Here is a 56,386-nt window from a genome sequence, read left to right as displayed (position 1 = left end):
CTGGCCCAGGCCGACCTGGGACTGGCCATGGGGACGGGCAGCGACGCGGCGATCGAGGCCGGCGACCTGACCCTCGTACGGGGCGACCTGCGGGTCGCGGCGGACGCGATCCGGCTCTCGCGCCGGACCCTGGCCACCATCAAGGGCAACCTGTTCTGGGCGTTCGGCTACAACCTGGCGGCCCTGCCGCTGGCGGCCGCGGGCCTGCTCAACCCGATGATCGCGGGGGCCGCGATGGCCTTCTCCTCGGTCTTCGTGGTCACCAACAGCCTGCGGTTGCGCACCTTCCGCTAGTGGATCTTCTCCCCATCTCACACACACTTCCTTCACGCGAGACGCAGATCACAGTGATTGGAACGTAACCATCTGCCACCGTCGCGGGTCTAATGGGGCGATGCCAAGAACGTCTGGGGGACGTTCGCGGGGGTCTTGGGGGACGCCCGGGCATCGCCGGCCGGGACACGCGCCCGCGGGAGGCTTTGAGCGGCCCTCCCGACCCTTGGCGGGTCCCGGCAGACACCGATCGCCCCGGCTCGGGTCCCGTGGGGGGAATCCGTTCCGGGGAAAGGAAAGCGCCCCGACCGTCGACCCGTGGGGGGATCGGCGGCGGGGCGCTTTTCGTGCAACTGCCACTGCGTACAGCTGTTGCTGCCGTGCGGAGCGGGCCTCGGGTCAGCGGGCCTCGACCGGGACGAAGTCGCGCAGGACCTCGCCGGTGTAGATCTGGCGCGGGCGGCCGATGCGGGAGCCGGGCTCCTTGATCATCTCGTGCCACTGGGCGATCCAGCCGGGGAGCCGGCCGAGCGCGAAGAGCACGGTGAACATCTCGGTCGGGAAGCCCATGGCCCGGTAGATCAGGCCGGTGTAGAAGTCGACGTTCGGGTAGAGCTTGCGCTCCACGAAGTAGTCGTCGGCCAGCGCGTGCTCTTCGAGCTTGAGCGCGATGTCCAGCAGCTCGTCGCTCTTGCCGAGCGCCGAGAGGACGTCGTGCGCCGCCGCCTTGATGATCTTCGCCCGGGGGTCGAAGTTCTTGTAGACGCGGTGCCCGAAGCCCATGAGCTTCACGCCGTCTTCCTTGTTCTTCACCTTGCGGATGAAGGTGTCGACGTCGCCGCCGTCGGCCTTGATGCCTTCCAGCATCTCGAGGACCGACTGGTTGGCGCCACCGTGCAGCGGACCCCACAGGGCCGAGATGCCGGCGGAGATCGAGGCGAACATGTTCGCCTGCGAGGAGCCCACCAGGCGCACGGTGGAGGTCGAGCAGTTCTGCTCGTGGTCCGCGTGCAGGATCAGCAGCTTGTCGAGCGCCGAGACCACGACCGGGTCCAGGTCGTACTCCTGGGCCGGCACGGAGAAGGTCATGCGCAGGAAGTTCTCGACGTAGCCGAGGTCGTTGCGCGGGTAGACCACCGGGTGGCCGACCGACTTCTTGTACGCGTACGCGGCGATCGTCGGCAGCTTGGCCAGCAGCCGGATCGTCGAGAGGTTGCGCTGCGTCTCGTCGAACGGGTTGTGGCTGTCCTGGTAGAACGTGGACAGCGCGCTGACCACGGAGGACAGCATCGCCATCGGGTGCGCGTCCCGCGGGAAGCCGTCGTAGAACCGCTTCACGTCCTCGTGCAGCAGCGTGTGCTGGGTGACGTCGTTGCGGAACGACGCGAGCTGGTCGACGGTCGGCAGTTCCCCGTTGATCAGCAGGTACGCGACCTCGATGAAGGTCGAACGCTCGGCCAGCTGCTCGATCGGGTAGCCGCGGTAGCGCAGGATCCCCTGCTCACCGTCGAGGTAGGTAATCGCGGACTTGTACGCGGCGGTGTTGCCGTACCCGCTGTCCAAGGTGACGAGCCCGGTCTGGGCCCGCAGCTTCGCGATGTCGAATCCCTGGTCACCGACGGTGCTTTCGACCACCGGGTAGGTGTATTCACCGTCCGCGTACCGGAGTACTACAGAGTTGTCGCTCACGTCATCCCTCACCGACGTAGTGCCTCTTCTTCGAGGTGCCCTGACTGCCTCTACCTTCCCCCATTTGGCACAGGAGAGTGCACTCGGGGTCGGCCTTTGGTCTTTTTGACGGCACTGAGTGCCTTCAACCTGCTCATCCTGCCCCTCCGCACCGGTGGCGGGAACCCCAAATGATCGATCATCTAGGTGATGTTTCCCACCGGTATCCGTCCGGACAGCCTGGGCGCGACCGCCGTGAACCTCCTGCCTGCGGAAACCGTACGCACAGCCTGGCCGAGGGCTTTGCGGGACCCGACCAGGACGACCAGTTTCTTCGCCCTGGTCACCGCCGTGTAGAGGAGATTTCGCTGGAGCATCATCCAGGCCCCCGTGGTGACCGGGATCACCACGGCCGGATACTCGCTCCCCTGGGAGCGGTGGATGGTGACGGCGTACGCGTGGGCCAGCTCGTCGAGCTCCGAGAACTCGTAGGCGACCTCCTCGTCCTCCTCCGTGCGCACCGTCAGGCGCTGTTCGTCCAGGTCGAGGCCGGTGACCACGCCCACGGTGCCGTTGAAGACGCCATTGGCGCCCTTCTCGTAGTTGTTCCGGATCTGGGTGACCTTGTCGCCCACCCGGAAGACACGGCCGCCGAAGCGCTTCTCGGGCAGGTCGGGCCGGGCGGGGGTGACCGCCTGCTGGAGCAGCCCGTTGAGATTTCCGGCGCCGGCCGGTCCGCGGTGCATGGGGGCGAGGACCTGGATGTCCCGGCGCGGGTCGAGCCCGAATCTGGCCGGAATTCGCCGGGCGACGACATCCACGGTGAGCCGCCCGGCCTCCTCGGTGTCCTCCTCCGGGAAGAGGAAGAAGTCGGGGAGCCCCTGGGTGATGGGCGGCAGGCCGGTGTTGATCCGGTGCGCGTTGGTGACCACGCCCGACTGCTGGGCCTGGCGGAAGATCCGGGTCAGCCGGACGGCCGGGACCGGGCCGCCCTCGGCGAGCAGGTCGCGCAGCACCTCGCCGGCGCCGACCGAGGGAAGTTGGTCCACGTCCCCGACCAGCAGCAGATGGGCTCCGGGGGCCACGGCCTTGACCAGCTTGTTGGCCAGCAGGAGATCCAGCATCGAGGCCTCGTCGACCACGACCAGGTCGGCGTCCAGCGGCCGCTCCCGGTCGTACGCCGCGTCCCCGCCCGGCTTGAGTTCCAGGAGGCGGTGCACGGTGGAGGCCTCGGCGCCGGTGAGCTCCGAGAGCCGCTTGGCCGCCCGGCCGGTGGGGGCGGCGAGCACCACCTTGGCCTTCTTCGCCCGGGCCAGCTCCACGATCGAGCGGACGGTGAAGGACTTCCCGCAGCCCGGCCCGCCGGTGAGGACCGCGACCCGGCGGGTGAGCGCCAGCTTGACCGCGTCCCGCTGCTCGGGGGCCAGTTCGGCTCCGGTGCGCCCGGCCAGCCAGCCCAGGGCCTTGTCCCAGTCCACCTCCCGGAACCCCGGCATCCGGTCCTCTTCGGCCTGCAGGAGCCGGCGTACCTGCCCCACCAGCGACAGCTCGGCGCGGTGGAAGGGCACCAGGTACACGGCGGTGAGGGGGTCCGGTCCGCCCTGCGGGTCGGGCACGGACTCCCGTACGACGCCTTCGGGGTCGGCGGCGAGCTCGGCCAGGCAGTCGATGACCAGCCCGGTGTCCACCTGGAGCAGCTTGACCCCGTCGGCGATGAGCCGTTCCTCGGGCAGGAAGCAGTGGCCCTGGTCGGTGGACTGGGACAGGGCGTACTGGAGCCCGGCCTTGACCCGCTCGGGGCTGTCGTGCGGGATGCCGACGGCCTGCGCGATCCGGTCGGCGGTGAGGAAGCCGATGCCCCACACGTCTGCGGCGAGCCGGTAGGGCTGGTTCTTGACCACCGAGATGGAGGCGTCGGCGTACTTCTTGTAGATGCGCACCGCGATGGAGGTGGAGACGCCGACTCCCTGGAGGAAGACCATGACCTCCTTGATGGCCTTCTGCTCCTCCCAGGCGGCGCCGATCAGCTTGGTCCGCTTGGGGCCGAGGCCCGGCACCTCGATCAGCCGCTTCGGCTCGCCCTCGATCACATCGAGCGTGCCGGTGCCGAAGTGCTCCACGATCCGGTCGGCGATCTTCGGGCCGATGCCCTTGATCAGCCCGGAGCCGAGGTAGCGCCGGATGCCCTGGATGGTCGCGGGGAGCACGGTGCGGTAGTTCTCCACGGTGAACTGCTTGCCGTACTGCGGGTGGGAGCCCCAACGGCCCTCCATGCGCAGCGACTCGCCGGGCTGCGCCCCGAGCAGGGAGCCGACGACCGTGAGCAGGTCGCCGCTGCCGCGGCCGGTGTCGACGCGGGCGACCGTGTATCCGCTCTCCTCGTTGGCATAGGTGATGCGCTCGAGCACCCCCTCGACCACTGCCGGCTGCACCGCCCCGTTGGTTGCCATGACCAGAAGCTACCGCCTGGCGCCGACAGCCCGGATGGCCTGTGGAAATCGGGGGCGGAAAACCGGAAGGGGGTCCGGCCTCGCGGCCGGACCCCCTCACGGTTACCCCTCCCGTGTCGGACTTCCCGATCCCCCCAGATCCCTCCCCGGAAGTGCCGACGCAACCTACGACCCACAACCCCCGCCGGGGGTTGCACACCGATCTACAGCTTTACTTTTTCATGACCCAAGGGTGATCCGAGCGCGACCCGAGGTGCCGGTGAATCAGCACACAAGTAGCGTTTCGGGCATGAGCGAATCTTCATTCCAGGACGACGTTCTCCACGAGCTCGGCGACGACAAGCTGACCGAGATCGCCGGGCTGCTCGGCAGCGACGTCGGCACCGCCCGCGAGACCGTCACCGAGACCGTCGGCGCGATGACCGGCGGCCTCCAGGAGAAGGCGGACGCGGATGACGACGACGGCGTGGAGGTGCGCCAGGCCTTCGCCGAGGTGGCCGAGCCGCCGCTGCAGGGCGTGGCCACGCTCGGGGGCGGCCTCGGCGGCATGCTCGGCGGCGGGATGATGGCCGGCGTCCTCGCCAAGGTCGCCAAGCCCGTCGCCAACGCCGTGTCGAAGAAGACGGGCGTCCCCGCGGCCACCGTCAGCCGGGTCATCGAGCTGCTGATCCCGGTGATGCTGGCCGTCTTCGCCAAGCGCGCCGCCGGCAAGGGCGCCGGGGCGGGCGCGGCCACGGCGGGAGGCGCACCCGCCCCCGCCGCACCCGCCGAGGGCGGCGGCGGTCTCGGCGACCTGCTGGGCCAGATCCTGGGCGGCGGCAAGAAGTAGTCACCCGGACGGGTCACCCGGACGGCGCAACGGCCGCCGCGCTATCCTCGGGCGCCATGGACAACCCCGGTGCACAGGTGCGGCTGCGGGACCCGGCGCCCGGCGAACTGGGCTGGATCGTGCAGCGGCACGGCGCGCTCTACGCCGCCGAGTACGGCTGGAACAGCGAGTTCGAGGGCTCGGTCGCCCGGATCGTCGCGGACTTCGCCGAGGACCACGACCCGTACCTGGAGCGCGTCTGGATCGCCGAGCTGGACGGCCGCCCGGTCGGCTCCGTGATGTGCGTGCGCGAGGAGGGTTCCCCCGGCACCGCGCGGTTGCGGCTGCTGCTGGTGGAGCCGGCGGGCCGCGGCCACGGCATCGGCGCCCTGCTGGTCGACACCGTGGCCGCCTTCGCCCGTTCGGTCGGCTACCGCGAGCTGGTGCTGTGGACCAACGACGTGCTGCGCGAGGCCCGTTCCCTCTACGAGCGCGCCGGCTTCACCCTGGTCGCCGAGCGCCCGCACCGCTCGTACGGCGTCGCCCTCACGGGGCAGGACTGGAGGCTGCCGCTACAGGAGGACTCCCCGCGCTGACGCCCGAACCGACCCCCGTACGGTTCGAAGCGCGCGCGGGGGCCAGCGAGGTGAGCGCCACCCCGCCGACGAGCAGGACGGCCGCCAGCCAGCGCAGCCCCGAGATCCCCTCGTCGAGCACCAGCGCGGCCGAGGACATCCCGAAGACCGGGACCAGCAGCGAGAAGGGCGCCACGGAGGAGGCCGGGTAGCGGCGCAGCAGGTACCCCCAGGCGCCGAAGCCGAACACGGTGGACACCCAGGCCACGTACCCGATCACCGCGACCCCGGACCAGTCGAGGGCGCGCAGCGCGGCGAGGTCCCGCTCGGGCCCCTCCACCAGCAGCGAGAGCCCGAACAGCGGGAGCACCGGGACGGTGCACACCCAGACCATGAAGTTCAGGGCGTCGGGCGGCGCGGCCCTGCGCGTCAGCACGTTGGAGACGCCCCAGCAGGCGGCGGCCGCCACGACCAGGGTGAAGCCCAGCACCGGCCCGGAGGTCCCCCCGTCGGCGGCGGCGACGGCGATACCGGCGAGCGCGACGCCCATGCCGGCCACCCGGACCCGGCCCGGCCGCTCGCGCAGGACGACGGCGGCCAGGACGGCGGTGAAGACGGCCTGGATCTGGAGCACGAGGGAGGACAGCCCGGCGGGCATCCCCTCGGCCATGCCGGTGAAGAGCAGTCCGAACTTGGCGATGCCGAGGGCGACTCCGACGCCGGCGATCCACTTCCAGGCGACCTTGGGCGGTCCGACGAAGAACACGGCGGGCAGGGCGGCGACGAGGAAGCGCAGCGCGGACAGGAGCAGGGGCGGGAAGTGGTCGAGGCCGATCTCGATGACGACGAAGTTGACGCCCCAGACGGCGGCGACGAGCACGGCGAGTGCGGTGTGTACGGGACGCATGCTCCGAGCATCGGCGCCAGGACCATGTAGCACCAGCGCGGATCCCTTCCGGGTTGGATGAAGCAGCGCTTACGAGTGGGGCGCGCTGCCGCCTAGGATGGCCGCATGCTCGACCTCTCCCGGCTGCGCGCCCTGCACGCCGTCTCCGTCCACGGCTCGGTCGCGGGCGCGGCGGCCGCCCTCGGCTACACCCCCTCCGCCGTCTCGCAGCAGATCGCCAAGCTGGAGCGGGAGACCCGCACCACGCTGCTGGAGCGGCGCGGGCGCGGTGTCGCGCTCACCGAGGAGGCCCGCCATCTCTCCGACACGGCCCAGGAGTTGCTGGCCATCGTGGAGCGCGCCGAGACCACCCTGGAGGAGCGCCGCGGGCAGCCGAGCGGGCTGCTGACGGTGGCCGCCTTCGCCTCGGCGGCGCGCGGGCTGCTGCCGGGGGTGCTGGCCGACCTGGCGCGCCGTCATCCCGCGCTGGACGTACGCCTGACGGAGGTGGACCCGCACCTCTCGGTGGACCTGGTGGCCCGGGGCGTCACCGACCTCGCGGTCGCGCACGACTGGGACATCGCCCCGCTGCCCGCCCCCGAGGGCGTGGAGCAGGCGGTGATCGGCGACGACCGCTGCGACCTCGTGGTACCCGAGAGCCACGCCTTCACCTCCCGGGCGGTGATCCGGCGGGCGGATCTGGGCGGGCAGCGCTGGGTGTGCCAGCCGCCGGGCCGGGTCTGCCACGACTGGCTGATGCGGACCCTGCGCACGGCCGGGTTCGAGCCCGACATCGCGCACGTCGCCGAGGAGAACCACACCATCGTCGCGCTGGTCGCGGCCGGGCTCGGGGTGGCGGTCGTGCCGCGGCTGGGCACCGGGGCGCTGCCGCCGGGCGCGGTGGCCGTACCGCTGGAGCCGGGGCCCGTACGCAGGCTGTACGCCCTGTGGCGGACGGGGGCGGCCCGCCGGCCCGCGATCACCGAGGCCGTACGCACCTTGCAGGAGCACTGGGGCTACACGGCACCCCTTCCGGGGGACCTCCCGAGTGTCCGCGGCCGCGGCGGGGCGGCCCGGCAGTAGGGTCCGGCGCGTGCCGTACCCAGCCTCCCGCCGGACCCTGCTCGCCGTGGCCGCAGTGGCCGCCGCCACGGCCGCCGGGGCCGCCTCCGCCGCCGTGGGGCGCGACCCGGCGCCCGAAGACCCGCGGCCCGCCGACCCGCGCCCCGGCGACCGCCCGCCCCGCCGGGACCGGCCGGCCGGGCACCGGCCCGACGAGGCCGAGCTGCGCGGCCTGGTGGCCCGGATGAGCCTGGCCGAGCAGGTCGGGCAGCTCTTCGTGTCCCGGGTGTACGGGCATTCGGCGACCGATCCCGACCCGGCGGACGCCGAGCGGAACACGGCGCTGTTCGGGGTGCGCACCGCCGCCGAGCTGGTCTCCCGCCACCACCTCGGCGGGATCGTCTACTTCGCCTGGGCCCACAACACCCGTACCCCGTCACAGATCGCGCAGCTGTCGGGCGGCCTCCAGCGGGCGGCCGCGGACTCCGGCGCTGGAGTGCCGCTGCTGATCTCCACCGACCAGGAGCACGGCATCGTCGCCCGCATCGGCAAGCCCGCGACCCTGCTCCCGGGCGCGATGGCGCTCGGCGCGCAGTACGGGGGGATCGGCTCCGCCGCCGAGGCCCGCCGGGCCGCGCGGATCGCGGGCGTCGAACTGGCCGCGATGGGCGTCCGGCAGGACTACGCGCCGGTGGCCGACGTCAACGTCAACCCGGCCAATCCGGTGATCGGCGTACGGTCCTTCGGCGCCGACCCGGGCGCCGTGGCGGCCCTGGTCGCCGCCCAGGTGCGCGGCTACCAGGGGGCGGGGGTGGCCGCGACGGCCAAGCACTTCCCGGGCCACGGGGACACCGAGACCGACAGCCACGTCGGGCTGCCGGTGATGCGGCACACCCGCGCGCAGTGGGAGGAGCTGGACGAGCCGCCGTTCAGGGCGGCGGTGGAGGCGGGCGTGGACGCCGTGATGACGGCGCACATCGTCTTCCCCGCGCTCGATCCGTCACGGGATCCGGCAACCCTCTCGCGGCCCATCGTCACCGGGATCCTGCGCGAACGCCTCGGCTTTCGGGGGGTGGTGGTCACCGACGCCCTCGACATGGCCGGGGTCCGCCAGAAGTACGGGGACGACCGGGTCCCGGTGCTGGCCCTGAAGGCCGGCTGCGACCAGCTGCTGAACCCGCCGGACCTGGGGCTGGCCGTGCGCAGCGTGCTGGCGGCGGTGGAGTCGGGCGAGCTGTCGCGGGCGCGGATCGAGGAGTCGGTGCTGCGCATCCTGGAACTCAAGGCCCGCCGGGGCCTGTTCGGCCGCCCGTATACGGCGGAGGGGTCGGCCGCGGAGGTGGCCGCGGTCGTCGGGATCCCGCAGCACCTGGCCGCCGCCGACGAGATCGCGGCCGGGACGACGACCCTGCTGGCCAACCCGGTGAAGCTGCTGCCGCTGGACGCGGCGGCCCGGCCCCTGCTGCTGGTGACGGGCACCGACCCGGCCTCCCCCACGGGTACGACCGGACCCCCTACGGAGGTACTGGCCCGGGAGCTGTCCGCGCTGGGCTGCCGGGCGACGGCCGTGGCGCCGGAGCGTGCGGTGGCGGCGGCCGCGGGTCACGCGGCCGCGCTGGTGTGCACGTACAACGTCCCCGAGGGGGACAGTCCGCAGCGTGCGCTGGTCGCGGGGCTGCTGGCCACCGGGGTCCCGGTGGTGCTGGTGGCGATCCGCAATCCGTACGACGCGGCCCGGCTGCCCGCGTGCGCGGCCGAGCTGGCGACGTACTCCTGGACGGACGTGGAGCTGCGGGCGGCGGCCCGGGTGCTCACCGGGGCCGTACGGCCCTCGGGCCGCCTCCCGGTCCCGGTGCCGGGCCGCTACCCGCTGGGCCACGGGCTGACGTACTAGCCCGCGGCCCGGCGGCAACCGGCGCCGCCGCGACTGCGGCGACTACGGCGACTACGGCGACTACGGCCGCAGCATCGGCTCGCGGCGCAGGTCGACCTGGTCGAGCTGCGGGTCCGGCTTCGCCAGCGGCGCCGCCGCGGGTGCGGCGCCGTCCGCGGAGAGCCCGGTGGCCGGGGCCACCCCGGCCCACTGCAGGATCTTCGCGGTGGCCAGGGCCTTCTCGTCGTCCAGCAGCTTGGCGACGCTGGCACCGTGGTTGGCGCCCGGCGCGATCATCACGTAGCTGTCGTGCACCCCGTAGCCGAGGTGGAACGGCTCGGCGCCCCACGGGTCGTTCTGCCCGTAGACGAAGAGCATCTGGTGGGCGTTGCCCCGCACCCAGGTGTCCACGTCCGCCATGGCGGCCGGCTGGAAGGTCATGGGGATGTCGCGGGGGACGAAGTTGCGCGGCGGCTGGTAGCCGTAGCGGCTCAGGCCCTTGAGGTGGGGCTGCTTGATGTCGGGCGAACCGAGCTGCGTGCCCGCCTGGTAGTAGTACGGCGTGTACGTCTCCAGGCCCTGGTCGGCGTAGGCGGAGAAGCCGGAGATCGTGTCGACGGTGTCCCAGATCTCCTGGTCGCTCGCGGTGGCGGCTGCCGGGATGGCGGCGCAGTCGGCGAGCAGGCTGTACTGCCAGAAGGCCCACACGTAGTCGAGCACGACGGCCTCGTAGGCCTTGTCGAGGGTGCCGACGGTGTTGAAGGTCCAGCCGTTCTCGGCAGCGGTGGCCGCGTACTTGGCCTCCAGCGGCTCACGGCGTACGAGCGCCTCGCGCTGCACGGCGTTGAGCTTGTCGCGGCACTCCTTGGTGCCGACCTTGCCGAAGAACCGGTCGTAGGCCGAGTCCTCCTTGTTGACCACGTCGTTCGGCGCGACGTAGGCGACGACGCCGTCCATGTCGCGCGGGTAGAAGCGCTCGAAGTAGGTGGCCGTCATGCCGCCCTTGCTGCCGCCCGTGGCCAGCCAGTTCTTGTTGTAGATCTTCTTGAGGGCGGTGAAGATGCGGTGCTGGTCGCTGGCGGCCTGCCAGATGTCCAGGTTCGCCCAGTTGGCCGGGTCGGGCCGGGACGGCGTGAAGAATCGATACTCCAGGGACACCTGGTTGCCGTCGACTATGGTCGTCGGCTCGCTGCGGCGCGGGCTGGTGTTGACGTTGTAGCCGGAGGTGAAGAAGACCGTCGGCCGGGAGACGTCCTTGTGCAGCAGGGTCAGACGCTGCTTGAAGGTGCCCTTCCACGGCGCCCGGTGGTCGACCGGCTGCTCGTAGTTCAGTACGAAGAAGCGGTAGCCGGGGTACGGCTTCTCCTCGATCAGGCTCATCCCCGGAATGGCGAGGATCTGGTCCTTGATGTCCGTGGCGGCGGCCGGCCCTGCGGCGGTGGCCGCTTGAGCCGTGAAGCTTGCCGCACCCATGGTGCCGATCAGCACCACGAGTGACAGCAGCCATCCGAGCGTCTTGCGCATGCACACTCCCCTTGAGTTCACTTCGGTCGCCGTGAACCTAGTCGGGTCAACACGCCGCTGAACAGACCTTGTTGGGCCGCAGCGTCAGCAAAGAATCCAGCCGGAATCAACCGATCCGCCCGCCACGCCGCCCTTTACATACACACAGCGGTTGATCACGGGCACGGCGACAGGACCGGCATGCCGGACGAACTGCCCCGCATCGCGTACGGGGGCGCCGCCGCGTGGCTGAATGCTCACCGCCATCGCGCGGCGCCCGCCGGGGCCGTGGGCCACGGTCACCGCGCAGGCCCGGGTGCGGGTCTTGTACACGCGCACCTCGCCCGTGGCGAAGGGCAGCGCCTTGACGAGCCGGCCCGCGCAGCCCCCGGTCGCGGGCGGGGCCGCCTGCGCGGGCGGCGCCGCGAACAGCCCGGCAGCGCTCAGCCACAGCGCCCCCGCGAACACCCCGAGGCCGGCGACCCGCCGACCCCGCCTCCCCCGCCTCAGCAGCACCCCGCCCCCCGTTCGGTCGCGCACACGGCGTACGTACGCACGTACGACGCCGGAGCCTGCCGGAAGGTTGTGGTGCGCAAGGACTCGACTCCGGTGACCTCGTACGGGTGGATCCGCAACCCCCCGCGCCCATACGGAAGTTCAGAGGGGGCCGGGAGATTACGCTGAGTAACCAGTTACCCACGAAAGGGCACTTCCATGACGAACGACCTGCTCGACCGCAAGCTGGACCGCGCCTTCCGGCACCTGGACGTCAATTCCGACCAGGTCATCGACGCGAGCGACATCATCGCGCTGGGATCCCGGCTGCTCGACGCACTCGACGAGCCGGCCGACTCGCCCAAGGCCGAGCGCGTGATGGCCGGGCTCGCGGACTTCTGGCAGGACCTGTTCACCGAGCTCGACATGGACCGGGACGGCAAGGTCACGCCCGAGGAGTACAAGCTGGGCATGACGCGGCTGTACCAGGGCGGCGGCGCGGCCTACGACCGGTCGCTGCGGCCGATGATGCAGGCGATCCTCACGGTCGTCGACACCAATGGCGACGGGCACATCAGCCCCGAGGAGTTCCACAAGGCCCAGCTGGCCTTCGGCACGAAGCTGGAGCCCGCCGACACGGACGCGCTCTTCGCGAGGATCGACCTGAACCACGACGGATACCTGTCCGTGGACGAACTCCTCGTCGCCGTCCGCGAGTACTACACGGGCAACGACGAGGACGCCCCGGGCAACCTGCTCTTCGGCGAACTCTGAGGCCCCGGCCGGGCTCAGGCCGCGGCGCGCTCGTCCTCACCGGCGAAGGTGCGCCACAGCTCGGCGTACCGGCCGCCGCGCGCCAGGAGTTCGGCGTGCGTACCGTCCTCCACGACCCGGCCCCGGTCCATCACCACGACTCGGTCGGCGCGCGCGGCGGTGGTCAGCCGGTGCGCCACCACCAGGGTGGTGCGCTTGCCCGCGAGCCGCTGCGTGGCATGGTTGACCTGCGCCTCGGTGGCCAGGTCGAGCGCGGCCGTGGCCTCGTCCAGCAGCAGCACGTCCGGGTCGACGAGCTCGGCGCGGGCCAGCGCGATCAGCTGACGCTGGCCCGCCGACAGGTTGCGGCCGCGCTCGGCGACGGTGTGCAGGTAGCCGCCGTCGAGGGTGGCGATCATGTCGTGCGCCCCGACCGCGTGCGCGGCCGTCTCCACCTCGGCGTCGCTCGCCTCGGGCCGCCCGTAGGCGATGGCGTCGCGGACGGTCCCGGGGAAGAGGTACGGCTCCTGCGGGACGACCCCCAGCCGGTGCCGGTACGCCGTCAGGTCGAGGTCGCGCAGGTCGGCGCCGTCGGCGGTGACCCGCCCGGAGGTCGGATCGTAGAACCGGGCCACCATCTTGACCAGCGTGGACTTGCCGGCGCCGGTCTCGCCGACGAAGGCGACGGTCTGCCCGGCGGGTATCCGCAGGCTGATCCCGGCGAGCGCCTCGCCCTTCTCGCCCCGCTCCTCGGCGGTGCCGTAGGCGAAGCGGACGTCCTCGAAGGCGATCTCCCCGCTCAGGGCGGGCACTTCGCGGGGCTCGGCGGCGAGCGGCGTGGTGGTGGGCTCGCGCAGCAGCCCCTGGATACGGCCCAGCGAGACGGTGGCCTGCTGGTAGCCGTCGAAGACCTGGGACAGCTGCTGGACGGGGGCGAAGAACAGGTCGATGTAGAGCAGGTACGCCACCAGCGCGCCGGTGGTCAGCGTGCCGGAGTCCACCCGGCCCGCGCCGACGATCAGCACGGCCGCCGCGGCCCCGGAGGACAGCAGCTGCACGAAGGGGAAGTAGACCGATATCAGCCACTGCCCGCGGACCCGGGCCTCGCGGTACGAGTCGCTGCGCTCCGCGAAGCGGCGGGCGCCGGAGCCCTCCCGGCGGAACGCCTGGACGATGCGCAGCCCGGACACGGACTCCTGGAGGTCGGCGTTGACCAGGCTGACCCGGTCGCGGGCGAGCTCGTAGGCGGCGACCGACTTGCGGCGGAAGACGAAGGTGCCGAGCACCAGGACGGGGAGGGTCGCGAAGACGATCAGCGCGAGCTCGACGTCGAGGACGAGCAGGGCGATCAGGATGCCGAAGAAGGTGAAGACGGAGACGACGGCGGTGACGAGCCCGGTCTGCAGGAAGCTGGACAGGGCGTCCACGTCGGTGGTCATCCGGGTCATGATCTTGCCGGTCAGCTCGCGCTCGTAGAAGTCGAGGCCGAGCCGCTGGAGCTGGGCGAAGATCTTGACGCGCAGGGCGTACAGCACGCGCTCGCCGGTACGCCCGGTCATCCGGGTCTCGGCGAACTGCGCGGCCCACTGAGCGACGACGACCACCAGGGCGAGCCCGGCGGCCACCCAGACGGCGCCGAGGGCTGCCTGTGTGACGCCCTTGTCGATGCCGTGCCGGATCAGGACCGGCAGCAGCAGCCCGGAACCCGCGTCGACGGCGACGAGCCCGAGGCTGATGGCGAGCGGCGCCCAGAAACCGCCCAGCAGGCGGCGCAGGCCGTAGCTCTCCTCCGGGGCGGCGGCGCGCGCCTCGTCCACCTCGGGGGTGTCGTCGGCGGGCGGCAGCGCGGCCACCTGCGCGAGCAGCTCGGGGGTGGCGGGCATCCCGGCGACGGCGCCGGCCATGGAGTGCCCGGCGCCGGGCGCGCCGCTGCCCGCGGCGGGGGCGGCGGCCGTCTTGTCCTGCCCCTCGCTGCGCTTGTTGTCCTCGCTGCGCTTGTCCTCGCTGCGCCGCCAGAGCTCGGGGGTGACCCCGTCGCTGACCCGGCGCTTGGCGCTCACCGGCTCGGAGTCGATCTCGGCCTCGAGCTCGATGTCGCGTTCGAGGTCCCGGTCGAGATCGCGCTCGAACTCGGCCATCGCGGGCGCGTCGGGGGTGCGCGGGGAGGCCGCCCCGAGGGCGTCGGGGTCGGTCAGGAGCCTGCGGTACAGGGCGGAGCGGCGCTCCAGCTCCTCGTGCGTACCGATGTCGGCGAGCCGCCCGTGTTCGAGTACGGCGATCCGGTCGGCGAGACCGAGGGTCGAGCGGCGGTGGGCGATGAGCAGGGTGGTGCGGCCGGCCATGACGGACCGCAGCGCCTCGTGGATCTCGTGCTCCACGCGGGCGTCGACCGCCGAGGTGGCGTCGTCGAGGAGGAGCAGGCGGGGGTCGGTGAGGATGGCGCGGGCGAGCGCGATGCGCTGGCGCTGGCCGCCGGAGAGGGTGAGCCCCTGCTCCCCGACCTTGGTGTCGTACCCGGCGGGCAGGGCCGCGATGAACCCGTCGGCCTGGGCGGCGCGGGCGGCGGCCTCGACCTGCTCGTCGGTGGCGTCCGGGTGCCCGTAGGCGATGTTGGAGCGGATGGTGTCCGAGAACAGGAACGAGTCCTCGGGCACCAGGCCTATGGCGCCGCGCAGGGACTCGTACGTCAGCTCGCGCACGTCGTGGCCGCCGACCCGGACGGTGCCGCGGTCGGCGTCGTAGAAGCGCGGCAGGAGCAGCGAGACGGTGGACTTGCCGCTGCCGGAGGCGCCGACGACGGCGATGGTCTCGCCTTCGGCGATGGAGAGCGAGAAGCCGTCGAGGACGGGCCGCTCGGGGTCGTAGCCGAAGACGACGTCGTCGAACTCGACGGTGGCGGGGGCGTCGGCGGGCAGCTCGCGGTCGCCCTCCTCGATCACGGGCTTGGTGTCGATGAGCTCGAAGACGCGCTCCACGCCGGCGCGGGCCTGCTGTCCGACCGTGAGGACCATCGCGAGCATGCGGACGGGTCCGACGAGCTGGGCGAGGTAGGTGGAGAAGGCGACGAAGGTACCGAGGGTGACCTGGCCCTTGGTGGCCATCCAGCCGCCGAGGGCCAGCATGGCGACCTGTCCGAGCGCGGGCACGGCCTGAAGGGCGGGGGTGTAGCGCGAGTTGAGCCGGATGCTCCGCATCCGCCCGGCGAACAGCCGGCGGCCGACGGCGCGCAGCTTGCCGGTCTCCTGCTCCTCCTGGCCGAAGCCCTTGACCACGCGTACGCCGGTCACGGCCCCGTCGACGACGGTGGCGACGGCGGCGGCCTGGGCCTGGGCGTACCAGGTGGCGGGGAAGAGCTTCTTGCGGCTGCGCTTGGCGATGAACCAGAGGGCGGGGGCCATGAGCAGCGCGACGAGGGTCAGCAGCGGCGAGAGCCACAGCATGATCCCGAGGGATATCCCGAAGAGCAGGAAGTTCCCGATGGTCATGGGCAGCATGAAGAGCAGGCCCTGGATGAGCTGGAGGTCGCTGGTGGCCCGCCCCACCACCTGCCCGGTGGACAGCTCGTCCTGGCGGCGCCCGTCGAGGCGGGCGATGGTGTCGTACATGTCGGTGCGCAGGTCGTGCTGCACGTCGAGGGCGAGGCGTCCGCCGTAGTACCTGCGTATGTAGGTCAGCACGTACACGAGCAGGGCCGCGGCTATGAGCATCCCGGCCCAGGGCGCCATGTCCTTGGTCTTGTCCCCGACGACGTCGTCGATGATCACCCTGGTGACCAGCGGCACGACCGCCATGACGGCCATGCCCGCCAGGGAGGACCCGAGCGCGAGCAGTACGTTGAGCCTGTAGCGCCAGGTGTAGGCGGCCAGCCGCCTGCCCCAGCCCGGTTTGCTTGCCTCGGCTGCCGTCTCTGCCGCCACCACGTGGTGCCTCCCCGTTGGTCGTGTCCTACCGCCACCCCCAACGCCCCGACCGGCGGATTTCATCCCGCCGCAACAATCGAACGGCCTTGCCCGACCCCGCGCACGCCCGCCTGACCCGTCCGGGCGACGGCGCGCAGGGCCGTCCGGCAGCGGCGCGCTGGCGCCGTCATGCGACAAGCGGTCCTCACCCACGCGAGGGATTCCTTGCCGTTCCGGCCGGCCATACACTGAAGCATCTATACGTTCCGATATATGGACGAGCCATTCGACATCGCGATCGAGCCGGAGGTCCGGCTTTGGCTGATGAACCTCTCCGACGCGGACTACTTGGTCGCCGAGCATGCGGTCGGATTGCTGCTGGACAGCCCGACCACTCTTGGCGAGCCGTACTCCCGGCACTTGGGCGACGGGGTACGAGAGCTTCGGTTCGGCCTCGGCCACGACCGCGCTGCCGTACGCATCTCCTACTGGCTCGCCCCCGGTCGACGGGTGGTGCTGTTGACCGTCTTCCGGAAGACAAGACAGCGCGAGGATCGCGAAGTGGCCCGGGCCTGGATCGCCAAGCAACACTGCGAGGCCGAGCACGGGCCGGCAACCGATATCTACTTTCGTGACACGAAGGACGGAATCTCGTAATGGTCAGCCACGCACGCTGGAAGCTCACCCGGGACAAGGCAATCGCCGAGGGCTTCTCCGAGAGCCCGGAGACGGCCAGGCGCCGCGAGGAGATCCGGTTGGCGTTCGAACTCGGACAAGCCGTCTACGACCGGCGGACCGAGCTCGGGATCTCGCAGATCGAGCTCGCGCGGCGGGCCGGGATGACTCAGCCGCAGGTGTCCAAGCTGGAGCTCGGCGGGACCGTGCCGACCGTGCCGCTGTTGGCACGGCTGGCACGGGCCATGGACTCCGAGCTGAACCTCAAGCTGGTCGGGGAGACCTCGCAGGTCGTGTTCAGCGCCGCCTGAGCCGGTCAGAGGTGGGTCGGGGCGAACATCTTGAGGGTGGTGGGGAGGACCAGGACCGAGGGGCCCGGCTCTGACAGGGCCTTCTTCAGGTCCGCGCGGAGGGACTGCGGGGTCGTGGTGGACGCCGGGACGCCGAAGGATTGCGCCAGGGCCACGAAGTCGGGGCGGGTGAGTTCCGTGCCCGTGGCGCGGCCGAAGGCGTCGGTCATGTACTCGCGCAGGATGCCGTAGCCGCCGTCGTCCACGATCAGCCAGGTGACGTCCAGGTCGTGCTGCTTCGCCGTGGCCAGCTCCGCGATCGAGTACATCGCGCCGCCGTCGCCCGAGACGGCGAGGACGGGGGTGTCCGGCTCCGCGAGCGCGGCGCCGAGCGCCGCCGGGAAGGCATAGCCGAGGCCGCCCGCGCCCTGGGCCGAGTGCATGGTGTTGGGGTGCTTCGCGTCGAACGCCGACCAGGCCCAGTAGGACAGGATCGTCATGTCCCAGAAGGACGGGGAGCGTGGGGGCAGAGCCGCGCGGATCGAGGCCAGGAGGTCCTGTTCCAGGGTGACGTCCTGGGTGGACAGGCGGGTCTCGACGGCCGACAGGAGCAGGCGTACGCGCTCGGGCGCGGCCGGGTCCTCGCGCTCGGCCACCGTCTCGAGCAGGGCCTGGAGGGCGAGGCGGGCGTCCGCGTGGATGCCCAGGCCCGCGTGGTTGGACTCCAGCTTGCCGAGGTCCGCGTCGATCTGGATGACCCGGCCCTCGGGGAAGAACGTGTGGTAGTTCGAGGAGAGTTCCCCGAGCCCCGAGCCGACCACCAGCAGGACGTCCGCGTCCTCCAGGAAGTCCGTCATGTGGCGGTCCTCCAGCCAGGACTGGAGCGAGAGCGGGTGCGTCCAGGGGAAGGCGCCCTTGCCGCCGAAGGTGGTGACGACGGGCGCGTTCAGCCGCTCCGCCAGCTGCTTCAGCTTGCCCGCCGCGTCGGCGCGGATCACTCCGCCGCCCGCGATGATCACCGGCCGGGAGGCCCGTGACAGCCAGTGGGCCGCCACCGCCGTCAGCTCGGGCCGCGGCGCGAGCTCGTGCGGGGTCGCGTCCACGCCCGTGACCTGCGGGATGACCGTCTCCGCGCGCAGGACGTCCTCTGGGATCTCCACCCAGACGGGCCCGTGCGGGGTCGTGAGGGCCGATTCCCAGGCCTCGGCGATCGCCGAAGGGATCTGGGACGGCGTACGGGCCACGTGGACGGACTTCACCACGTCCCGGAAGGACGCCGACTGGTCCCGCAGCTCGTGCAGGTGCCCGCGCCGGCCTCCGCCCAGGCCCGGGGAGGGGACCTGCGAGCAGATCGCCAGTACCGGGGCGGAGGCGGCGGCCGCCTCCGCGAGGGCCGGCAGGGACATGAGCGCCCCGGGGCCCGTGGAGAGGAGCAGCGGGACCGCCTCGCCCGTCATCCGGCCGTACGCGTCGGCCGCGAAGCCCGCGTTGTTCTCCGTACGCAGGGTGATCAGGCGCAGGTCCGAACGGCCGACCGCGTCGAAGATGCCGAGCGCGTGCTGCCCGGGCAGTCCGAAAACGGTGGTGGCGCCGAGCGAACGCAGCGTCTCCACGACCAGGTCCCCGCCCGTCCGCCCCGGCGGCGGCGCGAGCGCGGCCGCCGTCTGGGCTTCGGTGGGACGGAGTACCAGGTCGTGGTCGTGCGTCACGTGCTCAGTTGCCCTTCGCCTGCGCCTTCGCCGCCGCGATCTGGCGGCTCATGATCGTGGTGAGCTCGTACGCGGTGTGCGAGGCCGCGACCGAGGTGATCTCGGCGTGATCGTACGCCGGGGCGACCTCGACGACATCGGCCGAGACGAGGTTGCAGGAGGAGAGCCCCCGGATGATCTCCAGCAGCTCGCGGGAGGTCATGCCGCCCGCCTCGGGGGTGCCGGTGCCGGGCGCGTGCGCCGGGTCCAGCACGTCGATGTCGATGGAGATGTACAGCGGGCGGTCGCCGATGCGCTGGCGCAGCTGGTCCGCGACCTCGTCGGCGCCGCGGCGGTAGACGTCCGCCGAGGTGACGATGCCGAAGCCCATCTTGGCGTCGTCGTCCAGGTCCTGCTTGCCGTAGAGCGGGCCGCGCGTGCCGACGTGCGACAGCGCCTCGGTGTCGAGGATGCCCTCCTCGACGGCGCGCCGGAACGGGGTGCCGTGCGTGTACTCGGCGCCGAAGTACGTGTCCCACGTGTCCAGGTGCGCGTCGAAGTGCAGCAGCGCGACCGGCCCGTGCTTCTTCGCCACCGAGCGCAGGAGGGGGAGGGCGATGGTGTGGTCGCCGCCGAGGGTCATCAGGCGGGAGCCGGAGGAGAGCAGCTCGTCGGCCGCGGCCTCGACCTGGTCGACGGCCTCGTTGATGTTGAAGGGGTTCACGGCGATGTCACCGGCGTCGGCGACCTGCGCGAGCGCGAAGGGGGAGGCGTCCTGCGCCGGGTTGTACGGGCGCAGCAGGCGCGAGGCCTCGCGGATGGCGTTGCCGCCGAAGCGGGCGCCCGGGCGGTAGGAGACGCCGGAGTCGAAGGGCACGCCGACGACGGCGACGTCGGCGGAGCCGACCTCGTCGAGGCGCGGCAGCCGGGCGAAGGTCGCCGGGCCCGCGTAGCGCGGGATGCGGGAGGAGTCGACGGGGCCGCGCGGCTGCGTGCTCATGAGGGGTGCCCTTCTGGAGGTCCTGCGGGGGTCGTACTGGGGGCCTGCTGGTGCGGTGCTTCGAGCGTAAGCCGACACCCCGGGGGCGCGAAGTGTACGTTTCATCCACCAGACACCCCTGCACATGTACGGAGTATCCATGGAGGCCCCGCCCACCCCACCGGTCCCCCTGGCCGCGCTGCTCGCCGACCGCGAGCTGGGGCTGCGCCACCTCGCGGGGCCCGCCGAGGCCGATGTCCACGGGGTGCACGCGTCCGAGATGGCCGACCCCTCGCCGTACCTGCTGGGCGGGGAACTGCTGCTCACGGCCGGCGCGGAGCCGGGCGTCGACCCCGAGGGCTACGTGGCCGGGCTCGTCGCGGCGGGCGCGGCCGCGCTCGGCTTCGGCGTGGCGCCCGTGCACGAGGAGGTGCCGGCCGCGCTGGCGGCCGCCTGCGCGCGGTACGGGCTGCCGTTGCTGGAGGTCCCGCCGCGCACCCCGTTCACGGCGGTGGCCCGGGGCGTCTGGCGGCTGATGGCGCAGGCCCGTACGCGGGAGCTGCGCCGGGTCACCGAGGCCCAGCAGTCGCTCGCCGCGGCGGCCGCCCGGCCCGAGCCGGTCGCGGCCGTACTCTCCCGCCTCGCGGCGAGCCTGGGCGGCTGGACGGCTCTCCTCGCCCCGGGCCGGGGCGGGGCGGCGGAGCCCGCTGCCGGACCCGGCCGGGCGGCGGACGGCGGGGCCGGGCGGGCGGCCCCCGGATCGGCCCCCGCGCCGCACCCGGTCAGGGCGGCGGCCGGCGCAGCTCCCGGCGAGGCGGCGCTCACCGCCGTGGGCACGCTGGCCGAGCGGGTGGCTTCTGGGGCGGCGGCGACCGCCACCGACACCCTGGGCGGGACGCACCTCGCCGCGTACGCCGTGGGCGGCGGTCAGGTGCTGGCCCTGGCCACTCCGGCGCGGGCCCCGGGCGACCACACCATCGCCTCCGTCGCCGCCGTGCTGCTGAGCCTGCTCACCGCGCCCCGCCCCGCCGGGGACGAGGCCGCCGCGCTGACCCGGCTGCTCCTCGGCGGGGATCCCGCGAGCGCCCTCGCGCCGGGGCCCTGGTACGCCGTCCACGCCCGCGGCGCCGGCGACCCGCGGGCCCTGGCGGCCGCGCTGGGCACCGTACTGCTGGACCCGCACGGTGACGGCGTACGCCTGCTCACCGACCGGGAGCCCGCCCCGCAGCCCGGGTGGCGCCTCGGCGTGAGCGCCCCGGCCGCCCCCGCGGACCTGCCCACCGCCGGGACCCAGGCCGGGCGGGCCCTGGAGCGCGCCGAGGCGGCCCGGACCCCGCTGGCCCGGCACTCCCCCGGCGGCCTCGCCACCCTCCTCGACCCGGCCGAGGCCCGCGCCCACGCCGAAGCCCTGCTCGCCCCGCTGAACCGCCCCCACCGGGACACCCTGCGCGCCTGGCTGGCCCACCACGGCAGCTGGGACCGCACCGCCGTGGCGCTGGGTGTCCACCGCAACACCGTCCGCCAGCGCGTCTCCCGCTGCGCGGCGCTCCTCGCCACGGACCTCGACGACCCGGACACCCGCATGGAACTGTGGTTCGCCCTCCGCGCTCTGGACAGCGGGGACAACTCGCCGGTAACTTAGTCTGAGCAAGCGCTTAGCCATAGGCGGCGGACCGCCGCGACCGAAGGGAGCCGGCCCGTGCGCCGCACAGTTTTCAACGAGGACCACGAAGCGTTCCGCGAGACCATCCGCGCCTTCATCGAGGCCGAGGTCGTCCCCGTCTACGACGAGTGGTTCGCGGCCGGCCAGGCGCCGCGCGACTTCTACTACAAGCTCGGCGAGCTGGGCGTCTTCGGCATCAACGTCCCCGAGGAGTTCGGCGGCGCCGGTCTGGACACCCACAAGTTCGAGGCCGTCCTCTACGAGGAGACCTCGCGCGCGGGCGTGAACTTCGGCGGCTCCGGCGTGCACGTGCTGCTCGCCCTGCCCTACATCAAGATGCTCGCCGGCGACGAGCAGAAGAAGCGTTACCTCCCGAAGTTCGTCTCCGGTGAGGAGATGTGGGCCCTCGCGATGACCGAGCCGGGCACCGGCTCCGACGTCGCCGGCATGAAGACCACCGCCAAGCTCTCCGAGGACGGCACCCACTACGTCCTCAACGGCTCCAAGACCTTCATCACCGGTGGCGTCCACGCCGACCGCGTGATCGTCTGCGCCCGCACCTCCGCCCCGCGCGAGGACGACCGCCGCTTCGGCATCTCCCTCTTCGCCGTGGACACCAAGTCCGAGGGCTACTCCATCGGCCGCAAGCTGGACAAGCTCGGCCTGCGCACCTCCGACACCGCCGAGCTGGCGTTCGTCGACGTGAAGGTCCCGGTCGAGGACCTGCTCGGCGAGGAGAACAAGGGCTTCTACTACCTCGGCGCCAACCTGCCCTCCGAGCGCTGGGGCATCGCCTTCGGCGCGTACGCCCAGGCCAAGGCCGCCATCCGGTTCGCCCAGCAGTACGTGACGGAGCGCACCGTCTTCGGCAAGCCCGTCGCGCACTTCCAGAACACCAAGTTCGAGCTGGCCGCCTGCCAGGCCGAGGTGGACGCCGCCGAGGCGGTCGCCGACCGCGCCCTGGAGGCCCTGGACGCCGGTGAGCTGACCGCCGCCGAGGCCGCCTCCGCGAAGCTGTTCTGCACCGAGGTCGCCCACCGCGTCATCGACAAGTGCCTCCAGCTGCACGGCGGTTACGGCTACATGAACGAGTACCCGATCGCCCGCCTGTACGCCGACAACCGCGTCAACCGCATCTACGGCGGCACCAGCGAGGTCATGAAGTCCATCATCGCGAAGTCCATGGGCCTGTAAGGGACTTGGGGCGCTTAGCCTTCCCCTCATGAACGAGGCACTGACGACGCTCCTCGATCTGCTCGACCTGGAGCAGATCGAGGAGAACATCTTCCGCGGTACCAGCCGCTCGGCGCTGGTACCGCGCGTCTTCGGCGGGCAGGTCGCCGCCCAGGCGCTGGTCGCCGCCGGGCGGACCGTGCCCGAGGACCGGACCGCGCACTCGCTGCACTCGTACTTCCTGCGCGCCGGGGATCCCGGCGCGCCCATCGTGTACTCCGTCGACCGGATCCGCGACGGCCGCTCCTTCACCACCCGCCGGGTCGTCGCCGTCCAGCACGGCCAGCCGATCTTCCACCTCTCGGCGTCCTTCCAGACGTACGAGGAGGGCCTCGACCACCAGGCCGCCATGCCGGACGCGCCCGATCCCGAGACCCTGCAGACGGCGGCCGAGTCGCTGCCCGCGTACCGGGAGATCTTCCGCGACCCGGGCACGGTGGAGCGACTGATCGAGGCGCGGGGTGCGGTGGACCTGCGGTACGCGACGACCCCGCCCTGGGGCAGCGTCGGAGCGCCGGTGGAACCGCGGTCGCAGGTGTGGTTCCGGACGGCCGGCAAGCTGGAGAGCGACGACGCGCTCCTGCACACCTGCCTGGCCACGTACGTCTCCGACATGACGCTGCTCGACTCGGTGCTGCTCGCCCACGGGCGCGGCGGCTGGGCCGTCGGCGACGTCGTGGGCGCCTCGCTGGACCACGCCATGTGGTTCCACCGGCCCTTCCGCGCCGACGAGTGGCTGCTGTACGACCAGGAGTCGCCCTCGGCGGCCGCCGGACGCGGGCTCGGCCAGGCGCGGATCTGGACGCAGGACGGCCGGCTGGCCGTGACCGTCATCCAGGAGGGTGTCGTACGCGTGCCGCGCTGAGATCCGGACATACCGTCACCGCATGCCCGAAGAATCCGAGAGCGTCGGCACGGTACTCGTCGCCGGGGCCACCAACCTGGGGATCGCCGCGGCCAAGACGGTCGGCGGGATCGTCAGCGGCTCGAGCGCGATGCTGTCCGAGGCCGCGCATTCGGTGGCCGACACGGTGACCGAGGTCATGCTGCTGGCGTCGCTCAGGCGCAGCGCGAAACCCGCGGACGAGGCGCATCCGCTGGGATACGGGCCCGAGCGGTACATCTGGGCGCTGCTGGCGTCGATCGCGACCTTCTTCGGCGGTGCGGTGTTCGCCGTGTACGACGGGATCCACACGCTGGTGCACGGCGAGGATCCGGGCGACCCGACGTTCTCGTACGTGGTCCTCGGCATCTCCTTCGTGCTGGAGGGCTACTCGCTGCTGGTCGCGTGGCGGCAGGTCAAGGGCGAGGCGGCGCGGATGGCGGCGCCGGTCGGTCTGTACGTGAAACACACCCCGGACACGGCGGTGAAGGCGGTGCTGCTGGAGAACGCGGCCGCGCTGATCGGGCTCGTGCTGGCGGCGGGCGGGCTGCTGGGGGCGCAGCTGACGGGGTCGGGGGCGTACGACGGGGTGGCGTCGCTGCTGATCGGGCTGCTGCTGGTGTGGGTGGCGTGGGAGCTGGGGCGCTCTAACGCGCAGTACCTGATCGGGCGGCCGCTGCCGGAGGCGACGCGGGCGCAGGTCCGGGAGGAGCTGCTGTCGGTGCCGCACATCGAGGGGGTGCTGGAGCTGACGACGCTGGTGCAGGGGCCGGCGGAGGTTCTTGTCGCGGCGAAGATCGACTTTCACGACCTGGCGTCCGCTCGGCAGGTGGAGGGGGCGTGCGAGGACGCCGAGGCGCAGTTGCGGGAACGCTTTCCGGCGATCCGCCGCGTGTACCTGGACCCGACGCCGACGCCGGGCCCGGGCGGCGAAACGGTCTAGTCCCACCAGAACGCCCAGTGGTCGTTGCCGGTCAGGGCCTCTTCGGCGTACGCGCGGATGCTGCCGGAACCCTGCCAGACGTTGTCCGGGCAGAAGGCGAAGTGCTCGGCCGCCACGGGCAGCGCCTCGGCGAGGGTGCGGGGCGGGGCCGCCACCGACAGGTGGAGCTCGTCGAAGCCGAGGGCCAGCACCCGGGCCCCGAACCGGTCCTCCCAGGACCGCAGTACGGCGGCGATGCGGGCGGTGTCGGTCTCGTGGTTGGCCGGTCCGCCCCAGCCGATCACCGCGAGTACGTCGGCCCCGCGCCCCGCGGGGACCAGCGCGAGCCGCGGGCTCGGCAGGCAGCCGTCCCGCACCAGGTCGGGGGCGAGTGTGCCGGCCGCCGCCTGCGGGTCCAGCTCCGCGGTGGGCGCCGCCGCCGGGCCCGGCCAGTCCCGGCCGAACGGGGCGATGAGCTCGGCACCCTCCGCGCCCTCCTCCGGGTCGGGCACCGCCCCGCTCCAGAACTCCCGCAGGACCTGCTCCGGGTCATGGTCGCCGGGGTCGGACATCCGCTCCGGGTACAGCTCCCGCAGGCGCCACCACTCCTCCAGTCCGCGCCGGTCCTGGAGCAGCACCGGGTGCAGGCCGAGGGCGGCCAGGGCCGGGCCCCGGCAGCCGGCCAGGGCCTCGCCGCCCACCGCGGCGTCGGACACCCACAGCAGCGGGGCGGCCCGGCGCAGGCGCCTGCCGGGCCGGGTCACCAGGCGGCCCGGGGGCAGGTCCAGGCCCGCCGACCGGCCTGCGGGGTCCGCGCCCAGCACGGACAGGGGGCTGCGCACCGCTCTCATGGCCTCACGCCATCCACCCGCGGACCGTACGAGGGGGCGCGTCAGGCGTCCAGGAGTCCGGCGGCGGACAAGAGGTAGGCCACCAGGGGGTCGTAGAAGCGGGGGTCGCGGACGTGGTCGTCCAGGGGGACCGCCACCTGGAGGGTGCCCTCCGCCTCGCCGAGGAACAGCGCGGGGTCGTTGCTGTCGGCGTAGCCCACCGCGTCCAGGCCCCGCTGGGCCGCGCAGCCGGCCCAGCCGTGGTCGGCCACGACCAGGTCCGGCTGCGGGCGGCCCTCCGCCGCGAGCCCGTCCAGGATCGCCGCCATCGGCGCGGGCGAGTGCGTGTGCCACAGCGTCGCGCCGCGCTCCAGCACGGCCACGTCCGCGAACTGCCACACCGAGCCCTCGTCCGCCATCAGCCCGGCGGGGATCACCACGATCTCGCAGCCCGCCGCCCGCAGGGCCGCCGCCGTCGCCCGGTGGACGTCGAGCAGGCCGCCCGGGTGCCCGGTGGCCAGCAGCACGCTCTGCCGGTCCAGCGCGGCCTTCCGCAGCCGCGCCGCCAGCCGGTCCAGCCCGGCCAGGGTCAGTTCGGGGTCGATGGTGTCCTGGCCGTGGCGGTACGCCGGGTCGTCCACGACCCCGCACCGCTCCGCCATCACCGCGAGCACGTCCTGCTCGTCCGTCCAGCGGTCGCCGAGTTCCAGCCCGAGCCAGTAGTGCCGGTCGCCGTTGGCGAGCTTGCGGTAGTGGGAGAGGTTGTTCTCGCGCGGGGTCGCGACCTGCCCCGCGATCCGGGTCCGGACCAGGTGGTCAATGAGTTCGGCGCGGCTCGGCGGCTCTATCGGCTTCGGCATGCGGCCCATTCTGCCGCCGCGCGGCCGGAGCCGTCTGTTCCATTCCGACCACCGGACACCCGGCCTCACGCCGCGCTCACCCCGACAGCGCCCCGAACGCCCCGTGCGCGAGCCGCCGCAGCAGCGACTCCGTCGCCTCCCGCCCCAGCGCCGCCAGGTGCGGGGTGGAGTTCAGCAGTCCGAAGACGGCGTGCACGCCGACCCGTACTTCCGCCTCGCCGACCAGCGGATGCAGTTCCCGTACGACGTCCACCCACAGCTCCACGTACTGGCGCTGCAGCTGCCGTACGAGCTTGCGGTCGGCGTCCCGCAGCCGGTCCAGCTCCCGGTCGTGCAGGATGATCAGCGCCCGGTCGTCGAGGGCGAAGTCGATGTGTCCGTCGATCAGCGAGGACAGCACCCCCGGCGGGTCGCCCGCCGCCTCCGCCACCCGGTGGCGTCCCCCGGTCAGCAGCCGCTCGCTGATGCCCACCAGCAGCTCGGCGAGCATGGCGTCCTTGCCCGCGAAGTGCCGGTACAGGCCGGGGCCGCTGATGCCCACCGCGGCCCCTATCTCGTCCACTCCGACGCCGTGGAAGCCGCGCTCGGCGAAGAGACGAGCGGCCTCGTTGAGGATCTGCTCGCGACGGGTGGGGGCGGCCGCTCTGGTGCTCATGGGAATCCATTCTAGACAGGGCCGTTAGCGCTCGTTAACCTGAGCGATACATGCGTTAACGCTCATTAACAGCGTGCACCGAGCAAGGGAGCTCGACCGATGCAGCAGGCACCAGTGCTGACGAGTGCCGCCGACCCGGCGTCCGAGGCCTGGCGGGCCAACGAGGCCGCCCACCGCGAGCTCGCCGAGGGGCTGCGCGCCCGGCTGGACGCGGCCCGCCTCGGCGGCGGGGAAAAGGCCCGCGCCCGCCACACCGCCCGCGGGAAGCTGCTCCCCCGCGACCGCGTGGACACCCTCCTCGACCCCGGGTCGCCCTTCCTGGAGCTGGCTCCGCTGGCCGCCGAGGACATGTACGGGGGCGCGGCCCCGGCCGCCGGGGTCATCGCGGGCATCGGGCGGGTCAGCGGCCGCGAGTGCGTGATCGTCGCGAACGACGCCACCGTCAAGGGCGGCACGTACTACCCGATGACCGTCAAGAAGCACCTGCGCGCCCAGGAGGTGGCCCTGGAGAACCGTCTCCCCTGCCTCTACCTGGTCGACTCGGGCGGTGCCTTCCTCCCCATGCAGGACGAGGTCTTCCCCGACCGGGAGCACTTCGGCCGCATCTTCTACAACCAGGCCCGCATGTCCGGGGCCGGGATCCCGCAGATCGCCGCCGTCCTCGGCTCCTGCACGGCGGGCGGCGCGTACGTCCCGGCCATGAGTGACGAGGCCGTCATCGTCCGCGGCCAGGGCACGATCTTCCTCGGCGGCCCGCCGCTGGTGAAGGCGGCCACCGGCGAGGTCGTCACCGCGGAGGAGCTCGGCGGCGGCGAGGTCCACTCCCGGGTCTCCGGCGTGACCGACCACCTCGCCGAGGACGACGCGCACGCGCTACGGATCGTACGGAACATCGTGGCGACCCTGCCCGAGCGCGGGGCCCTGCCCTGGTCGGTCGAGGCGCCCGAGGAGCCGAAGGTGGACCCGTACGGGCTCTACGGCGCGGTCCCGGTCGACTCCCGCACCCCGTACGACGCCCGCGAGATCATCGCCCGGATCGTGGACGGCTCGCGCTTCCAGGAGTTCAAGGCGGAGTTCGGGCAGACGCTGGTCACCGGCTTCGCGCGGATCCACGGGCACCCGGTCGGGATCATCGCCAACAACGGCATCCTGTTCTCCGAATCGGCCCAGAAGGGCGCGCACTTCATCGAGCTGTGCGACCAGCGCGGGATCCCGCTCCTCTTCCTCCAGAACATCTCGGGCTTCATGGTCGGCCGGGACTACGAGGCCGGCGGCATCGCCAAGCACGGCGCCAAGATGGTGACGGCGGTGGCCTGCACCCGGGTTCCGAAGCTGACGGTGGTGGTCGGCGGCTCCTACGGCGCGGGCAACTACTCGATGTGCGGGCGGGCGTACTCGCCGCGGTTCATGTGGATGTGGCCCAACGCCAAGATCTCGGTGATGGGCGGCGAGCAGGCCGCCTCCGTACTGGCCACGGTCAAGCGGGACCAGATCGAGGGCGCCGGCCAGGAGTGGCCGGCCGGGGACGAGGAGGCCTTCAAGGCCCCGGTCCGGGAGCAGTACGAGGCGCAGGGCAACGCGTACTACGCCACCGCGCGGCTGTGGGACGACGGGGTCATCGACCCGATGGAGACGCGGCAGGTGCTGGGACTGGCTCTGACCGCGTGCGCGAACGCCCCGCTGGGCGACCGCGGCTTCGGCATCTTCCGTATGTGACGTGAGGACCTCACTGATGTTCAGCACTGTTCTGGTCGCGAACCGGGGCGAGATCGCGGTACGGGTCATCCGCACGCTGCGGCAGCTCGGCATCCGCTCGGTGGCCGTTTTCAGCGACGCGGACGCGGACGCCCGTCATGTGCGGGAGGCCGACACGGCCGTCCGGATCGGCCCGGCGGCGGCCTCCGAGAGCTACCTGAGCGTGGAGCGGCTCCTGGACGCCGCCCGGCGCACGGGCGCCGAGGCGGTCCACCCCGGATACGGGTTCCTCGCGGAGAACGCGGCCTTCGCGCAGGCCTGCGCCGACGCGGGCCTGGCCTTCATCGGTCCGCCGGCCTCCGCGATCTCCCTGATGGGCGACAAGATCCGCGCGAAGCAGACGGTACGGGCGGCGGGCGTGCCCGTGGTCCCCGGCTCCTCCGGCAGCGGCCTGACCGACGCCGAACTCGTGGCGGCGGCCGAGGAGATCGGCATGCCGGTGCTGCTCAAGCCCTCGGCGGGCGGCGGCGGCAAGGGCATGCGGCTGGTCCGTGAAGCGTCGGCTCTGGCCGAGGAGATCGCGGCGGCCCGGCGCGAGGCGAAGTCCTCCTTCGGCGACGACACGCTGCTCGTCGAGCGGTGGGTGGACCGCCCCCGGCACATCGAGATCCAGGTCCTCGCGGACGCCCACGGGAACGTCGTCCACCTCGGCGAGCGCGAGTGCTCGCTGCAGCGGCGCCACCAGAAGGTGATCGAGGAGGCCCCGTCGGTCCTGCTGACGCCGGAGCTCCGGGCCTCGATGGGCGCGGCGGCTGTGGAGGCGGCCCGCTCGTGCGGGTACGTCGGCGCGGGCACGGTGGAGTTCATCGTCCCGGGCGGGGACCCGTCCTCGTACTTCTTCATGGAGATGAACACCCGCCTCCAGGTGGAGCACCCGGTGACGGAGCTGATCACGGGGCTGGACCTGGTGGAGCAGCAACTGCGGGTGGCGGCGGGGCTGCCGCTCGGCTTCGAACAGTCCGGGGTGACCCTGACGGGGCACGCCATCGAGGCGCGGGTCTGTGCGGAGGATCCGGCGCGGGGGTTCCTGCCGTCGGGCGGTACGGTCCTGGCCCTGTCCGAGCCGTCGGGCGGTCCGGTCCGCACGGACTCCGGACTGACGGCCGGCGTCCCGGTGGGGTCCACGTACGACCCGATGCTGTCGAAGGTGATCGCGTACGGTCCCGACCGGGCCAGTGCCCTGCGGGTGCTGCGGGGTGCCCTTGCGGACACGGTGATCCTGGGCGTCCAGACCAACGCGGGGTTCCTGCGCAGGCTGTTGGCGCACCCGGACGTGGTCTCCGGCGACCTCGACACCGGCTTGGTCGAGCGCGACCTGGCCGAGCTCCTGCCGGAGGGGGTCCCGCCGGAGGTGTACGCGGCGGCGGCGCTGCTGAACTGGGGTTCCGCCCCGGACCTCGGTCCGCAAACGCCGGACGGGCTGAAATCGTGGGTCGACCCCTTCGACTCCGCCAACGGCTGGCGCCTGGGCGGCACGCCCGCCTGGACGGTGCACCACTTCCGCCTTCCCGGCCAGGAGCCGGTGGCGGTCCGGTCCCGCGCCGAGGGCGCCGACCACGAGCTGCTGATCGACGAGACCGGCACCGAGTCCGGGGGCAGCGCCCCCAGTACACCGGCCCGCGCCCGGATCGTGGCCCGCACCCTCAGCACCGTCACCGTCGAACTCGACGGCGTCACCCACCGCTTCAGCCACGCCACCTCCCCGGAGGGGACCTGGCTCGGCCGGGACGGCGACTCCTGGCACGTCCAGGACCACGACCCCGTCGCGGCGAACCTCAGCGGCGCCGGACGCGGCGGCGCCGACACCCTTGCCGCCCCCATGCCCGGGACCGTCACCGTCGTCAAGGTCGCCCTCGGCGACACGGTGGCGGCCGGCCAGAGCCTCCTCGTCGTCGAGGCCATGAAGATGGAGCACGTGATCTCCGCCCCGCACGCGGGCACGGTCACCGAGCTCGACGTCTCCCCCGGCACCACCGTCGCCATGGACCAGATCCTGGCCGTGGTCACCCCGGACACCGAGGAGGGCGCCGCATGAACGGCCTGCCCATGACCGTCCCGGCCCCCGGCCTGCCGCCCCGCGTGCGGATCCACGAGGTCGGCGCCCGCGACGGGCTGCAGAACGAGAAGACGGCCGTACCCACCGAGGTGAAGGCGGAGTTCATCCACCGCCTCGCCGCCGCCGGCCTCACCACCATCGAGGCCACCAGCTTCGTGCACCCCAAGTGGGTGCCCCAGCTCGCGGACGCCGAGCAGCTCTTCCCGCTGCTCGGCGACGTCGAGGCGGCGCTCCCGGTCCTGGTCCCCAACGAGCGCGGGCTCGACCGGGCCCTCACCCTGGGGGCCACCCGTATCGCCGTCTTCGGTTCGGCCACCGAGACCTTCGCCTCCCGCAACCTCAACCGCACGGTCGCCGAGTCCCTCGCCATGTTCGAGCCCGTCGTGGCGCGCGCCAAGCAGGAGGAGGCGCATGTGCGGGGCTACCTGTCCATGTGCTTCGGCGACCCGTGGGAGGGCCCGGTCCCGGTCCACCAGGTCGTACGGACCGCCAAGTCCCTGCTCGACCTCGGCTGCGACGAGCTGAGCCTCGGCGACACCATCGGCGTCGCGACCCCCGGTCACGTCCAGGAGCTGCTCAACAGCCTGAACGAGGCGGGTGTGGGCACCGACCGCATCGGCGTGCACTTCCACGACACCTACGGCCAGGCCCTGTCCAACACCCTCGCCGCCCTCCAGCACGGCGTGACCACCGTCGACGCCTCCGCCGGCGGCCTCGGCGGATGCCCGTACGCGAAGAGCGCCACCGGAAACCTCGCCACCGAGGACCTCGTGTGGATGCTCGACGGCCTCGGCATCGAGACCGGGGTCGACCTGGCCGCCCTCACCGCCACGAGCGTGTGGATGGCCGAACAGCTGGGGCGTCCCAGCCCCTCCCGTACCGTCCGCGCCCTCTCCCACAAGGAGTAACGAAGACCATGGCCCTCGACCACCGGCTCACCCCCGAGCACGAGGAACTCCGCCGCACCGTCGAGGCGTTCGCCCACGACGTCGTGGCACCCAAGATCGGCGACCTCTACGAGCGGCACGAGTTCCCGTACGAGATCGTCCGCGAGATGGGCCGCATGGGCCTGTTCGGCCTGCCCTTCCCCGAGGAGTACGGCGGCATGGGCGGCGACTACCTCGCGCTCGGCATCGCCCTGGAGGAGCTGGCCCGCGTCGACTCCTCGGTCGCCATCACCCTGGAGGCCGGGGTCTCCCTCGGCGCGATGCCCCTGCACCTCTTCGGCACCGAGGAGCAGAAGCGGCAGTGGCTGCCGCGGATGTGTTCCGGGGAGATCCTCGGCGCGTTCGGCCTGACCGAGCCGGGTGCGGGCTCCGACGCGGGCGGCACTCGCACGACGGCGGTCCGCGACGGCGACGAGTGGGTGATCAACGGTTCGAAGTGCTTCATCACCAACTCCGGTACGGACATCACCGGTCTGGTCACCGTCACCGCCGTGACGGGCCGCAACGCGGACGGCCGTCCGGAGATCTCCTCGATCATCGTCCCGTCCGGCACCCCGGGCTTCACGGTGGCCGCCCCGTACTCCAAGGTCGGCTGGAACTCCTCGGACACCCGTGAGCTGTCCTTCGACAACGTGCGGGTCCCGCTCGCCAACCTGCTGGGCGAAGAGGGCCGCGGCTACGCCCAGTTCCTGCGGATCCTCGACGAGGGCCGCATCGCGATCTCCGCGCTGGCGACGGGCCTGGCCCAAGGCTGCGTGGACGAGTCGGTGAAGTACGCCAAGGAGCGGCACGCCTTCGGCAAGGCGATCGGCGACAACCAGGCCATCCAGTTCAAGCTGGCGGACATGGAGACGCGCGCGCACATGGCCCGGATCGGCTGGCGCGACGCGGCCTCCCGGCTGGTGGCCGGCGAGCCGTTCAAGAAGGAGGCGGCGATCGCCAAGCTGTACTCCTCGACGGTGGCCGTCGACAACGCCCGCGACGCCACCCAGATCCACGGCGGCTACGGGTTCATGAACGAGTACCCGGTGGCCCGGATGTGGCGGGACTCGAAGATCCTGGAGATCGGCGAGGGCACGAGCGAGGTCCAGCGCATGCTCATCGCCCGCGAGCTGGGCTTCGCGAGCTGAGCCGCACGACCGGACGCACGACCTGACGCACGACCGGACGCATGACCGAGGGGGCCCCGAAAAGTTAGGGCCCCCTTACCGCTTTCAGCCAAGGTTAGGCTAACCTTCGTTCCGAACGGCCCAGTGGCCGCCGGTACGTACGAAAGCGGACATCGACATGCCCAAGTCCCGATCCTCCTACCTCTCCCGCCGCGGTCTCATCGCGGCCGGCGGCGCCCTCGGCCTCGTCGCGGCGCTCACCGCGTGCGGCGGTTCCGACACGGCCAAGGGTGACGGCGGCAAGGACAAGGGCGCCGCGGCGTCCGGCCCCTGGTCCTTCAAGGACGACCTCGGCAAGGACGTCACGGCCAAGTCCACGCCGAAGAACATCGTCGCCTTCACCGGCACCGCCGCGGCTCTCCACGACTACGGCATCCCGGTCAAGGGCGTGTTCGGCCCGACCAAGACCGCCGACGGCAAGGCCGACGTGCAGGCCGGTTCGATGGACATCTCCAAGGTCGAGATCCTGGGCAACGTCTGGGGCGAGTTCAACGTCGAGAAGTACGCGGCCCTGAACCCCGACCTCCTCGTCACCAACACCTGGGACGGCACCCTCTGGTACGTCCCGGAGGAGTCCAAGGCCAAGATCACCGGCCTCGCTCCGGTCGCCGCCGTCTCCGTGGGCGGCGACGCCACCCTCGACAAGGCGCTGGCGCGCACGGCGGACCTCGCCAAGTCGCTCGGCGCCGACATGAACGCCAAGACCACCGTCGACGCGAAGGCCCGCTTCGAGGCCGCCGCCGCGAAGGTCCGCGAGGCCACCAAGACCAACCCGGGCATCAAGGTGCTCGTCGGCTCCGGCTCCCCGGACCTGTTCTACGCCTCCACCCCGAAGACCTCGGCCGACCTGAAGTACTTCGAGAGCCTGGGCGTCGAGTTCGCGATCCCGGAGAAGCTCGACGAGGGCGGCTTCTTCGAGAGCCTCAGCTGGGAGAACGCCGGCAAGTACAAGGCCGACGTCATCCTGCTCGACAACCGGACCGGCACCCTGCAGCCGAACGACCTGAAGTCCAAGCCGACCTGGGCCGAGCTGCCCGCGGTCAAGGCCGGCCAGGTCATCCCGCGCGTGACCGAGCCGATCTACTCGTACGACAAGTGCGCGCAGATCCTCGAAGACCTCGCGAAGTCCATCCAGAGCGCCAAGAAGGTCAGCTGACCCTCGGCGCCGGTGTCCGGCGCCGAAATCGACTCCCAGGGGGACTCTCCGCATGACCGTCACCGCATCCGACGCCCCGGCGATCGCGCACTTCCGCTTCTTCGGGATGGAAGTGCTCCGTACGCGCCGCCTCGGGCACTCGTTCCTGCGGGTCACGTTCGGCGGTGAGTCCCTCGCCGGCTTCCGCTCGGGCGGCTACGACCAGAGCCTCTCGCTCTTCCTGCCGCCCCCGGAGCGGGAGCACACCGTGCTCCCGTCCACGGACGAGGACACCTGGTTCGCCGCGTGGCGCGCGATGCCGGACGGGGAACGTCCCGTGATGCGTTCGTACACCGTGCGCGAGCAGCGCCGTACGCCGCAGGGCGCGGAGGAGGTCGACATCGACTTCGTCCTCCACGGGGATTCTTCCCCCGCCTCCTTCTGGGCCGGGCGGGCCGTCACCGGCCGCCGGATCATGGCGATCGGACCGGCGGTCGCGGAGAACAAGTCCGTACGCTTCCAGCCGCCCGCCGCCACCGACGCGCTCTTCATGTACGCGGACGAGACCGCGCTCCCCGCGGCCGCGGCGATCTTGGACCGGCTCCCCGCCGGCGCCCGGGTGCGGGCCTGGTTCGAGGTCCCGCACGCGGACGACCGGCTCGCGCTGTCGACGCTCGCCGACGTGGACATCACCTGGGTCGTACGGGGGAGCGGCGCCGGCCGGGAGCGCACCGAGCACCTGCTCGACGTGGTCCGGGCGGCCGAACTGCCCGCCGCCGAGGCCCCGTACGTCTGGCTGGCGGGCGAGGCGGGCACCATTCGGGCGGTCCGCCGGCATTTCGTGCAGGAACGTTCCGTCGACCGCCGCGCGGTGCGCTTCACCGGCTACTGGCGGCTCGGCGCGACCGAGGAGGACCTCCTCGCCGAGGCGTACGCGGGCAAGGCTCCCAGCGAGGACTCCGGCTCCGCGCTGTAGCTCCAACCTCCTTTCACCACAGGGCTGTTCAAGAGACGGGCCCCGGCTTCCGGCCGGGGCCCGTCTTCATTTGGCGAGGTAGTTAGGTTAGGCTAACCTAAGCTTCAGATCCCCGCCCCCCTCTCCCCTGCCCGGAGGACAGTTGATGCGTCAGCATCTGCTCAACGAGACGACCGCCGACCTCTACCGGCGTTCGGTCACCGAGGGCGTCGAGCGCGTAGCGGCCAAACTCGCCACCACGCAGCGGCCGCACACCGGCATGTCCGTCGACGAACTCGCCCCGGTCATCGCCGGCATCGACCTGGACCGGCCGCTCGAAGACCCCGCCGCCGCGCTCGACGAGCTGGAAGAGGTCTACCTGCGGGACGCGGTGTACTTCCACCACCCGCGCTACCTCGGCCACCTCAACTGCCCGGTCGTCATCCCCGCCGTGCTCGGCGAGGCCGTCCTCTCGGCCGTCAACTCCTCCCTCGACACCTGGGACCAGTCGATCGGCGGCACGCTCATCGAGCGCCGCCTCATCGACTGGACCGCGCAGCGCATCGGCCTCGGCCCGGCCGCGGACGGTGTCTTCACCTCCGGCGGCAGCCAGTCCAACTTCCACGCGCTGCTGCTCGCCCGTGACGAGGCCTGCCGCATCGTCATGAAGAAGGGGCTGGACGAGGGCCGCGAGCTCACCAAGGCCGAGCTCCTCCCGAAGCTGCGCATCTTCACCTCCGAGGCCAGCCACTTCAGCGTGCAGAAGTCGGCCGCCATGCTCGGACTCGGCTACGAGGCCGTCATCGCCGTCCCGGTCGACCGCAACCGCCGCATGGACACCGCCGTGCTCGCCCTGGAGCTGGAGGAGTGCGCCGTCGAGGGCCTCTTCCCCATGGCCGTCGTCGCCACCGCCGGCACCACCGACTTCGGGTCCATCGACCCGCTCCCCGAGATCGCCCGCCTGGCCGCCGAGCACTCCGCCTGGATGCACGTGGACGCCGCGTACGGCTGCGGACTGCTGGTCTCCCCCACCCGCCGGCACCTCCTCGACGGCATCGAGCACGCCGACTCGGTCACGGTCGACTACCACAAGTCCTTCTTCCAGCCCGTCAGTTCGAGCGCCGTGCTGGTCCGCGACCGCGACACCCTGAAGCACGCCACGTACCACGCGGACTACCTCAACCCGCGCCGCATGGCCGAGGAGCGCATCCCCAACCAGGTCGACAAGTCCATCCAGACCACGCGCCGCTTCGACGCGCTCAAGCTCTGGATGACCCTGCGCGTGATGGGCGCCGACGCGGTCGGCTCGCTCTTCGACGAGGTCATCGACCTGGCCGCCGCGGGCTGGGACGTCATCGACGCCGACCCGCGCTTCGAGGTAGTCGTCAAGCCGCAGATCTCCACCCTGGTCTTCCGCTACGTGCCCGGTGCCGAAGACGCCCCGGTCCGCGCCGACCTGGTCGACGAGGCCAACCTGCACGCCCGCAAGGCGCTGTTCGCCTCGGGTGAGGCGGTCGTCGCCGGCACCAAGGTGGACGGGAAGCAGTACCTGAAGTTCACCCTCCTCAACCCGCAGACCACGACGGCCGACATCACGACCGTCCTCGACCTTCTCGCCGCACACGCCGAGCAGTTCCTTGGAGAGTCCCTTGCCGTCCACCGCTAAGCCCCGTGACTTCATCGGGATCGGCCTCGGGCCCTTCAACCTCGGTCTCGCCTGCCTGACCGCGCCGATCGACGAGCTCGACGGCCTGTTCATCGAGTCGAAGCCGCACTTCGAGTGGCACGCCGGGATGTTCCTGGACGGCGCGCACCTGCAGACGCCGTTCATGTCGGACCTGGTCACCCTCGCCGACCCGACCTCGCCCTTCTCCTTCCTGAACTACCTGAAGGACAACGACCGGCTGTACTCCTTCTACATCCGGGAGAACTTCTACCCGCTGCGGGCCGAGTACAACGACTACTGCCGCTGGGCCGCCGACCGCCTCGACAACGTCCTGTACTCCACCTCCGTCACCGAGGTCACGTACGACGAGCAGGCCGGCCTGTACGAGGTCCACACCGACCGGGGCGAGACCCACCGGGCCCGCCGCCTGGTCCTGGGCACCGGCACCCCGCCCTTCGTCCCCGAGGCGTGCGGGAACCTCGGCGGCGACTTCCTGCACAACTCCGCCTACATGCAGAACAAGGCGGAGCTGCAGAAGAAGAAGTCGATCACCCTGGTCGGCTCGGGCCAGAGCGCGGCCGAGATCTACCACGACCTCCTCGCCGAGATCGACGTCCACGGCTACCAGCTCAACTGGGTCACCCGCTCCCCGCGGTTCTTCCCGCTGGAGTACACGAAGCTGACGCTGGAGATGACCTCCCCGGAGTACGTGGACTACTTCCACGCCCTCCCCGAGGACACCCGCTACCGCCTGGAGAGCCGGCAGAAGAACCTCTTCAAGGGCATCGACGGCGAACTGATCAACTCGATCTTCGACCTGCTCTACCAGAAGAAGGTCGGCATGCCGGGCCCGGTCCCGACCACCCTGCTGACCAACACCTCGCTGAACACCACGGCCTACGACACCACCACGGGCACGTACACCCTGGGTCTGCGGCAGGAGGAGCAGGAGCGGGACTTCTCCCTCACCACCGAGGGCCTGGTCCTGGCCACCGGCTACAAGTACGTCGTGCCCACGTTCCTCGCCCCGGTGCGCGGGCGGCTGAACTTCGACGGCCGCGGCCGCCTCGACGCGGCCCGCAACTACAGCGTGGACACCACCGGCCGGGGCGTCTACCTCCAGAACGGGACGACCCACAACCACTCGCTCACCTCGCCCGACCTGGGCATGGCCGCGTACCGCAACGCGTACATCGTCGCCGAGCTCCTCGGCCGCGAGTACTACAAGGTCGAGAAGTCCATCGCGTTCCAGCAGTTCGCAGTTCCGGAAGGCACGCACGCATGAGCACCACCACCGAGATCCTGTACACGCGCACCGACGCGGCCCTCGGGACCTTCGCCGTCCGCCCGCTGGACCCCTTCGCCGACGCGGAGCTCCTGCACGGCTGGGTCACCCACCCCAAGGCCTCGTTCTGGATGATGCAGGACGCCACCCTGCCGGACGTCGAGCGCGAGTACATGAAGATCGCCGCGGCCGAGCACCACCAGGCCTTCATCGGCCTCCACGAGGGCCGGCCCGCCTTCCTGATGGAGACGTACGACCCGGCGCACCTGGAGCTGGTCGGCCTGTACGGGGCGCAGCCCGGCGACGTCGGCATGCACTTCCTCGTCGCGCCCAGCGACACCCCCCTGCACGGGTTCACCCGCGCGGTCATCACCACCGTCATGGCGGCCGTGTTCGCCGACCCGGCGGCCGTACGCGTCGTCGTGGAGCCGGACGTCCGCAACACCGCCGTGCACGCCCTGAACGAGGCCGTCGGCTTCGTGCCCGACGGCCCGGTCCGCAAGCCCGAGAAGGAAGCCCTGCTGAGCTTCTGCACCCGCGCGCAGTTCGAGGCCGCCACCGGTCTCACCACGGGAGAGTCGATATGAGCCTCGCCGACGCCGTCGCCCACCTCTCCCCCGGGCTGTGGGACCGCGCCAACCGCGCCCTGGTCCGCAAGGCCCTCGCCGAGTTCTCCCACGAGCGCCTGCTGACCCCGAAGCCGCTGGAGCCCGGCTGCTACGCGGTGCTGAGCGACGACTCCACCGTGGAGTACCGCTTCAAGGCCGTGCTGCACGCCCTGGACCACTGGTCGGTGGACGAATCGTCCATCACCCGTCACCGGGACGGAGCCGAGCTGCCGCTGGACGCCCTCGACTTCCACATCGAGCTGCGCGAGGCCCTCGGTCTGAGCGCTGAGGTCCTGCCGGTCTATCTGGAGGAGATCTCCTCCACCCTGGCCGGGTCGGCCTACAAGTACGCGAAGCCGCAGACCCCCTCGTCGGTGCTGGCGAAGTCCTCGTTCCAGGACATCGAGACCGGCATGACCGAGGGCCACCCCTGCTTCGTGGCGAACAACGGCCGCCTCGGCTTCGGCGTGCACGAGTACCTCTCGTACGCCCCGGAGACGGCGAGTGCGGTCCACCTGGTGTGGGTGGCGGCCCGCAAGGACGTCTCCACCTTCACGGCGGGCGCGGGCCTGGACCACGACTCCTTCATCCGCGCGGAGCTGGGCGAGGCCGCCGTCGCGGGCTTCGCGGCCAAGATGACCTCCCTCGGCCTCGACCTGGCGGACTACCACCTGCTGCCGGTCCACCCCTGGCAGTGGTGGAACAAGACCACGGTCACCTTCGCCGCCGAGATCGCGAACCGCCGCCTCGTCCTGCTGGGCGAGGGCGAGGACGCGTACCTGGCGCAGCAGTCGATCCGTACGTTCTTCAACACGACCACGCCGACGAAGCACTACGTCAAGACGGCCATCTCCGTCCTCAACATGGGCTTCATGCGGGGCCTGTCGGCCGCGTACATGGAGGCCACGCCTGCCATCAACGACTGGCTCCACCAGCTGATCGAGGGGGACGAGGTCCTGCGGTCGGTGGACTTCTCGATCATCCGCGAGCGCGCGGCGATCGGCTACCACCACCGCCAGTACGAGCGCGCCACCGACCGCTACTCCCCGTACCGCAAGATGCTGGCCGCGCTGTGGCGCGAGTCGCCGGTGGGATCCCTGAGCGGGGACGAGCGCCTCACCACGATGGCCGCCCTGCTCCACGTGGACTCCGAGGGCCGCTCCTTCGCCGGCGCGCTGATCGAGGAGTCGGGCCTCGCCCCGTCCGAGTGGCTGCGGCACTATCTGCGCGCCTACCTGGTGCCGCTGCTGCACTGCTTCTACCAGTACGACCTGGCGTACATGCCGCACGGCGAGAACACGATCCTCGTCATCGAGCACGGCGTGGTGAAGCGGGCGATCTTCAAGGACATCGCCGAGGAGATCGTGGTCATGGACCCGGACGCGGCCTTGCCGCCGGCGGTCGAGCGGGTGCGGGCGGACATCCCGGAGGACATGAAGCTGCTGTCCGTCTTCACGGACGTCTTCGACTGCTTCTTCCGCTTCCTGGGCGCGATCCTGGCCGACGAGGGCATCTGCGAGGAGGACACCTTCTGGCGGGCGGTCGCCGACTGCGGCCACGCCTACCAGGACTCGGTGCCGGCCCTCTCAGAGCGCTTCGAGCGCCACGACCTCTTCGCCGAGGAGTTCCAGCTGTCCTGCCTCAACCGCCTCCAGCTGCGGAACAACAAGCAGATGGTGGACCTCGCCGACCCCGCGGCGGCCCTCCAGCTGATCGGCACCCTCAAGAACCCCGTCGCGCCCTTCGCGCGGCGGTAGCAGGAAGGCGGGCGGCCCCCGACCCGGTCCCTCGGGGGCCGCCCGCACCACTGCGCCGGGTCCGCTACCCCCAGGGGACGTCCGGCGCCCGGTGGTAGTTCACGTCCTGCGCGTCCAGCCGCCGCCCCTGGGCGGAGAGGCGCTGGCGGTAGTCCGCCCAGTTCCGCGGGGCCGGGGACCAGCCCAGTTCCGCCAGGCCCAGGACCCGGGGGAAGGCCATGTACTCCAGGTCCAGCCGGGTCCCGATCGTCTCCGTCCACAGCGGTGCCTCGACGCCGAGGACCGCCGACTCCGCGACCCCGGGCAGGTAGGCGCCCGGGTCCCAGTCGTAGGCCCGCCGGACCGGGACGTACCCCGCCCAGGCCAGCCCCGGCCCCGTCGTCGCGTCGTACTTCATGTCCAGGTACAGCCGGTCCGCCGGCGACAGGATCAGCCGGTGTCCCGCCTTCGCCGCCGCGGCCACCGCCGCCTTCTCCGCCGCCGGGGTCCGGTCGTGGCCCCAGTACTGGAGCACCGCGTCCTGCGCGGGCCGGGCCGCGGCCAGCTGGTGCCAGGCGATCACCGTCTTCCCGTGCCGGCCGACCACCTGCTGCGCCCGGTCCATGAACTTCGCGTAGTCCGCAGCCGGGGTCGCCTGGGCCTCGTCGCCGCCGATGTGGAGGTAGCGGCCGGGCGTGAGCTCCGCGACCTCGCCGAGCACCTCGTCGATGAACTCGTACGTCCGCTCCTTGGCCACGCACAGCGAGCTGAAGCCGACCTTGATCCCGGTGTAGCGCTCCCGCGCCTTGCCGTCGCAGTTCAGCTCCGCGTACGAGGCCTGCGCCGCGTTCACGTGCCCCGGCATGTCGATCTCGGGCACCACGTCCACGTACCGCTCCCCCGCGTAGGCGACCAGGGAGCGGTACTCGTCCTTCGTCCAGTACCCGCCGGCCCCGCCGCCGACCTCGCTGCCGCCTCCGTGCTCCGCGAGCCGCGGCCAGGCGTCGATCGCCAGGCGCCACCCCTGGTCGTCGGTCAGGTGCAGGTGCAGGGTGTTGACCTTGTACTGCACGAGCTGGTCGACGTACCGCTTGACCTGCTCCACCGAGAAGAAGTGCCGCGCCACGTCGACCATCGCCCCCCGGTACGCGAAGCGCGGCGCGTCGGTGACGGTCCCGCCGGGCACCGTCCCCGGGCCGGTCACCGGCAGGAGCTGGCGCAGCGTCTGGCCCGCGTGGAAGAGCCCGGCCGCAGTGCGCGCGGTGAGGGTGATCCCGGTCGGGCCCGACTCCAGCCTGTACCCCTCGTCGCCCACCCCCTCGGCCTCCTCGTCGATCCGCAGCCGGACCCCGTCCCCCTCGGCCCCGTCGACCACGGGCAGCGGCAGCCCGCTGGGGCCCCGGAGCTGCTCGGCGAGGAGTTCGCCGACCTGCCGGACCTCCTCGTCCGCGCCCAGGCCGGCACGGATCACCGTGCCCGCCCCGAAGGCGTACCCCGGGCCCTGGGCGCGGGCGGAGACCGGCGCCGGCAGGAGGCGCTCGAAGGGGGCGAGGACGGCGGGCCGTTCGTCGCCGGGTTTCGCGTCGTCACCGTGGGCGGCGGTGCAAGAGACGGCGGCACCGAGGACGAGGAGGGTGCCGAGCGTGCGTCGCAGGACTCTCATGGGCCCAGGTATAGGCCAACGCGCGGCCAACTCGCCCGTCCCGGCCGGTGCGAGAATCGCGAGATGGCGGAAATCATCCAGAAGGACGGCACATGGACCTTCGACGGGGACACGGTGCGCATCGTGCCGGGCCGCGACAAGGGGGTGGGGCTGCTGCGCCAGACCCTGGGCGAAGTGGCCGTGCCGCTGAGGGCGCTGGCGGGCATCAGTCACGAACCGGGGCGCAAGGCGGGCCGGTTGCGGCTCCGGCTGCGTGACGGGGCCGACCCCCTCCTCCAGGTCACGGCCGGGCGGCTGCCGGAGGCCTCCGACCCGTACCGGCTGAGCGTGGACGCGGACCGGGCCGGGGTCGCCGAGTACTTCGTGGACGAGGTGCGCAACGCCCTGCTGCTGGAACAGGTGGAACCCGGCTCCTGCGACGCGTACCTGCTGCCGGGGCCGGCCGTGCCGATCACGGTGGGCGCGGGCGACGGGACGGTGGCCTTCGACGGGGACCGGGTGGCCCTGGACTGGAACTGGACGACGGAGGAGGCCAAGCGCTCCGGGGGGCCCCGCGAGTTCCGGCTCGCGGACGTGCGGGCGGTGGAGTGGTACCCGTCGAGGGGGCTGGAGAACGGGTGGATCCGCTTCACCCTGGCGGGCGCCCCCGCGGCCTCGCCCCCGCCGAAGTACGACCCGTGCGCGGTGGAGCTGTTCGGCTTCAAGAAGGACCCGCTGATGGCGCTGGTGGCGGCGGCCGTGGCGCTGCGGCTGCCCCACCCGGCGGCTCCCGCGGCACCGCCCGAAGCCGCGCCCGTGCCGGCGTCGGCGCCCGCGCTCCCCACGGGGGACTGGACCACGTCCGGCGGGCATCCGGTGGATCACGACGCCCTGCTGCGGCGGCTGCGCGAGCTGGGGGAGCTGCATCAGGCGGGGGTGCTGACCACCGAGGAGTTCGCCACGGCGAAAGCGGCAATTTTGGGCCGTTTCTGATCCACCTTGACCGGAATTAACCATTCCCCTGGTCCAGACCAGCGGGATCCTGCCCGAAACCGGGCAGGATCTTTGCGTTCCTGGCCGTGGACCGTCACTATCTACGGATGCTCGACCGCCGCCCGTCGCATGACGATCTTGTCGACCACCTGGTGCGGACCACCTCGCTGCAGCGCGGTGAGGCCGCCCGGGTGGTGCTCGACGTCCTCGCGTACTTCGACGAGAAGACCGAGGACTTCGTCCGCCGCCGCCACCGTGAGCTGCAGTCCGGTGGCGCGGTCAACACCGAGATCTTCGAGCGGATCGCGGCCGAACTGCCGCACCGCGCCGTGGCGCCCCCGGAGCTCTCGCTCCGGCAGTTGCGCCGCATCGTGTACGGCTGAGCCGGCCTGCCACAAGCGGGCCCGGCGGACGAGAACAACCGAACTTCAGGAGGGGCAACACCTTTATGTGCGGAATCGTGGGTTACATCGGCAAGCGTGACGTGGCACCGCTGCTGCTGGAAGGCCTCCAGCGCCTCGAGTACCGCGGATACGACTCCGCGGGCATCGTCGTCAACAGCCCGAAGTCCGGCGCGCTCAAGATGGTCAAGGCCAAGGGCCGCGTCCGCGACCTCGAGGCCCGCGTGCCCAAGCGGTTCGCCGGCACCACCGGCATCGCGCACACCCGCTGGGCCACCCACGGCGCCCCGAGCGACATCAACTCGCACCCGCACCTCGACCCCGAGAACAAGGTCGCCGTCGTCCACAACGGCATCGTCGACAACGCCTCCGAGCTGCGCGCCAAGCTCGAAGCCGAAGGCGTCGTCTTCGCCTCCGAGACCGACACCGAGGTCATCACCCACCTGATCGCCCGCGCCCAGGCCGACACCCTGGAAGAGAAGGTCCGCGAGGCGCTCAAGGTGATCGAGGGCACCTACGGCATCGCCGTCATGCACGCCGACTTCGCCGACCGCATCGTCGTCGCCCGCAACGGCTCCCCCGTCGTCCTCGGCATCGGCGAGAAGGAGATGTTCGTCGCCTCGGACGTCGCCGCGCTGATCGCCCACACCCGCCAGGTCGTCACCCTCGACGACGGCGAGATGGCCACCCTCAAGGCCGACGACTTCCGCACCTACACCACCAGCGGTACGACGACCACCGCCACGCCGGAGACCGTGGAGTGGGAGGCCGCCTCGTACGACATGGGCGGCCACGACACGTACATGCACAAGGAGATCTCCGAGCAGCCCGACGCGGTCGACCGCGTGCTGCGCGGCCGGATCGACGACCGCTTCAACACCGTGCACCTGGGCGGCCTGAACCTGGACCCGCGCGAGGCGCGCGGCATCCGCCGGGTCAAGATCCTGGGCTGCGGCACCTCGTACCACGCGGGCCTCATCGGCGCCGGTCTCATCGAGGGCATGGCCCGCATCCCCGCGGACGCCGAGCCGGCTTCCGAGTTCCGCTACCGCAACCCGGTCGTGGACCCCGACACCCTCTACATCGCGGTCTCCCAGTCCGGTGAGACGTACGACGTGCTCGCGGCCGTGCAGGAGCTCAAGCGCAAGGGCGCCCGCGTCCTCGGCGTGGTCAACGTCGTCGGCTCCGCCATCGCCCGCGCGGCCGACGGCGGCGTGTACGTGCACGCCGGTCCCGAGGTCTGCGTCGTCTCCACCAAGTGCTTCACCAACACGGTCGTGGCCTTCGCACTGCTGGCCGTGCACCTGGGCCGGATCCGCGACCTGTCGGTCACCGACGGCAAGCGAATCATCGAGGGCCTGCGCAAGCTGCCCGCGCAGATCCAGGAGATCCTCGAGAGCGAGGAAGACATCAAGAAGGTGGCGGCCCAGTACGCCGAGGCGAAGTCGATGATGTTCATCGGCCGGGTGCGCGGCTACCCGGTGGCCTTGGAGGCCTCCCTCAAGCTCAAGGAGATCTCCTACATCCACGCCGAGGCCTACCCGGCCTCCGAGCTCAAGCACGGCCCGCTCGCGCTCATCGAGCCGGCGATGCCGACGGTCGCGATCGTCCCGGACGACGACCTGTTGGAGAAGAACCGCGCGGCGCTGGAGGAGATCAAGGCGCGCAGCGGCCGGATCCTGGCGGTGGCCCACCGCGAGCAGGAGAAGGCGGACCACACGATCATCGTTCCCAAGAACGAGGACGAGCTGGACCCGATCCTGATGGGCATCCCGCTCCAGCTGCTGGCGTACCACACGGCCCTGGCCATGGGCCGGGACATCGACAAGCCGCGCAACCTGGCGAAGTCGGTCACCGTCGAGTAGGTCTCACAGACACCGCGAGAACGGCCCCCGGGGATCCCCGGGGGCCGTTCTCGCCGTTACGTCCCTCAGCCCGCGGCCACCGCACCGCGGCCCGAGGCCTTGCCCAGGGCCATGGGCCAGTGCGCCAGCGCCGCGGTGGCGCCGTACCAGGCCAGCAGCCCGGAGACCGCGGCCACCCAGCCGGCGGCCTTGCCCAGTGCGTCGCTGTCGGCGAACGCACCTGTCGCGAGCAGCACGAGGGAGAGGGTGAACAGGGCGTACACGCCCTGCCCGAACAGTCCGCTCGCGGCCCCCACGGTGAGGGTGAGCCCGAGCAGGGCGAACAGGATCAGGAACATTCCGGCAGCGTCTGCCGAAACCTTTCCGTCGGCTCCGGCGGCCCAGGTGAACCAGAAGGCGCCGAGGCCCGCGAACGCCGTGCCGTTGAAGCCGTTGCCGCCGCGGAACTCCAGGATTCCGAGGACGAACAGGGCGAGACCGCCGACGTAGGTCGCGAGCGACACGGAGTTGGCCACGGTCACGCCGTCGATGATCCCGGTGTGGCCGATACCGAACGCGAGAAGGGTGAGACCCAGGGCGATGTGCCCGAGGGTCGAAGTCGAGGCCGTGCTTCCCGCAGAGACACCATTGTCCACGGCGGGCTCCCTTCGATCTGCAGTTGTTTGCTGCGTCCCAGCAGCATTTATCTACCCTTTACGAGGGGGTTCACAACCGCACAATCGAAGTGCAACGGGTTACGGAATGACAACAACGGGTCGCTGCGCCCGCTTGGCCAGCCGGCCCGCCACCGAGCCGAAGATCCGGCCGACGATCCCGTGCGTGGAGCCGACCACGATGGCGTCGGCCGAGTACTCCCGGCCGACCTCCTCCAGCTCGTGGCAGATGTCGCCGCCCCGCTCGACCAGGATCCACGGCACCTCGGCCAGGTAGTCCGCACAGGCCAGCTCCAGCCCCAGCACCTCGGTGCGGTGGTCCGGCACGTCCACGAAGACGGGCGGCTCGCAGCCGGCCCACATCGTGGTGGGCAGCCGGTTCGCGACATGGACGATGATCAGACCGGAGCCGGAGCGGCGGGCCATCCCGATCGCGTAGGCGAGGGCGCGCTCGCTGGAGGTGGATCCGTCGAATCCCACCACGACGCCGTGCCGGAAGGCCGGGTCGCAGGGATGGCGTGGCTGTTCCACCGCGCGCAGGTCGACCGATTCAGGATCGGCGAGGCGTTTGCGCTTGCGGTCCGCGGGTTCGGAGAATTCGTGACCGGCCATGGATGTCTCGGCGGAGAGGTCCTCGGGGGAAGGGACAGGGGGCGGAGCGAAATCGGCGACTCAGGGTGACGGAGCTCTGTCCGGGAAGCATCTTCCCAAGCCCGTACCCACAAGGGTACGGCGACACTCCTGTCCTGCCCAGGGCTTGCCGCCTCTGGAGAGCGTCCCAGGGAGCATGCCGGAGCCGAGCCCCGTTGGCAATGGCCGCTGTCCCCTACAGCCAGTGACGAGCCACCCGCCCGTCGGGTACGCGCCACCCGTGCGCGCAGTGACCGAGCGCCACCGCACGGCGTTGGACACGAGTCCGACCGTCCAGGAAGAGCCCGCAGGGAGCACGCCGTGCCCGGCCATCCGGTTCACCCCGTCCAGCCCGCTCAGCCGACGCAGTCCGTCCGGTCCGTCCGGTCCGTCCACACGCCACCCCCTCCCCTTCACTCGTCCGTGCACCCCGGCAGGCACCCCCATCACGACCCCGCGGGTGACGTGGTGCGCTGGGCCGCCTTCAGCTGCCTGCTCGTCCCCGTCGTCCTGGTCGTCTACGGGACCTCCTTCGGCGGCGCCGCGGTGGCGACGCTGGGGCTGGCCGCCGTCACGGCCGCCTGCCGGGTGCTGCTGAGGCACTCGGAGAAGGTGGAGCGGGCCGCCGCCAGGGTCCTCGCGGAGGACCGGCTTCCGAGCGCCCATCGCGGCCGGCACTCGCGCGGCGGGGCCGGAACACACCGCGGCTGCCACGCTTCCGGCGGGTTTTCCCCTCACGACTGACCGGTTCGCACACCCACACCCGCATATTTTCAGCCAACTTCCAGGCGGGGTACCCCCCTTGCCGGAATGTCCCCCCAACCCCCCTACCACCAGCGACGACAGAGCCGGAGGGGCGCCGCGACCCTATGGGTACTGGCCATGACCAACCTGCGCGCTTCCCACCCAGGTAGCGGAGTGGAACGCTTCCTGATCGAATGCTTTTCGCCAAGTTGCCAAGTCGACATAGCGCTGCGTGCTGAACTTGTCACGCCGACACCACGGGACGCAGTAGATTCGATCATGTATTTACGGCGGGGGATCCACGTGCAAGGCCGAGGGGAAACGTGCAGGTGCGACCAGACCAAGGAGTCGCGACACCCAAGGGGGGCTTAGCCATGAGCCAGGATTCCACCGCTGTCGTCGCCGACGCCAGCCGGAAACTCGCGGGGCGTCGCCGCAGGGAGATCGTCGCGGTGCTGCTGTTCAGCGGCGGACCGATCTTCGAGAGCTCCATTCCACTTTCCGTGTTCGGCATTGACCGGCAGGACGCGGGAGTTCCACGCTATCGACTGCTCGTGTGCGCCGGGGAGGACGGTCCGCTGCGGACCACCGGCGGACTCGAACTGACCGCGCCGTACGGGTTGGAGGCGATCGCCCGGGCAGGCACGGTCGTCGTTCCCGCGTGGCGTTCCATCACTTCACCGCCGCCGCCGGAGGCGCTCGACGCACTGCGTCTGGCGCACGAGGAGGGTGCCCGGATCGTCGGACTGTGCACGGGAGCCTTCGTGCTCGCCGCCGCCGGTCTGCTGGACGGCCGGCCCGCGACGACGCACTGGATGTACGCGCCGACGCTGGCCAAGCGGTACCCGTCCGTCCATGTCGATCCGCGCGAGCTGTTCGTGGACGACGGCGATGTGCTGACGTCCGCGGGCACCGCGGCCGGAATCGACCTGTGCCTGCACATCGTGCGCACGGACCACGGCAGCGAGGCGGCCGGGGCACTGGCCCGCCGGCTCGTCGTCCCGCCGCGCCGAACGGGCGGACAGGAGCGCTACCTCGACCGGTCGCTGCCGGAGGAGATCGGCGCCGATCCGCTGGCCGAGGTCGTCGCATGGGCACTTGAACACCTCCACGAGCAGTTCGACGTGGAGACGCTGGCGGCGCGTGCCTACATGAGCAGGCGCACCTTCGACCGGCGGTTCCGCTCGCTCACCGGCAGCGCGCCGCTGCAGTGGCTGATCACCCAGCGGGTGCTCCAGGCACAGCGACTGCTGGAGACCTCCGACTACTCGGTCGACGAGGTCGCCGGGCGGTGCGGGTTCCGCTCGCCGGTCGCGCTGCGCGGGCACTTCCGGCGGCAGCTGGGGTCCTCCCCGGCCGCCTACCGCTCCGCCTACCGGGCCCGTCGCCCGCAGGCCGACGTGGCTCAGGTGTCCCAGATCGCGGAGAGCCCGGTTCCGCACCAGCGCACTCCGCAGCACCAGCGGACGGCGGCGGCCCTGGCCGCGGCCGGCCCGTCGGTGACGGAGCTGTACGCCCCCGGCCGGGTCCTGCGCGAGCACGCGTAGCCCGCACGGGCACTGCCTGACGGAGGTCCCTCGTATCGGTACGGCACCGATGCGGGGGACCTTCCGCATAAGGTGGGACACATGAACGATCGCATGGTGTGGATCGACTGCGAGATGACCGGGCTCTCGTTGACGGACGACGCACTTATCGAGGTGGCCGCACTGGTCACCGACTCGGAGCTCAACGTGCTCGGCGAAGGCGTGGACATTGTGATCCGCCCGCCGGACGCGGCCCTGGAGACCATGCCCGACGTGGTGCGCGAGATGCACACCGCCTCCGGCCTGCTCGACGAACTGGCCGGCGGGACCACCCTCGCGGATGCCGAGGCGCAGGTCCTGGCGTACGTACGCAAACACGTGAAGGAGCCCCGCAAGGCCCCGCTCTGCGGAAACTCGGTCGGTACCGACCGCGGCTTCCTGCTGCGCGACATGGCCGCGCTGGAGGGCTACCTGCACTACCGGATCGTGGACGTGTCCTCGGTGAAGGAGCTGGCGCGCCGCTGGTTCCCCCGGGCGTATTTCAACAGTCCCCCGAAGAACGGCAACCACCGGGCGCTCGCGGACATCAAGGAGTCCATCGCCGAGCTGCGCTACTACCGGGAGGCCGTCTTCGTACCGCAGCCCGGTCCCGACTCGGACACCGCGCGGGCCATCGCCGCCAAGCACGTGCTCCCGGGCGAGTAGGACCCACCGGAGGCGGGCGCGGGGAAAGGGGGGAGCGAGCACCCTCCCGGACCCTGTACGCTTTTCTTCGGCCGGTCGGTTCTCCGACCGGACATGGTGGGTGTAGCTCAGTTGGTAGAGCACCTGGTTGTGGTCCAGGTGGCCGCGGGTTCAAGTCCCGTCACTCACCCTGCAGGAAGGCCTCGGTACGCGAAAGCGGACCGGGGCCTTTCGCGTACGCGGGGCCCTGCGCTAGTGCTGTTTCGGCCACAGCACTAGACGGCGAATGCTTCGGCGTGGTCCTCGCACCACGTGTCGAAGGAGCGGCCCGGGTGACCGGTGAGCTGCTCGACCGCGCCGGAGAGCTCGGCCGGCAGACCGTCGGTGGTGGCCCAGTAGTCGAGCAGCGCCTGCGCGTACGGCCCGGGTATGTAGCCGTCGACCTCGGACTTCCACTGCTCGGGGGAGACGGCCTCGAAGGATACGGGCCGGCCGAGGACACCGCCGAGTATGGCCAGTTGGGTCTCGAACGTCAGCGACTGCGGCCCGGTCAGGGTGTAGGCGCGGCCGGCGAGGGCCGGGTCGGTGAGGACCGCGAAGGCGGCCTCGGCGATGTCGCTCTCGTGGACGGGGTCGCTGTAGGAGCCCGGATAGGGCAGGTGGACCGGGCGGCCGGACTTCAGCGACCAGGCCCAGCTCAGGGCATTGCCGGCGAAGGCGCCGGGGCGCAGCAGCGTGGTGCGCAGCGGGGAGGCGAGCAGGGCCTCCTCGACCGCGAGGTGGGCGGCGGCCAGCGGGCTGTCGGCAGCGTCGGGGGCGAGGACCGAGGAGGAGGACAGGAGCACGACGTGCTCGACTCCGGCGGCGACCGCCGCCTTGACGAAGGCCTCGATGCCGGACGCCTCGGCATAGAGGAAGACGGAGCGGACACCGACGAGGGCATCGCGGAAGGTGGCCGGATCGCCGAGGTCGCAGTGCACGGTGTCCGGCCCGTCGGGCTCGCGGGAGGCGAGGCGGTACGGGATGCCCTGCGCGGCGAGGAGGGAGGAGAGGCCGCGGGCGATGGCGCCGCGGCCGCCGGTGACGAGGATCTTCGACATGTGCGTTTCCTGTTCTAGACTGAATACGTGACACAGATTCTGTGCGACGCATTCTCTGCGCCACACAGATAAATTTGGAGCATGGAGAAGCCGATGTCAACCAATTACGCTCGTTCGGGTGGTGAGTGGAGCCGCGCAGAGCTGCTCGCGCGCATCGTCACCGAGAGCCAGCGGCACTACGCCGACTACTCGCTCTTCAGCCAGGCCATGGCCGACCACCTCGGCCTGCACCCCACCGACCTGCAGTGCGTGGGCCTCCTCGACATCGAGCCGGACCCCGTCAGCACCGGCGACATCGCCCGCCTCACCGGCCTGACCTCCGGCTCCGCGACCCGCCTCGTCGACCGCCTGGTCAAGGCCGGCGTCGTCGAGCGGCTCGCGGACCCGAACGACCGCCGCCGCTCGCTCGTCGCGCTCTCCCCCACCGCCCGCGAGCGGATCGGCGCCGCCTGGGACACCCCGGGCCGCGCCTTCGGCGCCGTGCTGGAGAGCTACTCCGACAGCGAGCTCGCGGTCATCGGCGACTACCTGCACCGCGCCGCCGAGGTCGGCCGGACCCAAGCCAAGCGGCTGACCTCCGGCGACGCCGGCGACCCTGCCGTGACCGGCCCCTGAGAGGGTCTACGCGTTCCTCGCCCGGCTCCCCGCCGCGCTCTGTCCCATCGGAACGCTCCTGCTCGTCAACGAACGCGACGGCATCGGCGACGCCGGGGACGACAAGGCTCTCGTCGGCGCTCGTCCTCGCAGCCGGGCTGATCGTGGTCTTCGGGACGCTCTTCGCGCCGCATCCCACGGCGCCCGGCCCGACGGCCGCTGCGCCGGCCGCGCGGGGCGGCGTACGGCTGTGGTCGCCGGGGCTGGCCCTGCTGTTCGCGATGGACGTCTTCCAGGGGGCCGCCTGGAGCGGGGCCAACACCGGGGTCAACGCCTGCTGGCGGTGTCGGGCCTGTGGGGCGCGGCCCTGGCCGTCGCCGGACCACTGGCGGCCGCGTACGGCCATCGGGCCGCCTTCGCCGTCTCGTGCGGCGCGGCGGCCGCCTCTACGACGACTGGAGCGCGCCCAGCGCCTTCCCCAACTCCTCTGCCGTCATGACCGGACCGACCTCGATCTCGGCGTGGAACTCGTGGAACAGGTCCCACGTCAGCGCCGGCACCTGCGCGCTGTCCTGGAGGTCGAAGACGATCCAGCAGGAACGCACGCCCTCGTGCAGCCCGAAGTAGGCCGCCTCCGGCTTGACCTTTTCCATGAGCTTCTTGATCGCCTGGGGCAGGCCCCCGGTCGTGATGCCCTCGTTGGTGGCAGCCGTGTCCATGTGGGCCCTGAGCATGACTCTCATGCGTAGCTCCTTCCGTCACGCCCACATTCGGCGCGGGACGGGGGCGCGGCAACATTTGCGCCCCCGTCCGAGCCCCAGGGACGAAGCGTCAGGCGCCCTGGATGTGGAAGTTGAAGTCCGTGTGCCCCAGGCTGCCCATCAGCCGCAGCCAGACGGGCAGCAGCATCTCCGTCCCCCGCGCCGTCTCGATGCCGCCGAGGTCGAGGACGCTCGCCTCCGGCCAGCCGAAGGAGTACAGCAGCTCGCGCACGGCCTTCTTGGCGTCCGCGTCCTCGCCCGACAGGAAGACGTGGTGGTCGCCGGCGACCCGGGCCGGGTCCACCATGATCCGGCAGTTCATCGTGTTCAGCGTCTTGACCACCCGCAGCCGCGGGAAGGTCCGCTGGATCAGCTCGCCCAGGCTGTCGGTGTCCACCGGGTCCAGGGACGGCGGGAACCCGTGCGAAAAGTCCAGCGGGTTCGCGATGTCGATCAGGACCTTGCCGTCCAGGTGCTCGGCGTCGGCCTCCGTCAGGGCGGCGATGCTGACCCGCCCCCCGGTGGCGTTGACGAGGGTCTCGCCCTGCCGTGCGGCCTCGGGGAAGGCGGCCAGGCCCACCTGCGGGTGCTCGGCCGCCCAGTCGGCGTACTCCTCGCGGGCGAGGGTGGCCTCGGGGTCGCGGGTGCCGATGACGACCTCGTGGTCCAGGGAGGCGAGCCGGGCGGCCACCGTTCGGCCGACGATTCCGGTGCCGAGAACTGCGTAGCGCATGATCAGTTCCGTTCCGTTCGAGGGGAAGGAAAATCAACCACCTCGTACGGTATGCCTCCCGCGGCCTTCGCTACGGGCGGTCCAGGATCCCGAGCTCGTACGGGAGCTCGTAGCGCGTGGGGTCGTCCGGCAGGAACCAGTTGAACCCCTCCTCGAAGAAGACGGCCACCACGTTCACCGCGAGGACCAGCCCGAGGAACCACAGCGCGATCATCCCTACCGTGCGCAGCGGCCCCGGACCGGCCGCCGGAACGGAACGGTCCGCCGTCGTGTGGGCGAAGGCCAGGACGATGCCGACCGCGACGACCGAGGCCTGGAAGAGGATCCACGCCCATACGTAGAGGTGCAGGCCGAACACCTCGGACCCGTATCCCTTGCCGCCCGGCAGGACGTGCAGCGTGGTCTGCCGCCACGAGGCGAACGAGCCCGCGATCACGGCGACCAGGGCCAGGCCCCAGCCCATCATGTAGTCGCGGCCGGTCACCGATCCGTGCGTCAGCGCCGTGCGGATGACGTGGGCCGCCCCCATCGCCGCGAGCAGCATGAACATCCGCTGCACGATGCAGAGCGGGCACGGGTACTCCCACAGCCCGAACTGGTAGAACAGCCCGCCGCAGACGACACCCGTCCAGCCGATGGCGAAGAGGCACGCGAACCAGTACTGGACCCGCCCCAGCAGCCCGCCCTCCGACTGCGCCTCCGGCAGGAGGACCTGCGTCGCGGCCACGTCAGTAGCTCAGGGCGAGGGCGGGGCTGCTGGTGACGTGGTGCGCCATCAGCAGGATCGCGGCGACGAGCATGACCCACCAGGCCCCGAGCACGACCATCCGGGAGGAGTCCCGGTACATCGCGATCAGCGTGGCGAGGAGGCCGCCGAAGATGAGGGTGTCCATGGCGCGGACCGTATCGAGACGATCACGTGCGCGCGGCCAGGCGCGCCCCCGCGGGCCGCTCGTGTACGTCGGTTGCCGGTCAGTGGTTCAACGGTCCGCCGGGGCCGGGGGCCGGGGCCGGGGCCGGCCGCCCCGCCGCTTGCGCCGGCTGCGCCGGTCCCCGTCACCCCGGCCGCGCCCGTCCAGTGCGATCCACACCCGGACCTCGGTGCCGCCGAGCATCGAGCGGCCCAGCCGGACGTCGCCGCCCGTGGACTCCGCGACCCGGCGCACGATGTCCAGGCCCAGTCCCGTGGAGCCGGTGCGTCCGCCGTCGTTGCCGCGCCGCAGGGCGGCGTCCGGGTCGGCGATGCCGGGTCCCGCGTCCGAGACGAGCACGATGACGGCGTCCCCCGCGTCGTGCACGTCCACCGCGAAGGGGGTGCCCTCGGGGGTGTGCCGGAAGACGTTGCCCAGCATGGCGTCGAGGGCGGCGGCCAGCTCCGGCCGGGCCACGGGGATCCGTACCGTACGGTCCACCCCCGCGAGCCGTACCTCGCGGCCCTCGTCCTCGGCCAGCGCCGACCAGAAGCCCATCCGGTCGCGGATCACCTCCGAGGCGTCGCATCCGGCGCCCCCGCCGGCTCCCGGGGCGGCGGGGGCGCGCTGTTCGCGGGCGGTACGGATGATCGTGTCGACCTCGCGTTCCAGCTGCTCGACCGCCGAGCGGGTCTGCTCGGCCGCCGGGCCGTCGCCGAGCGAGGCCGCGTTGAGCCGCAGCACCGTCAGCGGCGTCCGCAGCCGGTGCGAGAGGTCGGCGGCCAGCTCCCGCTCATTGGCCAGGAGTTCCATCACCTGGTCCGCCATGGAGTTGAACGCGACGGCCGCCGAACGGAGTTCCTTCGGCCCGTCCTCCGGCACCCGCGCCCCCAGCCGGCCCTCGCCCAGCTGGTGCGCGGCGTCCGCGAGCCGCTCGGCCGGGCGCACCAGGCGGGCGCCGAGCCGGTCCGCGACCGCCACGGAGCCCACGATCAGCGCGAGCCCGACGCCCGCGAGCACCACCCAGGCGGTCGCGACACCGTTGCTGACCTCGCTCTCCGGCACATGGATCTCCACCACCGCGATGTCCCCGGAGCCGAGCGCGGTCGGCTGGAGCAGGGCCGAGCCGCCGCCCGCCACGGAGGCCGTCGTGGCGCGCCCGATCCGCCGGGTCTGCGCCACCGCGTGCTCTCCGGCCCAGCCCGTGCCGATGTCGACGGCCGGGCTGTCGCCGATCGGGGGCACGTGCACGGCCATCCGCCGGGCGGCGCCCATCTGCGTGGACTCCACCGCCTTGCGCAGTTGCACCGGGTCGGTGGTGATGGACAGGGTCGGCCCGATGGTGGCGGCCTGCCGCTCGGCGTTGGAGAAGGCCCGGTCGCTGGCCATCTCCTGGACGACCAGTCCGAGCGGCACGGCGAAGGCCACGACCACCATGGCCGTGACCGCGAGGCACACCTTGACCAGCGCCCATCTCACTGCGGCGGCTCCAGCTTGACTCCCACTCCCCGCAGCGTGTGCAGGTAACGCGGGGAGGCTGCGGTCTCGCCGAGTTTGCGGCGCAGCCAGGACAGGTGCACGTCGATGGTCTGGTCGTCCCCGTACGACTGCTGCCAGACCTCGGCGAGCAGCTCGCGCCGGGCGATGACCACGCCGGGCCGCCCGGCGAGGAAGGCCAGCAGGTCGAACTCCCGGCGGGTCAGGTCCAGCACGGCCCCGTCCAGTTCGGCCTGGCGGCGCAGCGGGTCGATGGCCAGGCCGCCGACGCGCAGGACGCGGGAGGGCGGTTCGGCTCCGGCGGCGGAGCGGGCGCGGCGCAGGACGGCGGCCATCCGGGCGGACAGGTGCTCCACGGAGAAAGGTTTGGTCAGGTAGTCGTCGGCGCCGTCGTTGAGCAGCCGGACGATCTCGGCCTCGTCGTCCCGCGCGGTCGCGATGATCACGGGTACGTCGGTGATGCCGCGCAGCATCTTCAGCGCCTCCGACCCGTCCAGGTCGGGCAGTCCGAGGTCCAGGATGACCACGTCGAAGCGGTGGTGCGCGACTTCGCGCAGCGCCTCCAGGGCCGTGCCGACGCTCCGCACGGTGTGCGAGGCCTCGGTGAGGTGCCGGATGAGGGCGGAACGTACGAACTGGTCGTCCTCGACCACGAGCACACTTGACATGGCCCGCACCGTAGTCCATTCGGGCGACCCCGGGAGGGGTCGGGCCACGTCTGTGACGGGTGGTGCAGTATGTCCCCTGATGCGACGAGGACTTGTACATGCCATGGCTTGGACGCTGGCGACCGGGGCGGCGGTGACGCTGTCGTGGTGGGGCGTGCACACCGTCATGTCGGGTACGGCCTACGACCGGCCGCTCGCGGTTCCGCTGACCACGCAGCCCCTGTCGTCCTCGACGCACCGGTCGGAGCCCTCGGCTCCGGTCTCGTCCTCGTCCTCGTCCTCGTCCGACGAGCCCTCCCCCGCGCCGTCGGCGTCGCCTTCGCAGTCCCCGGCGCCCTCCGCCGCCCAGCCCTCCTCGAAGCCGCCGGCCGACCCGGCCCCGGACCGCCGCGGCGCGGGGAGCGACTCGGGCAATGTGAAGTCGTACTCCGTTTCGGGCGGCCGGGTCGTCTTCGACCTCGGCACCTCCTCGGCCGAGCTGGTCTCGGCCACCCCGGCGGCCGGCTGGCGGATGCAGGTCTGGAAGCAGGACGTCTGGATCCGGGTCACCTTCACCCGTGACGGCAACGAGGTGTCGGTCTTCTGCACCTGGCACGACCACCCGCCGGCCGTGGAGGTCTGGAACGGCTGAGGCCCGTCGCAGGTCTCCACCTCGTTGCCCTCTTCATCTGGTCCAGGATCCGGCGGGGACCGCCTAGTGTCCTGCGCCAGTAGTTGATCGTTAGTTGCTGTGTGACTTCTGCTGCTGG

Annotated in this window: 50 protein-coding genes, 1 tRNA gene and 1 pseudogene (1 of these 52 cut by a window edge); 31 read left to right on the top strand and 21 right to left on the bottom strand. The window is 71.8% G+C overall.

The window, feature by feature from the left end; translation table 11 throughout:
- Positions 1–294, top strand: partial view of a heavy metal translocating P-type ATPase gene (locus ACFWBF_RS20335; RefSeq protein WP_385603499.1) — the final stretch only. It extends 1,983 nt beyond the left edge of the window; the window shows 294 of its 2,277 coding nt (coding positions 1,984–2,277); its start codon lies off the left edge, out of view; the stop codon is at positions 292–294.
- Positions 295–672: 378 nt separating this feature from the next.
- On the opposite strand, the gene ACFWBF_RS20330 is transcribed toward ACFWBF_RS20335, so the two are convergent.
- Positions 673–1,962 carry a citrate synthase gene (locus ACFWBF_RS20330; protein WP_385603496.1) on the bottom strand — a complete coding sequence of 430 codons (1,290 nt, stop codon included), beginning with the start codon at positions 1,960–1,962 and terminating at the stop codon, positions 673–675.
- Positions 1,963–2,144: 182 nt separating this feature from the next.
- Positions 2,145–4,391: an ATP-dependent RecD-like DNA helicase gene (locus ACFWBF_RS20325; RefSeq protein ID WP_385603493.1), complete on the bottom strand. Its 2,247-nt coding sequence runs from the start codon at positions 4,389–4,391 to the stop codon at positions 2,145–2,147.
- 289 nt (positions 4,392–4,680) lie between these two features.
- Between ACFWBF_RS20325 and ACFWBF_RS20320 the strand changes: the two genes are divergently transcribed.
- Positions 4,681–5,220, top strand: coding sequence for a DUF937 domain-containing protein (locus tag ACFWBF_RS20320; RefSeq protein ID WP_385603490.1), 540 nt, complete (start codon positions 4,681–4,683; stop codon positions 5,218–5,220).
- 74 nt (positions 5,221–5,294) lie between these two features.
- Positions 5,295–5,795, top strand: a pseudogene (locus ACFWBF_RS20315) (GNAT family N-acetyltransferase); the annotation flags it as partial.
- Here the strand turns inward: ACFWBF_RS20315 and ACFWBF_RS20310 are convergent.
- Complete coding sequence (locus ACFWBF_RS20310) at positions 5,746–6,681, bottom strand: EamA family transporter (RefSeq protein WP_385603487.1); 936 nt, start codon at positions 6,679–6,681, stop codon at positions 5,746–5,748. The pseudogene ACFWBF_RS20315 and the gene ACFWBF_RS20310 sit on opposite strands and share 50 nt — an antisense overlap.
- Before the next feature lie 105 nt (positions 6,682–6,786).
- Between ACFWBF_RS20310 and ACFWBF_RS20305 the strand changes: the two genes are divergently transcribed.
- Both ACFWBF_RS20305 and ACFWBF_RS20300 read left to right on the top strand, forming a co-directional pair.
- A complete protein-coding gene (locus ACFWBF_RS20305) occupies positions 6,787–7,743 on the top strand; it encodes a LysR family transcriptional regulator (protein ID WP_385603484.1) in 957 nt (318 codons plus the stop codon).
- Between the two features lie 10 nt (positions 7,744–7,753).
- On the top strand, positions 7,754–9,616 hold the full coding sequence (locus tag ACFWBF_RS20300; RefSeq protein WP_385603481.1) for a glycoside hydrolase family 3 protein: 1,863 nt from the start codon (positions 7,754–7,756) through the stop codon (positions 9,614–9,616).
- A gap of 60 nt (positions 9,617–9,676) precedes the next feature.
- Here the strand turns inward: ACFWBF_RS20300 and ACFWBF_RS20295 are convergent, their stop codons facing one another.
- Both ACFWBF_RS20295 and ACFWBF_RS20290 read right to left on the bottom strand, forming a co-directional pair.
- Positions 9,677–11,119: a S28 family serine protease gene (locus tag ACFWBF_RS20295; protein ID WP_385603478.1), complete on the bottom strand. Its 1,443-nt coding sequence runs from the start codon at positions 11,117–11,119 to the stop codon at positions 9,677–9,679.
- 84 nt (positions 11,120–11,203) lie between these two features.
- On the bottom strand, positions 11,204–11,638 hold the full coding sequence (locus ACFWBF_RS20290) for a hypothetical protein (protein ID WP_385603475.1): 435 nt from the start codon (positions 11,636–11,638) through the stop codon (positions 11,204–11,206).
- Between the two features lie 174 nt (positions 11,639–11,812).
- Between ACFWBF_RS20290 and ACFWBF_RS20285 the strand changes: the two genes are divergently transcribed.
- Positions 11,813–12,367 (top strand): EF-hand domain-containing protein, encoded by a 555-nt coding sequence (locus ACFWBF_RS20285; RefSeq protein WP_385603472.1) that lies wholly within the window; start codon positions 11,813–11,815, stop codon positions 12,365–12,367.
- Positions 12,368–12,381: 14 nt separating this feature from the next.
- Here the strand turns inward: ACFWBF_RS20285 and ACFWBF_RS20280 are convergent, their stop codons facing one another.
- On the bottom strand, positions 12,382–16,266 hold the full coding sequence (locus ACFWBF_RS20280; protein WP_385603469.1) for an ABC transporter ATP-binding protein: 3,885 nt from the start codon (positions 16,264–16,266) through the stop codon (positions 12,382–12,384).
- A 252-nt stretch (positions 16,267–16,518) separates the two neighbouring features.
- On the opposite strand from ACFWBF_RS20280, the gene ACFWBF_RS20275 reads away from it, so the two are divergent.
- Positions 16,519–16,902, top strand: coding sequence for a type II toxin-antitoxin system RelE/ParE family toxin (locus ACFWBF_RS20275; protein ID WP_385603466.1), 384 nt, complete (start codon positions 16,519–16,521; stop codon positions 16,900–16,902).
- Positions 16,902–17,231: a helix-turn-helix domain-containing protein gene (locus tag ACFWBF_RS20270; protein WP_385603463.1), complete on the top strand. Its 330-nt coding sequence runs from the start codon at positions 16,902–16,904 to the stop codon at positions 17,229–17,231. The genes ACFWBF_RS20275 and ACFWBF_RS20270 overlap by 1 nt, the downstream gene beginning before the upstream one ends.
- Positions 17,232–17,236: 5 nt before the next feature.
- Here the strand turns inward: ACFWBF_RS20270 and ACFWBF_RS20265 are convergent, their stop codons facing one another.
- Entirely contained in the window at positions 17,237–18,919 is a 1,683-nt protein-coding gene (locus ACFWBF_RS20265) for a thiamine pyrophosphate-binding protein (RefSeq protein ID WP_385603460.1), read from the bottom strand.
- Positions 18,920–18,923: 4 nt separating this feature from the next.
- Positions 18,924–19,898, bottom strand: a complete 975-nt coding sequence (speB, locus tag ACFWBF_RS20260; protein WP_385603457.1) for an agmatinase — start codon at positions 19,896–19,898, stop codon at positions 18,924–18,926.
- A gap of 124 nt (positions 19,899–20,022) precedes the next feature.
- On the opposite strand from speB, the gene ACFWBF_RS20255 reads away from it, so the two are divergent.
- From ACFWBF_RS20255 to ACFWBF_RS20240, 4 genes are read left to right on the top strand one after another with little or no spacing between them, the layout of a single operon-like run.
- Positions 20,023–21,519 (top strand): helix-turn-helix domain-containing protein, encoded by a 1,497-nt coding sequence (locus ACFWBF_RS20255; protein WP_385603454.1) that lies wholly within the window; start codon positions 20,023–20,025, stop codon positions 21,517–21,519.
- A 57-nt stretch (positions 21,520–21,576) separates the two neighbouring features.
- Complete coding sequence (locus ACFWBF_RS20250; protein WP_385603451.1) at positions 21,577–22,734, top strand: acyl-CoA dehydrogenase family protein; 1,158 nt, start codon at positions 21,577–21,579, stop codon at positions 22,732–22,734.
- Positions 22,735–22,762: 28 nt separating this feature from the next.
- Positions 22,763–23,638 carry an acyl-CoA thioesterase II gene (gene tesB, locus ACFWBF_RS20245; RefSeq protein WP_385603448.1) on the top strand — a complete coding sequence of 292 codons (876 nt, stop codon included), beginning with the start codon at positions 22,763–22,765 and terminating at the stop codon, positions 23,636–23,638.
- A gap of 22 nt (positions 23,639–23,660) precedes the next feature.
- Complete coding sequence (locus ACFWBF_RS20240; RefSeq protein WP_385603445.1) at positions 23,661–24,599, top strand: cation diffusion facilitator family transporter; 939 nt, start codon at positions 23,661–23,663, stop codon at positions 24,597–24,599.
- Here ACFWBF_RS20240 and ACFWBF_RS20235 read toward each other — a convergent pair.
- The 3 genes from ACFWBF_RS20235 to ACFWBF_RS20225 all read right to left on the bottom strand — a co-directional run bounded on the left by ACFWBF_RS20235 (position 24,596) and on the right by ACFWBF_RS20225 (position 26,923).
- A complete protein-coding gene (locus ACFWBF_RS20235) occupies positions 24,596–25,429 on the bottom strand; it encodes a DUF4253 domain-containing protein (protein WP_385603442.1) in 834 nt (277 codons plus the stop codon). The genes ACFWBF_RS20240 and ACFWBF_RS20235 overlap by 4 nt on opposite strands.
- A 41-nt stretch (positions 25,430–25,470) precedes the next feature.
- The gene (locus ACFWBF_RS20230) at positions 25,471–26,277 is read right to left on the bottom strand and encodes a phosphatase (RefSeq protein ID WP_385603439.1); all 807 of its coding nucleotides are present in this window, start codon (positions 26,275–26,277) and stop codon (positions 25,471–25,473) included.
- Positions 26,278–26,344: 67 nt separating this feature from the next.
- Positions 26,345–26,923, bottom strand: a complete 579-nt coding sequence (locus tag ACFWBF_RS20225) for a TetR/AcrR family transcriptional regulator (protein ID WP_385603437.1) — start codon at positions 26,921–26,923, stop codon at positions 26,345–26,347.
- Positions 26,924–27,022: 99 nt separating this feature from the next.
- Here ACFWBF_RS20225 and ACFWBF_RS20220 point away from each other — a divergent pair, with 99 nt between their 5' ends.
- The 10 genes from ACFWBF_RS20220 to ACFWBF_RS20175 all read left to right on the top strand — a co-directional run bounded on the left by ACFWBF_RS20220 (position 27,023) and on the right by ACFWBF_RS20175 (position 40,256).
- Positions 27,023–28,639, top strand: a complete 1,617-nt coding sequence (locus ACFWBF_RS20220; RefSeq protein WP_385603434.1) for a carboxyl transferase domain-containing protein — start codon at positions 27,023–27,025, stop codon at positions 28,637–28,639.
- A gap of 16 nt (positions 28,640–28,655) precedes the next feature.
- Positions 28,656–30,713 (top strand): acetyl/propionyl/methylcrotonyl-CoA carboxylase subunit alpha, encoded by a 2,058-nt coding sequence (locus ACFWBF_RS20215; protein ID WP_385603432.1) that lies wholly within the window; start codon positions 28,656–28,658, stop codon positions 30,711–30,713.
- A complete protein-coding gene (locus ACFWBF_RS20210) occupies positions 30,710–31,642 on the top strand; it encodes a hydroxymethylglutaryl-CoA lyase (RefSeq protein WP_385603429.1) in 933 nt (310 codons plus the stop codon). The genes ACFWBF_RS20215 and ACFWBF_RS20210 overlap by 4 nt, the downstream gene beginning before the upstream one ends.
- An 8-nt stretch (positions 31,643–31,650) precedes the next feature.
- Positions 31,651–32,811 carry an acyl-CoA dehydrogenase family protein gene (locus ACFWBF_RS20205; protein ID WP_385603426.1) on the top strand — a complete coding sequence of 387 codons (1,161 nt, stop codon included), beginning with the start codon at positions 31,651–31,653 and terminating at the stop codon, positions 32,809–32,811.
- Positions 32,812–32,968: 157 nt separating this feature from the next.
- On the top strand, positions 32,969–34,006 hold the full coding sequence (locus ACFWBF_RS20200; RefSeq protein ID WP_385603423.1) for an ABC transporter substrate-binding protein: 1,038 nt from the start codon (positions 32,969–32,971) through the stop codon (positions 34,004–34,006).
- A 52-nt stretch (positions 34,007–34,058) separates the two neighbouring features.
- Positions 34,059–34,961: a siderophore-interacting protein gene (locus ACFWBF_RS20195; protein ID WP_385603420.1), complete on the top strand. Its 903-nt coding sequence runs from the start codon at positions 34,059–34,061 to the stop codon at positions 34,959–34,961.
- A gap of 145 nt (positions 34,962–35,106) precedes the next feature.
- A complete protein-coding gene (locus ACFWBF_RS20190; RefSeq protein WP_385603417.1) occupies positions 35,107–36,606 on the top strand; it encodes a pyridoxal phosphate-dependent decarboxylase family protein in 1,500 nt (499 codons plus the stop codon).
- Positions 36,590–37,891, top strand: a complete 1,302-nt coding sequence (locus ACFWBF_RS20185) for a lysine N(6)-hydroxylase/L-ornithine N(5)-oxygenase family protein (protein WP_385603415.1) — start codon at positions 36,590–36,592, stop codon at positions 37,889–37,891. Before ACFWBF_RS20190 ends, ACFWBF_RS20185 begins: the two co-directional genes overlap by 17 nt.
- On the top strand, positions 37,888–38,478 hold the full coding sequence (locus ACFWBF_RS20180; RefSeq protein WP_385603412.1) for a GNAT family N-acetyltransferase: 591 nt from the start codon (positions 37,888–37,890) through the stop codon (positions 38,476–38,478). The genes ACFWBF_RS20185 and ACFWBF_RS20180 overlap by 4 nt, the downstream gene beginning before the upstream one ends.
- The gene (locus tag ACFWBF_RS20175) at positions 38,475–40,256 is read left to right on the top strand and encodes an IucA/IucC family protein (RefSeq protein WP_385603409.1); all 1,782 of its coding nucleotides are present in this window, start codon (positions 38,475–38,477) and stop codon (positions 40,254–40,256) included. The genes ACFWBF_RS20180 and ACFWBF_RS20175 overlap by 4 nt, the downstream gene beginning before the upstream one ends.
- A gap of 64 nt (positions 40,257–40,320) precedes the next feature.
- On the opposite strand, the gene ACFWBF_RS20170 is transcribed toward ACFWBF_RS20175, so the two are convergent.
- The gene (locus ACFWBF_RS20170; protein WP_385603406.1) at positions 40,321–41,898 is read right to left on the bottom strand and encodes a beta-N-acetylhexosaminidase; all 1,578 of its coding nucleotides are present in this window, start codon (positions 41,896–41,898) and stop codon (positions 40,321–40,323) included.
- 63 nt (positions 41,899–41,961) lie between these two features.
- On the opposite strand from ACFWBF_RS20170, the gene ACFWBF_RS20165 reads away from it, so the two are divergent.
- The 3 genes from ACFWBF_RS20165 (at position 41,962) to glmS (ending at position 45,136) form a co-directional block, all read left to right on the top strand.
- Complete coding sequence (locus ACFWBF_RS20165; protein ID WP_385603404.1) at positions 41,962–42,870, top strand: DUF4429 domain-containing protein; 909 nt, start codon at positions 41,962–41,964, stop codon at positions 42,868–42,870.
- A 107-nt stretch (positions 42,871–42,977) separates the two neighbouring features.
- Positions 42,978–43,253 (top strand): hypothetical protein, encoded by a 276-nt coding sequence (locus ACFWBF_RS20160; protein ID WP_385220695.1) that lies wholly within the window; start codon positions 42,978–42,980, stop codon positions 43,251–43,253.
- A gap of 65 nt (positions 43,254–43,318) precedes the next feature.
- Positions 43,319–45,136 carry a glutamine--fructose-6-phosphate transaminase (isomerizing) gene (glmS, locus tag ACFWBF_RS20155; RefSeq protein ID WP_385603401.1) on the top strand — a complete coding sequence of 606 codons (1,818 nt, stop codon included), beginning with the start codon at positions 43,319–43,321 and terminating at the stop codon, positions 45,134–45,136.
- A 65-nt stretch (positions 45,137–45,201) separates the two neighbouring features.
- Here the strand turns inward: glmS and ACFWBF_RS20150 are convergent, their stop codons facing one another.
- Positions 45,202–45,771 (bottom strand): acetate uptake transporter, encoded by a 570-nt coding sequence (locus ACFWBF_RS20150; protein WP_385603398.1) that lies wholly within the window; start codon positions 45,769–45,771, stop codon positions 45,202–45,204.
- A 99-nt stretch (positions 45,772–45,870) separates the two neighbouring features.
- On the bottom strand, positions 45,871–46,401 hold the full coding sequence (locus ACFWBF_RS20145; protein ID WP_385603395.1) for a universal stress protein: 531 nt from the start codon (positions 46,399–46,401) through the stop codon (positions 45,871–45,873).
- A gap of 441 nt (positions 46,402–46,842) precedes the next feature.
- Between ACFWBF_RS20145 and ACFWBF_RS20140 the strand changes: the two genes are divergently transcribed.
- From ACFWBF_RS20140 to ACFWBF_RS20125, 4 genes are all read left to right on the top strand, one after another.
- Complete coding sequence (locus tag ACFWBF_RS20140; protein WP_385603392.1) at positions 46,843–47,163, top strand: hypothetical protein; 321 nt, start codon at positions 46,843–46,845, stop codon at positions 47,161–47,163.
- Between the two features lie 374 nt (positions 47,164–47,537).
- On the top strand, positions 47,538–48,710 hold the full coding sequence (locus ACFWBF_RS20135) for a helix-turn-helix domain-containing protein (protein ID WP_385603389.1): 1,173 nt from the start codon (positions 47,538–47,540) through the stop codon (positions 48,708–48,710).
- Between the two features lie 81 nt (positions 48,711–48,791).
- Positions 48,792–49,394: an oligoribonuclease gene (orn, locus tag ACFWBF_RS20130; protein ID WP_385603386.1), complete on the top strand. Its 603-nt coding sequence runs from the start codon at positions 48,792–48,794 to the stop codon at positions 49,392–49,394.
- Positions 49,395–49,490: 96 nt separating this feature from the next.
- A tRNA-His gene (locus ACFWBF_RS20125) sits at positions 49,491–49,563 on the top strand.
- Positions 49,564–49,648: 85 nt separating this feature from the next.
- Here ACFWBF_RS20125 and ACFWBF_RS20120 read toward each other — a convergent pair.
- Positions 49,649–50,473 (bottom strand): NmrA family NAD(P)-binding protein, encoded by an 825-nt coding sequence (locus ACFWBF_RS20120; RefSeq protein ID WP_385603383.1) that lies wholly within the window; start codon positions 50,471–50,473, stop codon positions 49,649–49,651.
- Positions 50,474–50,566: 93 nt separating this feature from the next.
- Between ACFWBF_RS20120 and ACFWBF_RS20115 the strand changes: the two genes are divergently transcribed.
- Positions 50,567–51,088 (top strand): MarR family winged helix-turn-helix transcriptional regulator, encoded by a 522-nt coding sequence (locus ACFWBF_RS20115; RefSeq protein WP_385603380.1) that lies wholly within the window; start codon positions 50,567–50,569, stop codon positions 51,086–51,088.
- A gap of 425 nt (positions 51,089–51,513) precedes the next feature.
- On the opposite strand, the gene ACFWBF_RS20110 is transcribed toward ACFWBF_RS20115, so the two are convergent.
- The 6 genes from ACFWBF_RS20110 to ACFWBF_RS20085 form a co-directional block, all read right to left on the bottom strand.
- Entirely contained in the window at positions 51,514–51,810 is a 297-nt protein-coding gene (locus ACFWBF_RS20110) for a DUF3303 family protein (RefSeq protein ID WP_385603377.1), read from the bottom strand.
- A gap of 88 nt (positions 51,811–51,898) precedes the next feature.
- Positions 51,899–52,561 (bottom strand): NADPH-dependent F420 reductase, encoded by a 663-nt coding sequence (locus ACFWBF_RS20105; RefSeq protein WP_385603375.1) that lies wholly within the window; start codon positions 52,559–52,561, stop codon positions 51,899–51,901.
- Positions 52,562–52,631: 70 nt separating this feature from the next.
- Complete coding sequence (locus ACFWBF_RS20100) at positions 52,632–53,288, bottom strand: disulfide bond formation protein B (protein ID WP_385603372.1); 657 nt, start codon at positions 53,286–53,288, stop codon at positions 52,632–52,634.
- Between the two features lies 1 nt (position 53,289).
- Entirely contained in the window at positions 53,290–53,454 is a 165-nt protein-coding gene (locus tag ACFWBF_RS20095) for a DUF5993 family protein (protein ID WP_385603370.1), read from the bottom strand.
- An 87-nt stretch (positions 53,455–53,541) separates the two neighbouring features.
- Positions 53,542–54,951, bottom strand: a complete 1,410-nt coding sequence (locus tag ACFWBF_RS20090) for a sensor histidine kinase (RefSeq protein WP_385603368.1) — start codon at positions 54,949–54,951, stop codon at positions 53,542–53,544.
- Entirely contained in the window at positions 54,948–55,637 is a 690-nt protein-coding gene (locus ACFWBF_RS20085; protein ID WP_385603365.1) for a response regulator transcription factor, read from the bottom strand. Before ACFWBF_RS20085 ends, ACFWBF_RS20090 begins: the two co-directional genes overlap by 4 nt.
- Positions 55,638–55,716: 79 nt before the next feature.
- On the opposite strand from ACFWBF_RS20085, the gene ACFWBF_RS20080 reads away from it, so the two are divergent.
- The gene (locus ACFWBF_RS20080; RefSeq protein WP_385603363.1) at positions 55,717–56,268 is read left to right on the top strand and encodes a hypothetical protein; all 552 of its coding nucleotides are present in this window, start codon (positions 55,717–55,719) and stop codon (positions 56,266–56,268) included.
- Positions 56,269–56,386: the final 118 nt, after the last annotated feature.

This window comes from Streptomyces sp. NPDC060028 (assembly GCF_042736725.1).
Classification (GTDB): domain Bacteria; phylum Actinomycetota; class Actinomycetes; order Streptomycetales; family Streptomycetaceae; genus Streptomyces.
Note: the sequence above shows the minus strand (reverse complement) of the source record. Positions and strands in the feature narration are given on the sequence as shown.

Excerpts from the sequence above, each read along its gene's own strand:
- ACFWBF_RS20210 (WP_385603429.1), top strand. The coding sequence starts at position 30,710 with ATGAACGGCCTGCCCATGACCGTCCCGGCCCCCGGCCTGCCGCCCCGC.
- ACFWBF_RS20105 (WP_385603375.1), bottom strand. The coding sequence starts at position 52,561 with ATGCGCTACGCAGTTCTCGGCACCGGAATCGTCGGCCGAACGGTGGCC.
- ACFWBF_RS20305 (WP_385603484.1), top strand. The coding sequence starts at position 6,787 with ATGCTCGACCTCTCCCGGCTGCGCGCCCTGCACGCCGTCTCCGTCCAC.
- ACFWBF_RS20170 (WP_385603406.1), bottom strand. The coding sequence starts at position 41,898 with ATGAGAGTCCTGCGACGCACGCTCGGCACCCTCCTCGTCCTCGGTGCC.
- tesB (WP_385603448.1), top strand. The coding sequence starts at position 22,763 with ATGAACGAGGCACTGACGACGCTCCTCGATCTGCTCGACCTGGAGCAG.
- ACFWBF_RS20180 (WP_385603412.1), top strand. The coding sequence starts at position 37,888 with ATGAGCACCACCACCGAGATCCTGTACACGCGCACCGACGCGGCCCTC.
- ACFWBF_RS20165 (WP_385603404.1), top strand. The coding sequence starts at position 41,962 with ATGGCGGAAATCATCCAGAAGGACGGCACATGGACCTTCGACGGGGAC.
- ACFWBF_RS20270 (WP_385603463.1), top strand. The coding sequence starts at position 16,902 with ATGGTCAGCCACGCACGCTGGAAGCTCACCCGGGACAAGGCAATCGCC.
- ACFWBF_RS20080 (WP_385603363.1), top strand. The coding sequence starts at position 55,717 with ATGCGACGAGGACTTGTACATGCCATGGCTTGGACGCTGGCGACCGGG.
- ACFWBF_RS20160 (WP_385220695.1), top strand. The coding sequence starts at position 42,978 with ATGCTCGACCGCCGCCCGTCGCATGACGATCTTGTCGACCACCTGGTG.
- ACFWBF_RS20230 (WP_385603439.1), bottom strand. The coding sequence starts at position 26,277 with ATGGGCCGCATGCCGAAGCCGATAGAGCCGCCGAGCCGCGCCGAACTC.
- ACFWBF_RS20200 (WP_385603423.1), top strand. The coding sequence starts at position 32,969 with ATGCCCAAGTCCCGATCCTCCTACCTCTCCCGCCGCGGTCTCATCGCG.
- ACFWBF_RS20205 (WP_385603426.1), top strand. The coding sequence starts at position 31,651 with ATGGCCCTCGACCACCGGCTCACCCCCGAGCACGAGGAACTCCGCCGC.
- ACFWBF_RS20285 (WP_385603472.1), top strand. The coding sequence starts at position 11,813 with ATGACGAACGACCTGCTCGACCGCAAGCTGGACCGCGCCTTCCGGCAC.
- ACFWBF_RS20220 (WP_385603434.1), top strand. The coding sequence starts at position 27,023 with ATGCAGCAGGCACCAGTGCTGACGAGTGCCGCCGACCCGGCGTCCGAG.
- ACFWBF_RS20240 (WP_385603445.1), top strand. The coding sequence starts at position 23,661 with ATGCCCGAAGAATCCGAGAGCGTCGGCACGGTACTCGTCGCCGGGGCC.
- ACFWBF_RS20195 (WP_385603420.1), top strand. The coding sequence starts at position 34,059 with ATGACCGTCACCGCATCCGACGCCCCGGCGATCGCGCACTTCCGCTTC.
- ACFWBF_RS20135 (WP_385603389.1), top strand. The coding sequence starts at position 47,538 with ATGAGCCAGGATTCCACCGCTGTCGTCGCCGACGCCAGCCGGAAACTC.
- orn (WP_385603386.1), top strand. The coding sequence starts at position 48,792 with ATGAACGATCGCATGGTGTGGATCGACTGCGAGATGACCGGGCTCTCG.
- ACFWBF_RS20320 (WP_385603490.1), top strand. The coding sequence starts at position 4,681 with ATGAGCGAATCTTCATTCCAGGACGACGTTCTCCACGAGCTCGGCGAC.
- ACFWBF_RS20235 (WP_385603442.1), bottom strand. The coding sequence starts at position 25,429 with ATGAGAGCGGTGCGCAGCCCCCTGTCCGTGCTGGGCGCGGACCCCGCA.
- ACFWBF_RS20255 (WP_385603454.1), top strand. The coding sequence starts at position 20,023 with ATGTACGGAGTATCCATGGAGGCCCCGCCCACCCCACCGGTCCCCCTG.
- ACFWBF_RS20215 (WP_385603432.1), top strand. The coding sequence starts at position 28,656 with ATGTTCAGCACTGTTCTGGTCGCGAACCGGGGCGAGATCGCGGTACGG.
- ACFWBF_RS20085 (WP_385603365.1), bottom strand. The coding sequence starts at position 55,637 with ATGTCAAGTGTGCTCGTGGTCGAGGACGACCAGTTCGTACGTTCCGCC.
- ACFWBF_RS20190 (WP_385603417.1), top strand. The coding sequence starts at position 35,107 with ATGCGTCAGCATCTGCTCAACGAGACGACCGCCGACCTCTACCGGCGT.
- ACFWBF_RS20175 (WP_385603409.1), top strand. The coding sequence starts at position 38,475 with ATGAGCCTCGCCGACGCCGTCGCCCACCTCTCCCCCGGGCTGTGGGAC.
- ACFWBF_RS20145 (WP_385603395.1), bottom strand. The coding sequence starts at position 46,401 with ATGGCCGGTCACGAATTCTCCGAACCCGCGGACCGCAAGCGCAAACGC.
- ACFWBF_RS20095 (WP_385603370.1), bottom strand. The coding sequence starts at position 53,454 with ATGGACACCCTCATCTTCGGCGGCCTCCTCGCCACGCTGATCGCGATG.
- ACFWBF_RS20120 (WP_385603383.1), bottom strand. The coding sequence starts at position 50,473 with ATGTCGAAGATCCTCGTCACCGGCGGCCGCGGCGCCATCGCCCGCGGC.
- glmS (WP_385603401.1), top strand. The coding sequence starts at position 43,319 with ATGTGCGGAATCGTGGGTTACATCGGCAAGCGTGACGTGGCACCGCTG.
- ACFWBF_RS20295 (WP_385603478.1), bottom strand. The coding sequence starts at position 11,119 with ATGCGCAAGACGCTCGGATGGCTGCTGTCACTCGTGGTGCTGATCGGC.
- ACFWBF_RS20115 (WP_385603380.1), top strand. The coding sequence starts at position 50,567 with ATGTCAACCAATTACGCTCGTTCGGGTGGTGAGTGGAGCCGCGCAGAG.
- ACFWBF_RS20325 (WP_385603493.1), bottom strand. The coding sequence starts at position 4,391 with ATGGCAACCAACGGGGCGGTGCAGCCGGCAGTGGTCGAGGGGGTGCTC.
- speB (WP_385603457.1), bottom strand. The coding sequence starts at position 19,898 with ATGAGCACGCAGCCGCGCGGCCCCGTCGACTCCTCCCGCATCCCGCGC.
- ACFWBF_RS20310 (WP_385603487.1), bottom strand. The coding sequence starts at position 6,681 with ATGCGTCCCGTACACACCGCACTCGCCGTGCTCGTCGCCGCCGTCTGG.
- ACFWBF_RS20110 (WP_385603377.1), bottom strand. The coding sequence starts at position 51,810 with ATGAGAGTCATGCTCAGGGCCCACATGGACACGGCTGCCACCAACGAG.
- ACFWBF_RS20225 (WP_385603437.1), bottom strand. The coding sequence starts at position 26,923 with ATGAGCACCAGAGCGGCCGCCCCCACCCGTCGCGAGCAGATCCTCAAC.
- ACFWBF_RS20275 (WP_385603466.1), top strand. The coding sequence starts at position 16,519 with ATGGACGAGCCATTCGACATCGCGATCGAGCCGGAGGTCCGGCTTTGG.